The sequence below is a fragment of the Paracoccus albicereus genome (assembly GCF_024359525.1).
Lineage (GTDB): Bacteria > Pseudomonadota > Alphaproteobacteria > Rhodobacterales > Rhodobacteraceae > Paracoccus > Paracoccus albicereus.
In genome coordinates this window covers 558,951-616,621 of record NZ_JAKZEU010000001.1, presented here as the reverse complement: position 1 = coordinate 616,621, position 57,671 = coordinate 558,951, and the positions used below count along the sequence as shown (strand labels likewise).

The following is a 57,671-nucleotide window of genomic DNA, read 5'->3' as shown; positions in this document are numbered from 1 at the left end:
CCTCGATCACTTCGGCGATCAGGTGGACCACGATCCCCTCTCGCTGCAGTCGGCCGGTCACGCGCACCAGCCGGCCGCCCATGACCGGGCGCCGGAATTGCTCGAACGTCTTGCGCCAGACGACGACGTTGCCGACGCCGGTCTCGTCCTCCAGCGTCAGGAAAATCACACCCGACGCCGTGCCGGGACGCTGGCGGGTGATGACCAGCCCGCAGATCGTGGTTCGCGCGATAGGCGCGTCCTGCAGCCGGTCGTTGGGCGTCAGGCCCGGCATCGACGGACGCAGCAATTCCATCGGATGGGCGCGCAGCGTCAGGCGGGTGGCGACATAATCTTCGACCACCTCCTCGCCCAGATGCATCTGTGGCAGGCTCACGACGGGTTCGTTCACGCGCTCGCCGTCGATGGGGTCGTTAAACAGCGGGAGCGGTTTCTGACCGCGGATGGCGCGGACCTGCCACAAGGCGTCGCGGCGGGTCAGGCCCATGCCGGCAAAGGCATCCGCCTCTGCCAGCCGTTCCAGCGCGGCGGGCGCGACGCCCGCGCGCAACCAGACCGATTGCGGATCGGGATAGCCGTTGCCACGCGCCGCCGCGATCCAGCCCGCGTCCTCTTCACGCAAGCCCTTGATCTGGCGGAACCCCAGCCTCAGCGCCAGTGTTCCGTCGGCGCGGCGTTCCAGCGTGTTGTCCCAGATGCTGGCATTCACGCAGATCGGGCGCACCTCGATCTGGTGGTCGCGAGCGTCTCGCACGATCTGGGCTGGCGCGTAGAAGCCCATCGGCTGTGAATTCAGCAGCGCGCACGCGAAGACTGCCGGGTGATGGCATTTCAGCCAGGCCGAGACATAGACCAGCATCCCGAAGGCAGCCGCATGGCTTTCGGGAAAGCCGTAATCCGCGAACCCCTCGATCTGCGAGAAACACCGTTCGGCCACATCGCGTTCGTAGCCGTTGCCCATCATTCCAAGGATGAATTTCTCGCGGTGCTCGCCGATCGTGCCCATGCGCCGGAACGAGGCGAGCGAGCGCCGCAGTCGGTCGGCCTCTTCGGCGGAATATCCCGCGCCGACCATTGCGATCTGCAGCGCCTGTTCCTGAAACAGCGGCACACCCAGCGTCCTGCGCGTGACCTCGGCCAGCGCGGGACCGAAGGGTTCGGCGGCCTCCAGCCCCTGACGGCGGCGCAGATAGGGCTGGACCATGCCGCCCTGAATAGGACCGGGACGGACAATGGCGACCTCGATCACCAGGTCGTACAATTCGCGCGGCCGCATCCGGGGCAGGAAGTTCATCTGCGCGCGGCTTTCCACCTGAAAGACGCCGATCGCATCGGCCACGCAGAGCATGTCGTAAGTGGCCTTGTCGCCCTGTTTCACGGTAGCCAGTGTCAGCGGCATACGCTCATGCTCGTCGAGCAGCGCGAAAGCCTTGCGGATACAGGTGAGCATCCCGAGGCCGAGGATATCGACCTTGAGGATGCCCAGCGTGTCGATGTCGTCCTTGTCCCATTCGATGATCGTGCGATCCTCCATCGCCGCGTTCTCGATGGGCGCAAGCTCGTCCAGCCGGCCCTTGGTGATGACGAAGCCGCCGACATGCTGGGACAGGTGGCGCGGAAAGCCGATGATCTCGCCGATCAGCCGCAGCGTCTGCGCCAGCCGCCGGTCGGTCGGGTCGAGGCCCAGCTCGCGCACCCGCTCGGCGTCGAAATCCTCGCGTCCATAGCCCCAGATCTGGCCCGACAGGCCTGCCGTCACGTCCTGGCTGAGGCCCATGACCTTGCCCACCTCGCGGATCGCCGCGCGGGAACGGAAATGAATCACGGTGGCACACAGACCTGCGCGTTCGCGACCGTATTTCTTGTAGATCCACTGGATCACTTCTTCACGCCGTTCGTGTTCGAAATCGACGTCGATATCGGGTGGCTCGCCCCTGTAGCGCGAGACGAAACGCTCGAACACCATGCCGATCATGTCGGGCGAGACATCGGTGATCCCGAGCAGATAGCACAGGATCGAGTTCGCGGCCGAACCACGACCCTGACACAGGATCCCCTGGCTGCGGGCAAAGGTGACGATGTCGTGGACGGTCAGGAAGTAGGCAGGGAAGTTCAGCTCGGCGACCATCGCCAGCTCTTTTTCCATCAAGGCGCGCGCGCGCTCGGTCGCGCCCTGCGGATAGCGCCGGGCCAGCCCCTCATGGGCCAGCCGCTCCAGCCGGGCCATCGGTGCCTCGCCGCCTTCGGCGATCTCGTCGGGATATTGATAGCTCAACTCGCTCAGATCGAAGGCGCAACGGGCGGCGATCTCCACCGTGCGGCGCAGGGCGGCTGGGTGGTGACGGAACAACCGCGCCATGTCGGAGGCCTTCTTCAGCCGCCGTTCGGCATTGGGCAGGGCGCGGGTGCCGATCTGGTCGATGGTGATCCCCTCGCGCATGCAGGTCAGCACATCGACCAGCTTGCGCCTGCCCGCGCGATGCATCAGCACATCGCCCACCGCGACCATCGGCGTCGAACAGCGCTGCGCGATCCGGGCGCAGGCGTCGAAATGCGCCTGATCGGACCCGTCGTAGCGTGGTGCCGCACCCAGAAAGACGTTGCCCGGAAATCGGCGCTGCATCCGCTGCAGATCATCCCGCACCTTGGTCAGCGAGGTTGGCAGCGCGATCAGGATCATCCCGGCGGCGTGGTCGATCACATCGTTCAGGTCCAGATGGCACTCGCCTTTGCCCGCCCGTCGTTTGCCCAGCGTCAGAAGACGCGTCAGCCGCTGGTAGGCCGCGATGTCTGTCGGCAGGGCCAGCCATTCGATGTCACTGTCTCGCAGGACCAGGCGGCACCCGGTGATCAGCCGCGGCAGGTAATCCGTCGCCGGCCGGGCGATCCCCTCACGCGTGCCGATGTCCATGCGCGAGGAATTGTCGATCATCCGGTGCGAGCGGATGGCGATGGTTTCACCGATCTCGCGCGCCAGCTCCTTCAGCGCGGCATAGGCGCGCACGACGCCGGCCAACGAATTGCGGTCGGTGATGGCGATGGCCGCCAGACCAAGCTCGGTCGCGCGGGCCATCAGCTCTTCGGGATGAGAGCCGCCGGTGAGGAAGGTGAAGTTGGTGGTGACGCACAATTCCGCGTAACCGGTCGGCGGAGCATGCGGGCTGGGCGACTGGTCCGGTGGCAGATGCGCCGGCAGGGTGGGCGGGGGCGGGGTCACGCGAACTCCCCCTGAACGAACCAGCCGGGATTCTGCGGCGTGTAAAACAACCACAGCCGCCGACCCTGCCGGGTTTCGACCCGCCAATAGTCTCGCATCCCGCTGCGCCAGTTCGGATCGTCGAACCACCATTCCGGGGCGATCCGTTCCGGTCCGCTGACGCGCAGAATGGTCAGCCGCATCCGCCGCCACCGGAAGCTCTGCGGCGGCTGCGCGCCGGTCGCGGTGATCGGTTCGGGTGGAAACAGGATCAGCGGGCGGGGGCGTGGTACCGTCCACGTTCCTTCGGGTTTCGACCAGGCGGCGGGCGCGACGATGAAGCTGCGTTCGGGGATGTGGCTGTCGGCGGGCAGGTATCGCACCACGTTGTCGAGGCCGATACGGGTGCCGATCCGGGTGATCAGGTCGTCCAGCCGGCCCTGACCGCCTGCCCCCGAATGGCCGATCTGCTCATCCGGCAGCTTTTCGACCTGAACCGCTTCCAGCCGCATCTGATCGATGCCGAACCCTGCATCGACGTCGCCGATGCCCCGCTCGAACAGGGGCAGAATGCGGGCCGCGTCGCGCAGGGGCCGGGCGAGGCGAAGTTCCACGTGCTGTGAATCCCCGTCCACACGACGCAGGGTCAGGCACAGGGTCCGCGCACCGGTACCACGATCCTTCAACTTCGCGCACAGACGGTCCAGCAGCCGCCCGGTCCCGGCCATCACGTCGGCCTCCAGCCCGATCGGTTCTGGCAGGCTCATCCTGACGCCGTAATGGGGTGGATCCGGTTCGGGCGAGATCTCTTCGGGCTGCCGGCCAAGCGCCTGGTCCAGGCGCATCAGCAGACCCGGCCCGAAGCGGCGCGCAAGTGGTGCCCGGGGCGAGGCGGCAAGCTGGCCGATCGTGCGCAGGCCAAGCCGTTGCAGCGCCTCGATATGGTCGGGTGGCAATCGCAATCCAGCCACCGGCATCTCGGACAGCATCTCGGCACCTTCACCCGGGGCTGCCACGCCCTCGCCGTGACGGGCAAAGGCCCAGGCTGCGCCGCGAGTGTCACCCAGCCCGATCCGCACGCTGAGTCCCGCGCGACCCAGATGCTGACGAAGGTCGGTCAGCAGCCCACGCTCGCCCCCTTGCAGATGGGCCGAGCCAGTGATGTCCATGACCAGACCGTCACCGCCTTCATACCCGACCCAAGGACAGTAGCGGGTCGCCCACCGGCGCAGCGCAGCCAGAAATCGAGCGTCGCCCAACGGATCGGCAGGACGGCTTTGCAGATCGATACAGAAGGCACGCGCATCAGAGAAAGACATGCCGCGGTGCAAACCCTCACGTTCGGCCGCGGCGTTCAGACAATAGATGCGATTGGCATTGTTTTCCTTCAGCGTCAGCGCAAAGGGTCCCGCCACCGGACGCGCACGCAGCGCCCGGTCACTCGCCAGACGCGGAAACCACAACGAGACGACGCGCCGATTGATCCCATCGAACATGCCAGGCACCCAATGTTCCTGATTTGTTCTTGGTAATCCTCCAGCATTGCAGAGTCGAGTCTTCGGGCGGGCTGTCGGGGTCCGGCACCTGTGTGCAATGCCAGCGCGTCTCGGCCGCATTGCTGCCCATTCCTTCAGGAATCAGGCACAAACCGGTCGATTGGCCGGCCTGCGCGGCAAGCTGAAGCCGCCTTCCCTCGCGCAGGGACAACGGCGCCGTCAGCTCTACGATCACGTGCCCCACAGCACCGTCTCGAAGCGCCTCCTCGGCGACAGCCAGCGTATCGATCTGTCCGCCGGTCTGCGCCATCACCATGGTCGAAACATCGAAGTAGGATTGAAGTGCGGCAGGATTCGCCATGTCGGGCAGCCATCCTTCGCGCACCCAAAGCGACGCGGCAGCATCCTTGCCTTGGCCTATGCACACCGCCGCAAAGGCCGCCGCCGCCGGGCCGCCCACCTCGTGAACGCGTCCGGGGCGCAGCGGAAATGCGGTGATCTGATAAATCGTCGGTTTGGCCATCCGCCAAGGTTAGACAAGCGTCCCGCCGGCCGCAAATGCCCAATGCGTTGCATCCTGTCCACGGTCCGCCACAGCTCGCGTCTCAAGCCATCTCGAACGGCGATTGTGGTTTGCAATCGAACGCGCATGTGCCCACAAATCGACAGACTCGCACCGGTCTGCCCGTGTGCGCGCGCACCGGAGGATGGATATGGTTCGGGTGACGGATAAGCGCTGCGGCTTCGGATATCTGTTGCGCAGCACGGCGCTGGTCGGCGTGGCCCTATGCACGCTATCGCTGAACGATCCCGCATCCGCCGAGACGCTGTATTACGATTTCAACGATCCTGGAAATTCGGCTGCCCAGCCCCAAAGCAACGGGACCTGGAACACCAATCCCGGCAATCAGGCCTGGCTGGACAAGGGTCTATTGGGTGGAAACAAATCCTTCGAGGATGGCGACGATGCCGTCTTCGGCTTCGACGGAACACCCGCTGGCCCGATTTCCCTGAATCTCGGCGAGAACATCAACGTCTCGAGCATCACGGTCACGAACGGCAGCTTCGTGATCACCAACACCAGCGGCTCGACACTGTCGAGCGAGGGATCGAGCCTGCGCCTTATCGATGTTCAGTCGGGCGCCTCCTTGGATCTGGCACCTGCATTGTCTGGTCGCTTCGCACTGGACGTGGAAGGAGAGCTTGGCTTGCGCGGCCAGTCCTCCGGTATCGAACGCGCCACGATCGGCGGCAGCGGAACGCTGAGCCTCCGCGGCAACACGGCGATCGGCAACACAGCCGGCACCAGTGCCGCGGTCAACAACGTCTTCAACAGCGGCACTATCCGCGCGGTCGGCGGCAACCGGGTCCTGACCGTTACCGGTGGCTTCGTCAACGAGAACGGTGGTGTCCTTGAGGGTGTCGGCGCCGGCAACACATTGACGCTCCGCGCCGGCAGCATCTTGCTGCGCGACGGCAGCACGCTGCTGGGTCAGACCTATCTGGAAGGCGACATCGTCAATGGGGCCGACTTTGATCTGGGCGCCCATGTCCCGATGATGGCGGGCGATCTGGTCAACGTCGCGTCGGGTGACCTGACCGTCGGCAGCGCCGTCGCTGGCAACGGCAATGATCTGGACAATTCCGGTTCGCTCGATGTCTCGGCTGGGCTGACTGATCTCGGTGCGTTCACAAATGACGGGAATGTGACGATCGGGGCCGGCGGAACCTTGGCTGCAAGCACGATCGAACATCGCGTCGGCGCCGGAAGCTTCACCAGCGCCGGCACTCTGACCGGCGCCGTAACGCTGAGATCGAACGCGACTCTTTCTAATCGCGTGAACGGGTCCTTGACCATCACGCAGGGCGAGACCGTCGTCGCAGACGACCTGACCGTATCGGGCGGGGGTGGTGGGTTCGACGTCAATGGCGAGAGCGGCGCTCTGAGGTTGGCCGACGGCGCGACGCTGACGGCCGGTGTCGTGCGAAGCACCAACAGCGTGACGTTCGGGTCTGGCAGTGCAATTGACGGCACCCTGCGCTTGGCGGGCAACGGCGTCGCGTTTGGAACTGGAGCTGTGTCGGGAAATCTCGAGATGTTCGGCACCAGCGGCATCAACACCGCAAGCAATCTCGACGTTGCCGGCAGGCTGATCAACGCTCGCACAGCCGACACCAACCTGTCGGCGCTTGGAAATATTAACGTTTCGACCATCGAGAACCAAGCACGGCTGAATATCGATACCGCAACGACAGCGGTCGTGATCGGGACAACAGGTACAATTTCCGTCACCGCAGATGTCGGCGGCAACATTCGCTCGAACGCGACTTTGCAGTTGAACGGCACGGGCAGGGCGATCGCGCTGACCGATGGGCTGGACATCGATGGGGGCCGGACGACCGTCACCGGCGACGTCTCAGTCCAAGGTGGGACCCTTGCCGCGATCGACGTGGCCAGCGGCGGTACTCTGGCAATCGAAGGCAACCTGCAGACACCGGGACGGATTCGCAACGATGGCGGCGCGATCACATTAGGACAAAGCGGCAGCATCAACGCGAATCTAGTCCTGGGCCTTGGTGGAACGACAACTCTGGCTGGCACGGTGACCGGGGCGATCGAGATGACGTCGGCGGGGACCCTGCTGCTGGACGGCGCTACCCTGAACGGCGCGCTGCGCAACGGGGGAACCGTCAACATGGTCGGTGCGCCGCGGTCGGGCACGACCATTCGCTTGAACAACGGGCTGACCAATACCGGCAACGCGACAATCGGCGCCGGCAACCAGAGGGCGCGGATCGACGGCGCCGTCGAGAACGATGGGACGCTGAACCTGATCGGCGACCTGACCGGAACGCTGGCCAATCGCGGCAACGCGACAATTCGTGGCACCGTCGCCGCGCTGTCGAATTCCGGGACACTTGATCTCACCGGCGCGATCTCGTCCGGCTTTGTGAACCAAGGCACCGCGACCCTGAACAATACCAATGTGGCGGGCGCCCTGCGCAACCAAGGGACGATTACACTGGCGGGCGATGTGCAGGCCACCACGCTGACCAATGCCAATGACTTGACCGTCGCCCGGGGGGCGGTGGTCACGATCGGCGATCCCACAACCTCGGTGCCGTTGAACAACAACGGGACTTTGCGGATCGACGGCACCGTCGCCAACAGGATCGACAACAGTGGCAGGTTGACCCTGGGGACGACCGGCACGGTCGCCCGAAACCTCGTGAACCGCGGCACCGCCGATCTGGCAGGCAATGTCGGCGCAGCAGTCCTGAATGAGGCGAGTGGAACGGCGACTCTGTCGGACGGGCTGCGTGTGAACGGGCGAATGGTCAATGCAGGCAGCGCGACCGTTGCCGACGGCGCGACCGCTACCGTTGCCGGAGGCGTCGACAATACGACGGGAACGCTGGCCGTCCGGGGGACGCTTCAAGCCGATGTCGACAACAGCGGTACGCTCGCTTTGGCGACAGACGGCATGGTCCGCGGCGATGTGGACAACGCGGCGGGCGGGACGCTGATCGGCAACGGCGAGATCATCGGCGACGTCGTCAACCTGGGAACGGTTCGGCTTGCGGCGGATATGGTTGTCGGCGGCGACTTCTCGAACCAGAACCTGCTGACGCAATCGGTGAACGATACGCGGCTGATCGTGGGCGGCGTCTTCTCCAACAGCGGCGACATCACCACGGGCGGCTTCGACCGGATGACCATCACCGCCGATGCGGTCAGCATCACCGACGCCTCGCGCGTCGGCGCCGGAGTCGTGCTGGACGCCGACATTCTGGTCGAGGGTGTGCTGATCTACGATGAGCCCCAGACGATCGAGCGAAATCTCGAGATCGCGGATACCGGCACGCTGATCGTGTCGGCCCCTGTGACCGGCGGTGGCGATGCGATCATCGAGAACGACGGCGATTTGAATGTCGGCGCAACGGGCCGGCTCACCGACCTCGCGCGACTTCAGAACCGCGGTGAAACGACTGTTGCGCGGGGCGGCACGATCGCTTCGGATGTGATCGTCAACGCTTCGGGTGGGCGGATCACCAATGCGGGTGCGATGGCTGGTCTCGTCCGGAACGACAACGGAGCCAGTCTGACCTCGACCGGATCGATCGTCGGCAGGGTCGTCAATGCCGGAAGCGCGACGCTTGGCGGCAGCGTGTCTCAGACCATCACCAACACGGCGACTGGAACGCTGGCGGTCACTGGTCCACTGCGTGTGGGCTCGCTGGCCAATACCGGCCGCGTGGCCGTCGGTGCGCGCGGCACTTTGACCGCCACGGGGGGGATCGAAAATGCCGCGGGTGGCACGCTGGTCAGCCGCGGCACGCTGATCGGACGTCTCGACAATGTGGGATTGGCGACCCTGTCCGGTAATGCGCGCGGACGGATCACCAACGGCAATGGCGGCACGATCGCGGTCGATCGCGTGCTGAATGCAAGCGGTGGCATGGTCAACCAGATCGGCAGCGACCTGACCGTGGGTGGTGCCGCGACGCTACGCGGTCAAGTTGCCAATGCGGGCGACATCGCGCTGCGCGGAACGATCGACGGAGACATGTCCAACCGTGGCCGGGTCCGATTGGGCGGTGCCGTCTCGGGCGATGTGGACAACCAGGGTGGAACGATTCTTACCACGGGCGATGCCCGAATTTCCGGCCGCCTCACCAACCGCAGCGAACCTGCCGGACCGATCGGAAGCCCCTCGGCACCCGGCGATCCCGCGCTTTTGCGTGTGAACGCGGGCGATCGGATGATCGTCGACGGAGGCACGACGAATGGCGCGGGCTCGCGGATCGAAGTGCTGGGCCGGATGGATTCCGATATCCGCAACGCTGGTGTTCTTGTCGGCAGCGGCCTCATCGCGGGCGACGTCGTCAGCACGGGTACCGCCGTCTTGGAAGGCACGATCCAAGGCGATCTGACCTTTTCCGGAGGCCTCCTGGACCTGACGGATGATCTGGCGGTCAGCGGCAATGTGGAATTGCAGCGCGACTACCAGTTGGAGGCAGGTCGGACGCTCAGCGCCGCGCGCGTGATCAACGCTGCCGGCGCGCAGCTTGATCTGCAGGGCATGATGCAGGCCCAATTGGTTAACCGTGGGACGACGAGTTTCGGAGCGAGCGCCACGCTCACCGGGTTGAACAATGCGTCGGGCGGGATCCTGTCCGTTTCGGGCGATCGGGTCATCGATGGCGATGTGCGCAATGACGGCACCATTGACCTGACGAATGGCGACGACAGCGACACGCTGCGCATCAACGGTGGCCTTTCGGGAACCGGCGCCTATAAGCTGGACCTCGATCTGGAAGCGAACGGGGGTCGCGGTGGCTCTGACCTGATCGTGGTGCGCGGGGGCGCTGTGACGGGCGAATTGCTGTTCGAGTTCGACCTGGCCAGCGCACCGGCCGAGATCACCGGCTCGTCAATCCTGATCCTCGATGCCGACGGCGACGTCGCAGGAAACGATTACACGGTCACCAGCACGAATCTGCCGCCCGCGACTGAACAAACGATCTACGCCCTGCGGCGCATCGACGATGACGTCTACATGGCCGCGCTGGCGAACCCGGCGCTTGGCAGCATCGCGGGCAATATCGTGCTGACGCAGAGCCTGATCGGATCGGTCATCAACCGGCCGACCAGTCCCTTCGTGCAAGGCTACGCGATCCCGGAGGAGGAGGCCTGCGGGGCCGGGGCCTGGGCGCGCGCGACGGCCGGTCGTGCCGACGCGACCGGCAGCAGCAGCAACGGTGAATTCCAGATCGAAAGCAGCATCTCGACCCGCTATCGCGGCATCCAGTTCGGCGGCGATCTGGCCTGCTTCCAGGGCCGCATCCGAGGGTGGGACATGGCCGCAGGCGTGATCGGTGGGGTCAATGACGGTTCGACCAACCAACCGATCTTCCTGCAGGACCCCAACAGCCCCGAACAGTCCACCGACATCGTCGCCAGCGTAAACGACGCCGAGTTCCGGCAGGTTTACGGTGGCGCCTATCTGACTGCGAGCCGCGGCCCGTTGAATGCCGACCTTCAACTGCGCCGTGAACGCACCGATTTCACCATCAGCAATACGCCCCAGATCACCGGCAGCGACGGGCTTCGTTTGTCGGATGCCGAATTCGAAAGCAGCGCCACGACGCTTTCGGGCTCGCTGTCCTACGCGATTCCCATCCCGCAGCGCGAAGGGCTGATCTTCGTACCGACGGCCGGCTTCGCCTTCACCGACACCTCGACCGACGCGATCACGTTCGACGACGGCTCCATCCTGAGGATCAAGGATAGCAAGAGCCGCGTCGGCTTCTTGGGCGGGACGTTGTCGAAGTCGCGCATCCTCGATGGTGGGATCTCGGCGGTGAACTATTTCGCCACCGGCACGGCCTACAAGGACTTCTCGGACGACACCGAATCGACCTTCACCCGCTTCGATGACGACGGCAGCGTCGCAAGCGTGGACGAGCTGAGTTCCGATAACCTCGGTGTCTATGGCGAACTCAGCCTTGGCGTGAACTATCTGCGCGTGCTGGAACCGGGCACCGCGATGCGGCCGCGACAGTTCAATGCCTCATTGCGCGTCGACGGCCGGACGGGCGAGACGCTGGACAGCTATGGCGTCACGGCCCAGGTCCGGCTGCAGTTCTAGGCCGGGGTCGCGCAGGGTTGACCCGGCGGGCCGGGTGGCGGAGTTTCGTTTCGGTTGTCGGGCGCAGCGCGCGGCACGTTTTCGGCGAGGAGCGGCATGTCCTGGTTCAGCAAGGTCGCCTGGAAGGAGGGGCTGTTCCTGCAGCCCCATCACCTGCAGCAGGCCGACCGCTGGGTTGAAAACCTCGTCAGGGGCCGCACCGGTATCATCACCCGCTATCCCTGGGGCGTGATCGAGATGCAGATCGATCGCGACATGGCTCAGCAAGGACGGATCGGGCTGCGTCGGATTGCGGGCATCATGCCCGACGGCATGCCCTTCGACGCACCGGGTTCTGGACCGCTTCCGACCGCAGTCGAAGTGCCGGACGACGCGGCTGGCAGTTTCGTCTGGCTCAGCCTTCCCGACGCCGCGCCCAACACCCGCGATCTCGCCCCGCTGGACGACACATCCGCGCCCACGCGTTGGGGCGTGGTGGCCGAAACGGTCAGCGACAGCGCTTCCTCCGCGCGATTGGAACAGGTGCTGGAACTGGCGGTTCCGCGACTGGAACTGACTGTCCGCAAGACACCGCGTGCCGGCTACCAGAACCTGCGCCTGGCCCGCATCGCCGAGGTACGCGACGGCGTGGTGACGCTGGACGACACCCTGCCGCCGCCAGCACTGGTCCTGGCCGCACACCCGCAGGTCGCGGGCTGGCTGACTCGGGTGATCGGCTGGATCGAGGCGCGGCTGGAAACGCTGGCGCGCTATGCCAGCGATCCATCCGCCGGCGGCGGAATGCAGGCGTCGGATTACCTGATGCTGATGTGTCTCAACCGCGAGATCGGTGTGCTGCGTCACCTGAATGGCATGAATGCCGTCCACCCTGAACAGCTTTACGAAAGGCTGGTCGGTCTGGCCTGCGAACTTGCGACCTTCGACGACGGGTCGCGGTTGGCGCCCAAATATCCCGCCTATGACCACGGCGATCCGCGCAGCAGCTTCAACCCGGTCGTGCAGGACATTCAGCGCCTGCTGAGCCGCGACATCGGTCGCGCGATCCGCCTGCCATTGCGTCAGGTGCGGCAGAATTCCTACCTGGCTCAGGTCAGCGACCGAAACCTCTTCCGCGAAGCGAGCTTCGTGATCGAGGTCGAAAGCGCCAAGCCCTTGGGTCAGGTGCAAAGCCAGTTCCCAGAGCTGTGCAAGGTCGGGCCGAACACGCGCATGAACGAGATCGTCAACAACAACCTGCCCGGCATCCCGCTGCAGCATCTGCCGAACCCGCCGCGGCAGATCCGGGTCCTGTCCTCGAACGTCTATTTCCGGCTGGAAAAGAACGTGCCGTTGTGGCGTGAGTTTTCCACCGCACCCGCGATCGGGATGCATTTCGCCGGTGACTGGCCCGAGCTCAAGCTGGAGCTGTGGGCGATCCCGGAGAAGGGCTGATGGCGGCAGGCCGCGACGACGACCGGACGGTCTTTGGCGGACCGACACCGCCCCGCGGTCCGCGCGATGAGCGCACGCGAGAGCCCGGCGCATCGTCGCAGCCGTCACGGCGACAGGACGAGCGCACCGTGATCGGTGGTCCCGGTGCACCGCCACCGGACCGTGCGGTCGGCGGGTCACCCTCGGCATCGCCCTTCGACGATCCGGCCCAACGGGAAGTTCCAGGCTGGTCTCAACCGGTACAACCAAGTCCTCCCGGTCCGGGCTGGGCGCAACCGCACAGCCCATCAGGCAACACGTGGCTGGGCGGGCCGGTGCAGCCGCAACCGAATTACCCGGCGGACTATTCGTCAAGGAGACCGCCGCAGGGTCAATGGCACGGGGCCCATCACGGCATCGGCCAAGCGCCCGGTCAGGAACGCGGCTTTTTCCCTGACATTCCTCGCGATCGGCCCGTACCTGCACCGATTTCCGGTCCTCGCATTCCTCTGCATCAGGCATTGCAGGAAACGGCCCTTGGGAAAGGGGCCAGCACCAACCCGATGCTCGCCGCTGCAGCCAGCGTCCTGATCCTGCTCGGCCGGCTGAGGACCGGACTGGTCGAGATGGAGGCCGGCCCCCTGATGGACCACGTCACCCGCGCCATCGACCAGTTCGAACGTGACGCCCTGGCATCGGGCGTCGATCCGCATCAGGCGGCGGTCGGGAAATACATCCTGTCAGGCACGGCTGACGACATCGTGCAGAACCTGCCCGGCGCCGACCGGGGCGACTGGCTGCAATATTCGATGGTCGCGCGGTTCTTCGGCAAGCGCGATTCCGGTGTGGGCTTCTTTCAGGAAACCGAAAAGGCGATGCAGGCGCCCGGTCAGAACTATCATCTGCTGGAGCTGATCCTGACTGGCCTGTCGCTGGGCTTCGAGGGGCAGTACCGCACCATGCCGGGCGGCGCCGTAGAGCTGTCGCGCATCCGCCACGCGATCTACGAGACGCTGCGCCGCGTTCAGCCGCGCCCCGACGAGGACATCTCGGTCGTCTGGACACCGGTGGTGCAAGGGAAGGGCCGGCGCTTCGGCGCGATCTCCATCCCGGCCGTGCTGGGCGTCACCGCGCTGGTGCTGGTCGGTGCCTATGCGGTCCTGTCCACGCTGATCAATCGCGACGGCGCGCAGGCGGCCGAGGTGCTGCGGAACCTCCATCCCGGCAACGTCACCGTCGCGCTGGAGCGACAGCCGGGGCCAGTCTACGAAGCGCCGGACACTCAACTGGACCGGGTTCGCGCAGCCTTTGCGCCAGAGATCGATCAAGGTCTGGTCGAGGTGGGCGAGAAGGGCGATTACATCTATGTCCGCGTGGGCAACCTGCAACTGTTCGACAGCGCGGCCTTCGAGGTGAAGCCTGAATTTGCGCCCATGGCGCAGCGCATCACCGAAGTCTTGGACGCAGAAGGCGGTCCGGTGCTGATCCAGGGCTATACCGACAACGTGCCCATGTCGGGTCGCGGTCAGTTCAAGACGAACGAGGACCTGTCGCTCGCCCGCGCGGAATCGGTCCGCGACGCGCTGGCCGCCAGCATCGATGATCCGGCGCGCATCACCGTCGACGGCAGGGGAGAGGCCGATCCCGTCGCCGACAACGCGACACCCGAGGGTCAGGCCGCCAACCGCAGGGTCGAGATCATGCTGGCGCGGGAGGGCACGTATTGAGGCTGTTCGGCCTGCCCCTTCCCCGCCTTCGCAATCGCAACAACCCGTGGATGCGGGTGCTGCTGACGACCCTTGGAATTGTCGCGCTGATCGCGGCGATCTGGTTCGGACTGCCGATGACCGGCTGGAGCCGGGTCGCGGGCGTGGCACCGAGGCTTGTCCTGATCAGTGGCGTGCTGGCGATCACGCTGGCGATCGTTCTGTGGCGCTGGCGTCAGCGGGTGCGCGCCGCGCGCGCGATCGAGGCGGCGCTGATCCCCGAAGCGCCGGTCGGCGACGGTGCCGAACTCGCGCAGCGGATGGAACAGGCGCTTGCCACGCTGAAGAAATCCGGTGGGGCCGCCTACCTCTATGACCTGCCGTGGTACGTCATCATCGGCCCGCCCGGCGCGGGCAAGACGACGGCTTTGGCCAATTCCGGTCTCGACTTCCCTCTGACAAAGCCCGAGGCCGTCGCGGGCTTCGGCGGCACGCGCTATGCAGATTTCTGGTTTGCCGAAGAAGCAGTGCTGATCGACACCGCCGGGCGCTACACCACTCAGGACAGCCAGGCCGAGGCGGACAAGGCGAGCTGGCAGGCTTTCCTCGACCTGCTGAAGAAATCGCGTCCGAACCAGCCGATCAACGGTGTCCTGCTGGCGTTCCCGGTCGATCTGCTGATGGAGGGCGATGAAAGCGCGCTGGCCCATCACGCCGATACGGTCCGCGCACGTCTGGCCGAACTGCACGAGGTTCTGAAGGTCGACTTCCCGGTCTATGTCCTGTTCACCAAGGCCGACCTGATTGCGGGCTTTCGCGAATATTTCGCCTCGTTCAGCCTCAACCGCCGCAAGGTGGTTTGGGGCACGACTTTCCAGACCGAGGATCGCAAGGCCGATACGCATGAAGCTGTGCCGGCCGAATTCGATCGGCTGGTGGCGCGTCTGTCCGACGAGGTGATCGACCGCCTGTCCGAGGAGCCCGACGGCATCTCTCGCATCGCGATCTTTGGCCTGCCCGGTCAGATGTCGCTGCTGCGCGACAATGTCGCGGGCTTCCTGCGCCGCATTTTCGAGCCGACGCGCTACAAGTCGAACGCGATCCTGCGAGGGTTCTACTTCACCTCGGGCACGCAGGAGGGCACGCCGGTCGACCAGGTGCTGGGCGCGCTGAACCCCGTCGGCGCGGCGCAGGGCTTCCAGCCCGCCTTCATGTCGGGGCGCGGAAAAAGCTTCTTCCTGCATGACCTGCTGCGGCGTGTGATCTTCGCCGAACAGGGCTGGGTCAGTCTGGACCGCAAGGCGGTGCGCCGGTCGCAGATCATCCGCGCGGCATCTTTTGCCGCGATCGGCATCGTCGGTCTTGGCCTGCTGTCGGCCTTCGGGATCAGCTACTGGAAGAACGCGACCCTTGTCAGGACCGCTGCTGCTGATACGCAGGCCTATGCCCGCATCGGCGTCGATGAGATCGATCGAGAGATCGTGACCGATCCCGACCTGTCGACGGTCCTGCCGCTACTGGACCGCCTGCGCGGGATGCCCGCGGGCTATGGCGACAGCGAACGCACCACGAAATCCGAGACCTTCGGCCTGTCGCAGCGTGAACGGATGCGGCGGGCGGCGACCGATGCCTACTCAGACGCGCTGGAGCGGATGCTGCGCCCGCGGATGATCCTCGACCTGGAACAGGCGATGCCGCAGATCATCGCGGATGGCGACACCACCCGCGTCTACCGCGCGCTGAAGGTCTACCTGCTTCTGGGCGGCGAGGGCGAAAGCAAGGATGATGAGGCGATCGGCGCGTGGTTCGCAGAAAGCTGGCGCAACAGCTATCCCGGTCGCACCGGGGTGGATATGCGCGAACGGCTGGCGGCGCATCTGGCCGCCATGCTGCGGCTCGACGACACCCGCAATCTGCTGGTTGAGATCGATCAGGCGACCGTCGATGCCGCCCGCGCCGCGCTGGCGCAACTGCCGCTGGACGATCAGGCCTATGCGATCCTGCGCGAGGGCGTCGCCGCCAGCGGTCTGCCAGACTGGTCACTGGCCGAAGCGACAGCCCCCAATGGTGCGATGGTGCTGGAAACCCGCGACGGCGCCGAACTGGCCAGCCAGACCGTACCCGCCATGTTCACCTACGAGGGTTTCTGGTCCTATTTCTACCCTGAGCTGGAAGTCGTGGGCGAGCGGTTGCGTGCCGATCAGTGGGTGCTGGGCGACATGGCCGACCGTGCCGAGATCGACGAGCGTCTGGCACGTCTGGACCGCGATCTGCTGGACCGGTACCGGGCCGATTTCAAGGCGGCATGGGATCGCGTTCTGACCAACCTCACGCTGAATGCGCTGGCGGGCGATCCGCCGCGATACGAGGTATTGGGTGCCGCCGCTTCTGCATCCGCCTCACCGATCCTGATGCTGGTCAAGGCGGTGGACGACCAGACGCGTCTGACGCGCGAATTCGAGGGGCTCGATGGCCTGACGCCCGATTCATTGGCCGGCAACGGCGGCGGTGGCGGTGCCGAAGGGGCCGCCGGCGATGTCGGGCAAGCGGTATTGGGCCGCGTGCGCAGCAGGTCCAGCGGCGTCCAGCGCATCCTGATGGATGCGGCGGCGAACAACACCAAGGTCGGCAGCCGGGTCACGGGCGGCAGTGCCGAAGCCGACAGTGTGACCCGGCCGATTGAGTTGATCGCCGAGGATTTCGCGCGCTGGCATGACATCCTGCGCGGCGAACCGGGCGAGCGTCCGGTCGATACGCTGCTTGGGAATCTTGGCGCGCTTTGGGAGAACCTTCGCCTGGCGGAATCGAACCCCGATCAGTCGGCGGCGGTGCTACCCACGCTGCTGAACAGCCTGACCCAGTACAACAGCCAGTTGCCCGAGCCGCTGGCCGGTCTGGTGAACGAGGCCGAGGCGGATTTTCAGAAGGGCGCGACCGATGCCAGCGTCGAGCAGATGAACCGCGCGCTGGCTGACCGGATCACGTTCTTTTGCCGCGAGAACATCACCTCTGCCTATCCCTTCCGGCGCTCGGGCCGCAGCCTGTCGATCGACAATTTCGCGCGTTTCTTCGGACCGGGCGGTGACATGGACGCGTTCTTCACCGAATACCTCGACCCGCTGGTCGAGCGCACCGAGAACGGTCTGGTCTGGCGCAGCGATCAGGAGATCACGCAACAATTGTCCAGCGGCACGTTGCTGCAATTCCAGCGCGCCGAAGCGATCCGGCAGGCTTTTTTCGCCAGCGGCGGCACCACGCCCGAGGTCTCGATCACAGTGGCGCAGGTCGACGCGCATCCGAGCATCGAAAGCGCCCTGCTGGCGATCAACGATGCGCTGGTGCCGACCGTCACAGGATCGATGCCGCGCACGATCACATGGCCGGGCACCGGCACCTCGACGCTGCTGCAGCTTTCGCCGGCGCTCGATCGGCAATCGGCGATCCGGTTCGACGGCAGTCCATGGACGCTGATCGATTTTCTGGGCTCGGCCAGCGCACGCAGCCAGAACGGAGATGTGCTGCGCGCGACCTTCACCATCGGCGGACGCTCGATCACCTACGATTTCACCATCAACGCCGTGAAGAACCCTTTTACCATGGCCGAATTGCGAGAGTTCGAATGCCCGCAGAGCCTGGATTGACGGCAATGACGGGGCCGGACGGTTCCGGCTGCCCTTGGCGAGAATGGGGCCTGTGGGGAAAGCACCCTGCGCATGGCGATTTCCTGTCCGCCCGCCTGCCAGATGCCTGCCGCGACCATGTCATTCCATGGCTCGACTCGACGCTGACCGAAACGAGGGACCTGTTGGGTGCGGATTGGGAAGGGCGTTGGGACAACGCGTTTCCGGTGCGGTTCTGGATCGGCGGTTCGATTATACGGTCCGCCTCTCTGCTAGGGGTCCTGTCTGCAAGCCGCGACCGTGTCGGCAGGCGCTATCCGCTGATGCTGATCGCCGAGACTGACCGAAGCGCGCCCGTTCTGGACAGCAGGCAGGATCTTCATGACGCGGCCGAGGCGCTATTGACCTCTGCCCTGCTCGATGATGCGACAATTGCCGATGCGCTGACCCTGACCAACATCGATCCGTTGCCCGCGGTCGAACCGCCGACCTTTTGGGCCGCTAACCCCGATCTGGGCGCCGGGACCTTTCTGGACCAGCTCGCGTCGACCGATTACGCACGCGCGACCCTGTCGCGCAGTTATTGGTGGACCGCCTCCTCGGCGGATCGCGCCGCAATGGTGGCCGCCTGCGACGGTCTTCCCGATGCTCAGACGCTGGCCTGGCTGCTGACCGGGGTCGCCGCCGCGGACGACGCACCGGCTTCCGCGATGAGGGATTCCATCGGATGACCGGAGATAGCGAGGGCTTCAGTTTCGACAGCGCCGGGGCCACCGACACGGGGCGCGTGCGCGATCACAACGAGGACAGCTTCCTGACATTGCCGTCAGCCGGGGTCTGGATGGTCGCCGACGGGATGGGCGGGCACCATGCCGGTGACGTGGCGAGCCAGATTCTCGCCGAAGAGCTGGAGACGGTTGGCGTCCCCGTCTCGGCCCAGGATCTGCGGGCGCGTGTGTCCGAGCGGGTCACGCGCGCCCACAACCGTATCCAGACCCACTCGGACCAGTTGGGCCACGCAACGGTCGGCACGACACTCGCGGCACTGATGATCCACGAAAGCGGCTTTACCTGTCTGTGGGCGGGGGACAGTCGCATCTATCTGCTGCGCAAGGGCCGGTTGTCGCGGCTCACCACGGATCATTCCGAGGTGCAGGAGCTTCTGTCAGCCGGATCGATCGATGCCGAAGAAGCGCGGCACTGGCCCCGGAAGAATGTCATCACCCGTGCGATCGGGATCTATCGGACGCCGCGGACCGAGATGGTGACCGGCATGGTCGACGACGGCGACAGCTTCCTTCTGTGCAGCGACGGGCTGACCGAACATTTGGAGGACGACGAAATTGCCGAGTTGCTGGGCGACGGAAATGCAGAAACGTCGGCTCGCGCAATGATCGCCGAAACGCTGGCGCGCGGTGCCCGCGATAATGTCACCGTCGTCGTCGTCCGCTGCCGGGCGAACGGGGGTGAACCGGGAGGCAGCCGTTGACCCGCCCGCCCGTCGAGGACGATGACGACCGGACACGACTGGTGCCATCGCCGCAGCACGACGCAGCATCCCAAGTCGACGACCGCACACGCATCGCCACGCGACCGGCAGAACCCGCACCGCAGCCCGTGACGACCGGCAGCCTGATCAACAACAATTACCGCGTCCGCGCGATGCTGTCGCAGGGCGGCATGGGCGAGGTCTATCGCGCCGAGAACATCTTCACCGGCGATCCTGTCGCGGTGAAGATCGTCCTTCCGACCTTGGCGCGAGACGAGGGGATCATCGCGCTCTTCAAGCGCGAGGCGCGCATACTTGGCCAACTGAACGACGATGCGCTGGTGCGCTACCACAATTTCGTCCTAGACGACGGGCTTGGGCGCTATTGCCTGATCATGGAGTTCATCGACGGAACCACGCTGTGGGATCATGTCGATGTGAACGGACCGCTGCGCGCACAGGATGCGCTGCGCCTGATGGCACGTCTGGCGCGCGGGCTTGAAAAGGCCCACGCCCGGGGGGTGATCCATCGCGACTTGTCGCCCGACAACGTGATGTTGCGACAAGACAAGATCGACGACCCGGTCATCATCGATTTCGGAATTGCGCGCGCGGCCGACATGTCCGAAGGGCAACTCGCCGGGCGGTTCGCCGGCAAGTACAAATACGTATCGCCGGAACAGATCGGTCATTTCGGCGGCGAGGTCGGTCCGCGCGCGGACATCTACGGCATGGCGCTGATGATCGCGGCGGTCCTGCGCGGCGACCCCCTGCCGATGGGTGGCTCTGCCGAAGAGGCAGCGGCCGCGCGGCGCGGGTTGCCGAACCTCAGCGGCCTGCCCCACGAAGTCTATCCGCTGCTGCAATACATGCTGCAGCCTGACCCCGCGATGCGGCCACACGATATGGGCGAGGTCGCTGATATGGCACTCGATCCAACACGGATTCCACTCGCCTTCCGCCACCCCCTGTGGGGCGAGACGAGTGCGGCACCCATCAGGGGCGGGGGCGGATCCTTGCCTTCGCTGACCGGCGCGCCGCGTGAGCCTCTGCGCCCCGTGGCTCGGGAGGGCACGATCGACGCGCCCGAACCGCGTCGGAAGAACCGGCGACGCACACTGGCGGCGACCGGCGCTGTCGCTGCGCTGGCGTTTGGTGGACTGGTGGTGCTCAATCTGAAACCCGACGCGCCGCCACAAACGACCACACCGATAGCGCAAGATCAGCAGGCGACCACGTTGCCAGGGCGAGACATCGAAACCGAGGCGGGTTTTCTTGCGGGCTTCGACCTTGGACCCTGCACGCTCGTCCAGCGAAGCGTGACGGGTCTCGCAACGCCGACGCTTTCCGTTCTTTCCAACCGCGACGTTGAGACGGACGGGTTGGCCAAAGCCTTCGCAGAGCGTTTCGGTGCCGCGCCCGACATCACGACGGGACGCATTGCAGCGGGGCAATGCGCCGCGCTAGACTTCGTGCGCACATTGCAGGGGAGGGCCGAGGCACCGCCTATCCTGTCATTGGACAGCGACCGCATGACTGCCGGCGGTGCCATCGCGGGCCGTCTTCGCGAAGCGCGTGGCCGACCGCTGTGGCTGTTCCTGGTCGAGCCGGGGGGCGGAATCCATGACCTGTCGTCGCGCGCAATCGCGCAGGCTGATGGATCCTTCGTCTTCAGCTTCGGCATGGCGGAACAAGTGACAGACGGCCCGTCGCCGCAACTGATCATCGCCCTGACCAGTCGTGAGCCCTTGATCGCACCCGCGGTCGCCGCGTCCGGAGCGCCAGCCAACGAACTTCTGAGCCGCGTCTTGAATGAGATCACCGCCGCCGGCGGCTACGCCAGCGCCGACATTGCGATGTTCACTCTCGAAGCGACAAGCTAAGCGTCTGGTTGACTCCTCCATTGGAACGTTCTAGAAGGTATTGGAACGATCCAGAAGAGGTTTGTATGCGGTGGGGTCTGGTTGGCGCGAGCAACATTGCGGCTGCGCACATGATCGGCGCTTTCAGGGCGAATGGCGGCACAATCCGCTCGGTCCTCAGCGGCGATCCCGATCGCGCGAAATCTTACGCGGCCGAACACCAGATCGAGTTCGGCCACACCGATCTGGACAAGATGTTGGACGATGACGACCTCGACGCGGTCTACATCTCGACCACGAACGATAAGCATTTTGCACAGGCGATGGCGGCCATCGCGGCAGGAAAGCACGTTCTTTGTGAAAAGCCACTCGCAATGGATGTCACCGATGCCGTGACGATGGTCAGGGCCGCCGCCGATGCCGGTCTGGTCTTCGCCACGAACCATCATCTGCGCAACGCCGGCAGCCATCTGGCAATACGGGACCTCGTGCAGTCGGGGCGGTTGGGCGACATCCTCAGCCTGCGGATCTTCCATGCGGTTCATCTGCCGCCGCATCTTCAAGGCTGGCGGATAGACAATCCAGCCGCTGGTGGTGGCGTGATCCCGGATATCACCGTTCACGACGCCGATACCGTGCGCTTCCATCTGGGCGAAGACCCTGTTTCGGTCGTCGCGATGTCTACAGGATCAGGAATGGGGCAAGGGGTCGAGGACAGCGTGATGTCGGTCTGGGAGATGCGGTCCGGCGCTCAGGTGATGGCGCATGAAAGCTTCACCCATCGCCACGCGGCCACTGGCGTCGAAATCCACGGCACCAAAGGTTCGATCCACGCGCGCGGCGTGATGACGCAGAACCCGGTTGGTGAGGTGACACTGGTGACGGAGGCGGGCGCGGAAACCGTGCCGTTCGATCAGCACGATCTGTATGCGCGGGCCGTCGGGCTGTTCATCGATGCCGTGGCAGGCAAGGGCGCGCCTGCCGCCGATGGCCGCGATGGGATCGCCTCGCTGGCCGTGGCAAAGGCAGTCGCCGCCGCCGCGGAAAGCGGTCGGCGCACCGACGTCGATTACGGAGGCTTCTGATGGGTAAGATCGTCACCGCCGCCGAGGCTGCCGCACGGATCGCGGATGGCGCGGTCGTCACGGTGTCGTCGTCCTCGGCACTCGGCTGCCCGGACGCGGTGCTGGCAGCGATCGGCGCGCGGTTCGACGCCGAGGGCCACCCGCGCAATCTGACGACGCTGCATCCGATCGCCGCGGGGGACATGTACGGCGTGAAGGGCATCGATCACATCGCAAAAGACGGTCTGTTGAGCCGCATCCTCGGCGGATCATACCCTTCGGGCCCGTCCTCGCTGGAAATGCCAGAAATTTGGAAGATGATCGTCGAGGATCGCGTGCTGGCCTACAACGTGCCGTCGGGGATCATGTTCGACATGCATCGCGACGTTGCGGCGCGGCGGCCGGGCGTGCTGACGCGCGTCGGTCTGGACACCTTCGTCGATCCGATCCGGCAGGGCTGCGCGATGAATGCAGCCGCCGCGGCGCATCCGATCGTTCATCGCCACGATTTCGCGGGCGAGACTTGGCTGCATTTCCCAAACATCGTGCCGGATGTCGCGATCATCCGCGCCACCACCGCCGACGAGCATGGCAACCTGACCTACGAACATGAAGGCGCGTATCTGGGCGGGCTCGATCAAGCCATCGCCGCGCGTAATCACCGCGGCCTCGTCATTGCACAGGTCAAGCGGGTCACCGCGGCGGGCAGCCTGCGGCCACACGACGTGCATGTCCCGGGCCATCTGGTCGACCTGATCGTGGTCGCGCCCGACCAGCGCCAGACGACGGAAACCGACTACGATCCCGCCATCTCGGGCGAGATCATGCGGCCCTGGGACAGCTTCACGCTGGCCGAACACGGGGTCGAGAAGGTGATCGCGCGCCGGGCCGCGATGGAATTGCGGCGCGGGCAGACGGCCAATCTGGGCTTCGGAATCTCGGCGATGGTGCCGCGCATCCTGCTGGAGGCGGGCCATCCGCAGGCGGTGACCTGGGCGATCGAGCAGGGCGCCGTCGGGGGCATGCCGCTGACCGGCTTCGCCTTCGGCTGCGCCTCCAACGCGCATGCCTTCGTGCCCTCGCCGAACCAGTTCAGCTATTTCCAGGGAGGCGGCTTCGACATGTCGTTCCTGTCCTTCCTAGAGGTCGATCGGCAGGGCAACGTCAACGTCTCGAAACTGGGCAAGAAACCCTACCTGACGGCAGGCTGCGGCGGCTTCGTCGACATCACGGCCAACGCTCGCAAGATCGTTTTCTCCGGCTTCTTCGAGGCGGCGGCAGAGTTCGACCTGGCACCGGACGGGCTGCGGATCACGAAACCGGGCAAATTCACCAAGATGGTGAACGAGGTCGAGCACGTCACCTTTTCGGGCCGCCGCGCGGTCGAGACCGGGCAGGATGTGCTCTACATCACTGAACGCTGCGTGATCCGACTGACGCCTGAAGGGTTGGTCGCGACCGAGATCATGCCGGGGATCGACCCCGCGCGCGACATCGCGGCCGCCTCTCAAGGACGCGTGACGGTCGCCGAAAACGCCACCACGATGCCGCTGTCGCTGCTGTCCGAAGACCCGATGGAACTGGCGTTGTGAGCGGCCGCGTCCATCTCGACCGCGACGCGGGTGTCGCAAAGCTGCGGCTGGACAATCCCGCCAAGCTGAATGCCTTCACATCGGCGATGCTGGACGATCTGGCTGTCCATTGCGACGCGATCGAGCGCGACCGCACAATTCGCGCGGTGCTTCTGACGGCTGAGCCCTCGCGCGCCTTCTGTGCGGGGGCCGACATCAAGGCTTGGGCGGATCTGTCGCCCGCCGATTTTGCCCGGCACTGGGTGCGTGACGGCCATCGCGTCTTCGACCGACTGGCGCGGCTGTCGAAACCGACCATCGCGGTGATCGGCGCCCATGCCTTCGGCGGCGGGCTGGAACTGGCCGCCGCTTGCGACATCAGGGTCATCGCGCCAACCGCAACGCTGGCGCTGCCCGAGACCCAAGTCGGCATCGTACCAGGCTGGTCAGGCACCCAAAGGCTGACGCGCCTGCTGCCCGAACCGGTCCTGAAGGAAATGACGCTGTTCGGGCGTCGGCTGAACGCCGAGCGGGCATTCGCCTGCGGCTTCGTCGCCGAAGTCTCGGACGATCCGCTTTCCATCGCGCTGCAGATCGCTGAACACCTCCGCAAGACCTCACCCCGCGCGACCGAGACCGCGAAATACATGATCCACGCCGCCGTCGGTGAGGACCGCGCTGCGATGATCGAGGCCTTGGGCAGCGGAATGATCGCCGCCAGCGACGACAAGGCCGAGGGCGTGGCCGCATTCGCGGACAAGCGCCAACCGGTGTTCACCGGGCGATGATCGGTCGCGGGTCAGGTGAAGCTTTGACGCGGCGGCAGCAGCACCTGCAGCCCGGCCGGATCCTCGCCCGCCATCGAACGCAACAGGATCTCGCCCATCGCGCGACCGGTCTGGCGCAGATCCTCGACGAAGATGTCGATCTTGGGACGCAGCAGATCGAAGACGCCGCTGGCCTGCTTCGCGACGACATCCAGATCGCGGCCCATCGCCAGCCCGGTATCCGCGACGGCAGACAACGCAATCATCGCCGCGATCTCGCCCACGCAGACGATGCCATCAGGCCGGTCTTCCTGGCGAAGACGCGCCCGCAACCACGCTGCGACCTCGTCCTGCGGCGTATCCAGATTGACTTCGTCCGGGATCTCGCAGGTCGCGCCCGCATCGCGCGCCGCTGCGACCGCACCCCAGCGCAGATGCTGGCTGAACGAATACTTCTCCAGCGGCAGCACGATCAGGATCCGGCGCCTGCCCTTGTCCAGCAGACGCTGAACCGCCAGCCGCGCGAAGGCTTCGTTGTCGAAGTCAACCCAAGGGTGCGGCGCGCTGAATTCGGTGCGTCCATGGCAGACGAAGGGAAAGCCCTGTTCTGTCAGGTAGCGAACGCGCGGATCGAAGGTCTCGGTCCGGTTGAAGATCACGCCGTCGCCCAGACGCCCCTCGACGATCTGGCGGATACTGGTCAGCCGGTCGCGGTCGAGAATGTCGGGAAACAGCGTCACCGAATAGCCGGTCCCGGCGAGAGAATCGGAAAGGCCGCCCAGCATCTCATGGGTGAAGCTGAGGAATTCGTGGTCGAGGTTCAGCAGAAGCTGGATGACCTTGGTGCGCCCGGTACGCAGGCGCTGCGCCGCGCGATCGGGCACGTAGCCCAGCCGACTGGCGGCCTCGGCCACCAGCGCGCGCGTTGCAGCGGCGATCCGCGGGTCGTTGGCCAGCGCGCGAGACACGGTCGTCACCGCCAACCCCGTATCGGCTGCAATGGTGCGCAAGGTCACACGGTTGCGCATCGTGGAAGGGGCGGCAGTGTCTGGCACGGGTCGGCTCTGTCTGGGATCAAGACGAGCGTAGGCGAGTTTCATGCAACGTTACAACTGCTTTTGATCGCTGCGATGCAGCGACACAAACGAGCGCAGCGTCAACGTGGGCAGGGAATGGCCGCCATGAATTTGCGGTTGACGCGGGACGGTCTTGTAACGTTTTAATCTGTCATCCCCCGGGGAGTCGGGGATCAGCGAAAGGGAGGAAGACCATGAAATTTTCTGCCAAGGCCGGTGTGTCGGCCCTTGCGATCAGTCTGGCTGCCGGTGCGGCGGCGCAGGCTGCCGACGTCGAAGTTCTGCACTGGTGGACGGCGGGCGGTGAAGCTGCCGCGCTGAACGTCCTCAAGGAAAACCTGGAAGCTCAGGGCATCGGCTGGCAGGACATGCCGGTCGCGGGCGGCGGTGGCGAGGCCGCGATGACTGCGCTGCGCGCGCGCGTGACCGCCGGCGACCCGCCGACCGCCGTGCAGATGCTGGGCTTCGACATCCTCGACTGGGCGAACCAGGGTGAGGTTCTGGCGAACCTGAACGACGTCGCCGCCGAAGAGAACTGGGATGAGGTGATCCCGGCCGCGATTCAGAAATTCTCGAAGCCCGGCGAAAACTGGATCGCCGCGCCGGTCAACGTCCACTCGACCAACTGGGTCTGGGCCAACAAGCCGATGCTGGACGAACTGGGCATCGCCGAGCCGACCACCTGGGACGAATTCATTGCTGCCCTGCAGAAGGCCAAGGACGCAGGGAAGGTGGCGCTCGCGCATGGCGGTCAGCCCTGGCAGGACGCGACGATGTTCGACAGCGCCGTGCTGGCGACGGGCGGAGCCGAATTCTACCAGAAAGCCATGATTGACCTCGACCCCGAGGCTCTGGGCGGCAAGCAGATGGTTCAGGCCTTCGACAAGATGTCGCAGTTGCGCGAATTCGTGGATGACAACTTCTCGGGCCGCGACTGGAACCTCGCCTCGGCCATGGTCATCAACGACGAAGCCGCGTTCCAGATCATGGGTGACTGGGCCAAGGGCGAATTCATCAATGCCGGCAAGGTTCCGGGCACCGACTTCCTGTGCTTCCGGGTGCCGGGCACGGGCGATTTCGTGACCTTCAACAGCGACCAGTTCGTGATGTTCCAGCAGAGCGACGAAGAGGCGACCGCGGCACAGAACGCGATGGCTTCGGCCATCGAATCGCCCGAATTCCAGATCGCCTTCAACAAGGTGAAGGGGTCGGTGCCTGCGCGCACCGACGTCTCGGGCGACGAACTGGACGACTGTGCCAAGAAGGGCATGGAACAACTCGCCGCCGCGTCGGAATCGGGAAATCTTCTGGGCTCGATGGCCCACGGACACGCCAACCCGGCCGCGGTGAAGAACGCGATGTATGACGTCATCACCGCGCATTTCAACGGCGAGTACGACAGCCAGACGGCAGCCGAAGAAATGGTGAACGCGGTCGAAGCCGCTCAATAACGACGACGGCCGGGCGGGTCCGCCTGCCCGGCCAACCGCCGTCACGGGCGGTTCGTGAGGGGGGAGAGTTCATGGCAAGCGTCGATCACGCGGAAGGTCCGGACCTGCGTTCCCGGTTGCAGGACTGGCTGCCCAGGCTGGTTCTGTCGCCGTCGATCGCGGCGGTAATGATCTTCGTCTACGGCTTCATCGTCTTCACGATCTATCTGTCGTTTACCGACAGCAAGATGCTGCCTAGCTACGGACTGGTCGGATTCGACAATTACGCGACGCTGTTCGGCCTGTCCGCCTGGCACACGGCGCTGGTCAACCTCGCCATCTTCGCCAGCCTTTATATCGTCATCTGCATGGCGATCGGCTTGACGCTGGCGATCTTCCTTGACCAGAAAATCCGCGGCGAGGGCGTGCTTCGGCCGATCTATCTGTATCCGATGGCACTGAGCTTCATCGTGACCGGCACCGCGTGGAAGTGGTTCCTGGACCCCGGCATCGGGCTGGAACACACGATGCATCTGTGGGGCTGGGAAAGCTTCAAGTTCGGCTGGATCAAGGACCGCGATTTCGCGATCTACACGCTGGTGCTTGCCGCGGTCTGGCAATCGTCAGGCTTCGTGATGGCGATGTTCCTGGCCGGCCTGCGCGGCATCGACAACGAGATGCTGAAAGCCGCGCAGATTGACGGCGCCTCGAACTGGCAGCTGTACCGCCGTATCGTGATCCCGCTGTTGCGTCCCGCCTTCATGTCGGCCTTCGTGATCCTCGCGCATTTGGCGATCAAATCCTACGACCTGGTGATCGCGCTGACCGGCGGCGGCCCGGGCCGGGCGACCGAACTGCCCGCGACGTTCATGTATTCCTATACCTTCACCCGGAACCAGATGGGCGTCGGCGCGGCCAGTGCGGTCATCATGCTGATGGGCGTCGCCGCAGTGATGGTGCCCTACATTTACGCCGAACTGCGGGAGAAGTCGTGATGGCCATCGCCACGCAGGACACCGCGGTTCGCACCGGCAGGATCACCCGCACCTTCATCTACGTGGTGCTGATCTTCTTCGCGCTGTTCTACCTGCTGCCCTTCTTCATCATGGTGATCAACTCGGTGAAGCCGCTGTCCGAGATCACCTCGGGCAACATGCTGGCGCTGCCGCAGGACCCGACCTTCGCGCCTTGGGCGTCGGCGTGGTCGACGGCGCAGATCGGGGTCGAGGCGACGGGGCTGAAGCCGTATTTCCTCAACTCGATCCTGATGGTGGTGCCCGCCGTCGCAATCTCGACCGCGCTTGGCGCGCTGAACGGCTATATCCTGACCAAGTGGCGCTTCCGCGGCGACACGATTCTGTTCGGCCTGATGCTGTTCTCCTGCTTCATCCCGTTCCAGATCGTGCTGATCCCGATGGCGCGGATCTTGGGCGAGCTGGGCCTGTCGGGCAGCCTTCCCGGCCTGATCCTCGTCCATGTCGTCTACGGGATCGGCTTTTCGACGCTGTATTTCCGCAACTACTACGCCGCCTTCCCGACCGAGTTGGTGAAATCCGCGATGATCGACGGCGCAGGCTTCTTCCGCATCTTCTGGCGGATCATGCTGCCGGTCAGCGGCCCCATCGCGGTCGTCTGCATCATCTGGCAGTTCACCAACATCTGGAACGACTTCCTGTTCGGCGTGTCCTTCGCGGGGCTCAGCGCGCAGCCGATGACGGTGGCGCTGAACAACCTTGTGCAGTCATCGACCGGGGTGAAGGAATACAACGTTCATTTCGCGGGCGCGATCCTCGCCGCGCTGCCGACGCTGTTCGTCTATATCGTTGCCGGCCGCTACTTCGTGCGCGGGCTGATGGCCGGATCGGTCAAGGGGTAGAACATGAGCTTTCTCGACATCGACAACGTCACCAAGTCCTACGGCAATGTCGAGGTGCTGCACCGCGTCGACATCGACGTTCAGGAGGGGGAGTTCCTGGTCCTCGTCGGCCCGTCCGGTTGCGGCAAGTCCACGCTGCTGAACATGATCGCCGGGCTGGAAAACATCACCGGTGGCAACATCTCGATCAACGGCCGTGTCGTGAACGACGTTCACCCGTCCAAGCGCAACATCGCGATGGTGTTCCAGTCCTACGCGCTTTACCCGAACATGACCGTGGGTCAGAACATGACCTTCGGAATGGAGATGCACGGCATCCCCAAACCGGAACGCGACCGCAAGCTGGCCGATGTCGCGAAGCTGCTGCAGATCGAGAACCTGCTGGATCGCAAGCCCGGCCAACTGTCGGGCGGCCAGCGCCAACGGGTCGCGATGGGTCGGGCGCTGGTTCGGGATCCCGACGTATTCCTGTTCGACGAGCCCTTGTCGAACCTCGACGCCAAGCTGCGCGTCGATATGCGGACCGAGATCAAGAAGCTGCACCAGAAGCTTGGGACGACGATCGTCTACGTCACCCACGACCAGATCGAGGCGCTGACCCTGTCCACCCGCATCGCGGTGATGAACAAGGGTTACGTCCAGCAACTGGGCACCGCGAAGGAAGTCTATGACGACCCCGCGAACATGTTCGTGGCAAGCTTCATGGGCAGTCCGTCGATGAACCTGATCCCCGCGAAGATCGTCGAGGATAACGGCGCGCTGGCGGCCGAGATCACGGATGCCTCTGGTCGGCCTGTGCGGCTGCGACTGTCGCGCGACGGGGCGGGCGTCCGCGCGCATCTTGAACGGCGTGTGATCCTTGGCATCCGGCCCGAGGCGATCACAGATGCGGAAGGTGCTGATCGGCGGGCGAGCAATCTGCAGGTGCTGGGCAACGATGTCGCAGTGACGGAACCGGCGGGTTCGGACACCTTCGTGACGATGACCCTGTCGGGCAAAGACTGCATCGCCCGGATGCGTGCCGACGCCGAGGCCAGGGCAGGCGCGCATTTCGACTTCACCGTCAACATGGACAAGGCGGTCCTGTTCGATCCCGAAACCGAGGAACGGATCGACCGCTGATGAAACCCGACGTTCTCATCATCGGCTCGGGCATGGGCGGTGCGACAGTCGCGGCAGCGCTGGCCGACACGGGTCGACCGATCCTGATCGTCGAACGCGGCGAGCAATTGCCCGACAGCGATCACGCACGCGACCCGCAGGCGATCTTCGGCGCAGGCCATTTTCGTTCGCCCGAGGAATGGCTGGACGGTGAAGGCAAGCCCTTCAACGCGCGCATGTTCTATTACGTCGGTGGCAGCACCAAATTTTACGGCGCGGTGCTGCTGCGGTATCGGGCCGAGGATTTTCGTCCGATGCGGCACCTGGGTGGCAAGACGCCGGGTTGGCCGGTCACCTATGACGAGTACGAGCCATGGTATACGCGCGCCGAGGCGTTGTTTCAGGTTCGCGGCGCGGCTGGCGAGGATCCGACCGAGCCGCCTCGGTCGGCTCCCTACCCATATCCGCCGGTGCCCGACGAGGCCGAAATCGCCGACGTTCGCCGTCGCCTGCGGGGGATCGGTCTGCATCCATCCTCACTGCCGCTGGGTGTCGACATCGCGCGCTGGCTGGAACGCGGGCAGCATCCATGGGACGGCTTCCCCGATACGCGGTCGGGCAAGATGGACGCCGAGACGATTTTGCTCACCAGGGCTTTGGAACGTTCTAATGTTGAGCTGGCAACGAGGACACGGGTGCGGCGGCTGGTCGCGGACCAAGACGGCAACGTCACGGGGGCAGTTGTGGAGCGGAACGGGAAAGCCGAACTCATCGAGGCTGGTACCGTCGTGCTGGCTGCAGGCGCGGTCAACAGCGCAGCGATCCTGCTGGCGTCGGGCCTGGCGAATTCGTCCGATCAGGTCGGCCGTAACTTCATGAACCACAATTGTTCGGCAGTGCTGGCGGTCCATCCGTGGCGGCACAACCGCTCGATCTACCAGAAGACGCTGATGGTGAACGACTTCTACCTGCGCGGCGGGCCGGACGACATGCCGCTGGGCAACATCCAACTGCTCGGTCGGGTCTCGCGCCCGATCCTGAAGATCACTAGCGGGTTGCCGGGCTGGCTGGCCGGACCGATCGCCGATCGCGCGGTGGATTTCTACGCCATGTCCGAGGATCTGCCCTCGCCCGACAGTCGGGTGACACTGAAGGGTGAACAGATCGTCTTGAACTGGCCGCGATCGAACTGGGAGACGCATCTCGCGCTGGTCGCCAAGCTGAAGTCGGTGCTGCGCAAGGCAGGATTCCCGATTGTGCTGTCCAAGCCGTTCGATCGTGCCACACCTTCGCACCAATGCGGCACGGCCCGCATGGGCAACGACCCCCGCACCAGCGTCGTGGATCCGTGGGGACGCAGCCACGATCATCCGAATCTGTGGGTCGCGGATGCCAGCGTTCTGCCGACCTCGGCCGCAGTGAACCCTGCGCTGACCGTCGCGGCGCATGCGCTGCGGGTGGGCCATGCCATCGCGGAGGCGGCGTGAGACCCGTCGCGCTGATCACCGGCGGACAGCAGGGCATCGGCCTCGGCATAGCAGAAGCATTGCGTGACGCAGGCTTCGCACTGGCCATCGCTGCGGAACGGCCGCCGCAAGACGTGACCGAGGCCATAAGAAGTCTTGGTGACAGCGCCCGCTATTATCAACACGACCTGTCCCGGATCGAGGCGATCCCTGCTCTGCTCGACCGCATCGAAGCCGATCTCGGTCCCGTCACCTGCCTGATCCAGAATGCCGGTGTTCCCGCGCGTATCCGCGGCGACATGCTGCAGATCACGCCGGACAACTTCGACTTCGCGATGGATATCAACCTGCGCGGCGCCTTCTTCCTGGCGCAGGCGGTGGCACGACAGATGCTGGACCGGCCTGCCGACACCTACCGATCACTGGTCTTCGTGACCTCGGTCTCGGCCGAGATGGTCTCGGTCGAGCGGGCCGAATACTGCATCTCGAAATCCGCTGCCTCGATGATAGCGCGTACTTTCGCAGCGCGGCTCGCCGCCCAAGGGATCGGCGTTTTCGAGGTCCGTCCGGGGATCATTCGGACCGCGATGACCGAAGGCGTCAGTGCGAAATACGACGCGCTTATCGGGGATGGGCTGGTGCCCGCCGGCCGCTGGGGCGAGCCGGCCGATATCGGTGCGATCGTCTGTCCTCTCGTCACCGGTCAGATGCACTTCGCCACAGGCGCCATCATTCCCGCCGATGGCGGATTGTCGATTCCAAGGCTGTAGACATGCGAGACGACTACGATTTCATCATCGCCGGAGGTGGCAGCGCGGGTTGCGTGCTGGCCGCGCGATTGTCGGAAAACCCCGACGTCCGCGTCCTTCTGCTGGAAGCGGGCGGCAGGGATCGTCATCCGTTCTATGCCATGCCGGCCGGTTTCGCGAAGATGACCAAAGGCATCGGAAGTTGGGGTTGGTCCACGGTCCCGCAGCGACACATGCAGGACATGGTGATCCGCTTTACCCAGGCACGCGTTCTGGGTGGAGGTTCGTCCATCAACGCGCAGATCTACACCCGCGGCAATGCGCAGGATTATGACGAATGGCGGCAGATGGGCTGCGAGGGTTGGTCCTACGAAGACGTCCTGCCCTATTTCCGCAAGTCCGAGGACAACGACAGCCTGTCGGACCGCTATCACGGCAAGGGCGGTCCATTGGGCGTGTCGCGCCCCGCCGCGCCGCTGCCGATCTGCGAGGCCTATTTCAAGGCCGCGGGTCAGTTGGGCATCCCCTTCAATGCCGACATGGCAGGCGAAAGCCAGGACGGCGTCGGCTATTACCAGCTGACCCAGCGATCAGCCCAACGCTCATCCACCTCCAAAGCGTTCCTTGATCCGGCGCGCTCGCGCCCGAACCTGACCGTGCGGTCGGGCGTACAGGTTCTGCGCATCGTCGTGAACGAAGGCCGCGCGACGGGGATCGAGATCGCATCCGGTAGCGGAACCGAGATCCTGCACGCGGGGGCCGAGGTTCTGCTGTCCGCAGGCGCCATCGGCTCCCCGCGACTTCTGATGCTGTCAGGCATCGGGCCTGCGGACCACCTGCGTGATCTGGGCCTGCCCGTGGTGCTGGACCAGCCCGAAGTCGGCGCGAACCTGCAGGATCATCTGGATCTTTTCGTCATCGCCGAATGCAGTGGGCCGCACACCTACGACCGTTATGCCAAGCCGCTTTGGTCGGCAGTGGCAGGCCTGCAATATCTGGTCAGCCGCAAGGGACCGGTCGCCTCAAGCCTCTTTGAGACCGGGGGTTTCTGGTACGCCGATCCCGACGCACGTTCGCCCGACATCCAGCTGCATCTGGGTCTAGGTTCGGGGATCGAGGCAGGGGTTGCCGCGATGCCCAACGGCGGGGTCACGCTGAACTCGGCCTATCTGCGCCCGCGTTCGCGCGGCACCGTCCGCCTCGCCAGCGCCGATCCGAAGGCGGCGCCGCTGATCGATCCGAACTACTGGTCCGACCCTCATGACCGCGAGATGTCGATCCGCGGCCTTAAGCTTGCGCAGAAGATCATGCGTCAGGACGCCCTGAAGCCTTTCGTGAAGCGAGAGGTTCTGCCTGGACCGGATATTCGCAGCGATGAGGATTATGTCCGATATGCCTGCAAGAACGCCAAGACCGACCATCATCCTGCCGGCACCTGCCGGATGGGTGGCGACGAGGCTGCCGTCCTCGATCCGCGTCTGAAGCTGCGCGGCATCGCGGGTCTTCGCATCGTCGATGCGTCGGTCATGCCCCGCCTCGTTTCTTCGAACACCAACGCGCCCACGATCATGATCGCGGAAAAGGCCGCCGACATGATCCGCACCGACACCGGAGCCTGACATGATTCGTCATATTGTTCTGATCCGCTTCCGTCCCGAGACCGGGCAGGACGTGATCGACGCCATCTTCGCCGACCTCGACGCCGTTGGGCAGCATCTGCCCGGCATGGGACGATTTCTTGCTGGACGCAGCGAAAGTCCTGAACAGATCGAACGCGGCTTCATGCACGGTTTCACGGTCGATTTCGCAAGCTGGGAAGCACTTGCGGCCTATCAGGACCACGCGGAACACAAGAAGGTCGGCGCACGGATCGTGGCAGCAGCCGAAGGCGGCATGGATGGGATCCTGGTTTTCGATCTGCCGGTCGAAGGGGTTGACCCATGCTGATCCTGCCGACCTATGAGGGCGCACTGCAGCCGTATGCGCCCAAGGGTGATCCCCTGGTGCCCCGCGCGCCGCGCTTGCCGCTGACGCGCACGGCGTTTGCCGCCGCCCATGTGGTCAGCGATCCTCTGGCCGAGCGCGATCCCTGGGTCGGGCGCCCGTCGGTCGATTGGGACAACACGCTGCGTTTCCGCCAGTGGCTGTGGGATCAGGGGCTGGGTCTGGCAGAGGCGATGGACACCGCCCAGCGAGGGATGGGCGTCGATTGGCTGACCGCGAAGGAGTTGATCCAGCGCACCATGGTTGAAGCCAAGGCGCACCCGCTGAAGCCGCATGTCGCCTGCGGGGCCGGCACCGACAGCCGAACGCCGGACGCGCTGAAGGACGAGGCCTCGATCATTGCCGCCTACGAGGAACAGATGGAAGCGATCGAAGCCGCGGGCGGCCAGATCATCCTGATGGCCACGCGCGCCCTGCCTGCCATCGGCGCTGATGCCGATGCCTACGCCCGCGTCTACGATCGCCTGCTGGGCCGGGCGCAGGATAAGGTGATCCTCCACTGGCTGGGCGACATGTTCGATCCGGCGCTGACCGGATACTGGGGCAGCGTGGACATCGCCGCTGCCTCGGACGCGGTGCTCGCGATCATCGAGGCCAACCGCGACAAGGTGGACGGCATCAAGATTTCCCTGCTCGATCAGTCCCATGAAGAAGCGTTCCGTGCGCGCCTGCCCGAGGGCGTGCGGCTTTATACAGGTGACGACTTCAACTATGCGGCGCTGATCGAGGGTGACGGGTCGCGGCATTCCCACGCTCTGCTCGGCGCATTCGCGGCTATCGCCCCAGCCGCCGCGCAAGCGCTGGAAGCGTTGGCAGTAGACGACCGCGAGACCTATCACGCGCTTCTCGCGCCGACTGTTCCGTTGTCACGAGAGATCTTCAAGGCTCCGACACGGTTCTACAAGGCGGGGATCGCCTTCCTTGCCTGGCTGAATGGCGCGCAATCGCATTTCATCATGCCGGACGGCTTCCAATCCTCGCGCGAGATCACGCACTACGCCGAGGTGTTTCGCCTGGCCGATTCCGCGCGACTGCTGACGGACCCGGACCTTGCGACGCGGCGGATGAGCCAGCTTCTTGCTGTCCACGGGATCGAGCCCGGCTGATGGCGCGCAGACCGACAATCCTGGATGTTGCGCGTCACGCAGGTGTCTCCAAATCCACCGTGTCGCTGGTGCTGCAGAAAAGCCCGCAGATCCGGCCAGAGACGGCGGAAGTCGTGCGGCGAGCGATTGAGGCGACGGGCTATGTCTATAACCGCGCTGCAGCCAACCTGCGTTCCAGCAGCACAGGCCTGATCGGGCTGATCATCAACGACCTGCGCAACCCCTTCTTCACGGAATTCGCGGCCAGCTTCCAGACCGCGCTTTTCGCGAGGGGGTTCGCGACGGTGATTTCGGATTCAGGCGAAGATGCCGGGCGGCAGGACCGGATCGTGCAGTCGATGATCGAACATGGCGTCGCGGCGATGGTCATTTCACCCGCCTACGGCGACACCGATACCTCGTTCGCGCGGATTGAACGCGCAGGAATCCCGACATTGCAGGTTTTGCGCCAGGTCTTTGCCGATACAGGGACGGTGCCCTTTTCTTCCTTCGATTACGCCGAAGGCAGCGCGCAGGCTGCCCGTCACCTGATCCAGACGGGGTCACGCCGCATCGCGTTCGTCGGCGGACTGGAGGGTCGACCGATCACGGCCGAGAGGATGCGCGGCTATGTCGAGGAGACCGCCCGTGCCGGTATGACGCCGCTTACTCTGTTCGGTCGTCCATCGCGTCTGTCCGGCGCGGAACTGGCCGGACGACTGCTGGATGACCATCCAGACGTCGATGCTGCCATCTGCTTCAACGACCTGACCGCGCTTGGCATGATGACCGAATTCACGCGACGCGACATCCGGCCGGGACGCGACTTCAGACTGGTCGGTTTCGATGCGATCGAGGAAAGCGCCCAGGTCTGGCCGCCGCTCAGTTCGGTGGCCTGCGACATCGGACGCTTTGCCACGGATACCGCCGCAGCCCTTCTGAGCTGGCTGGACGGTGGCACGCCGCCCGCGCCCGTCCGGCGTCAGCCCGTGGACCTGATCGTCCGTGCCTCGAGTGCGCCCCGACACGATTAGACATCTACGTGATGCATCCGATCCCATGTCTCGTTCGTGAGTGATGACAACGCCCGCGCTCTGATGCGAAAAAAACCTTGGGCGGTAAGGCTCAGCGACGGGATACGGGATTGAGACAGAAGCAGACACGACAGCGCGTCGCGATCATCGACACCGGGATATCCGGACTGGGGACGGCGTGGCTCCTGGATCCGCACCATGACATCGTCGTCTTCGAGGCTGAAAAACGTCCCGGCGGGCATTCCCGCACGGTCGAGGCCGAGGGGGTGAACGTCGATACCGGCTTCATCGTCTGCAACCGGCGCACCTATCCCTTGTTCGTGCCGCTGATGGATCACCTTGGCGTGCCGCTCATCCCCAGCGACATGTCTTTTTCGGCCAGCTTCGGCGGCGGTAGCTATGAATACGGGACCTTCTCCACCCGGGCGATGTTCGCCCAGCCGATGTGCCTGGTAGATGCCGGCCATTGGCGGCTGATCCGCGACATCCTGCGCTTCATGCGAGAAGCCCCGGATCATAGCGGCCACGACGGAAGCATCGGTGATCTGATTTCGGCGCTGCGATTGGGCGACGAGTTTCGCGACCGCTTCCTGCTGCCGATCTCGGGTGCGATTTGGTCAACGCCCACGGCAGAAATGTTGGACTTTCCGGCCGGCACCTTCGTGCGGTTCTTTGACAATCATGGCTTGCTGGCTGTCAACGGCCAGCCCCAATGGCTGACGGTGCAGGGCGGATCGCGCACGTATGTTGAGGCAATCATACGCCGCTTATCGGGCGAGTTGCGCATTGGCTGCCCCGTGCAATCAGTTCGGCGCGGACGCGACGGCATCACCGTTCACAGCCCACGTGGTGCAGAAAGCTTCAATCGGGTTGTTTTCGCCACCCATGCGCCTCAGGCCTTGGCGCTGCTCGATCTACCCGATGGCGACGAGCGTGCGATCCTCGGTGCGCTGCAAACTCAGCCCAACCGGATGGTGCTGCACTCGGACGAGACGCTGATGCCGCGCCGACGCTCGGCCTGGGCTTCGTGGAACTATGTCACGAACGGTGACATGCCAGCGACAGACAGGCCGATCAGCCTGTCCTACTGGATGAACCGTCTTCAAAGCCTGAAAACCGAACGGCCGCTGATCGTCACCCTGAATCCCGAAACCGAGCCGCAGCACGTGCATGACGAGGCATGGCTCGACCATCCGCGCTTCGATGCGGCGGCAATCGCTGCGCAGTCACGGCTGCCCGAAATCCAGGGGCGCGGCGGCGTCCACTATGCCGGCGCATGGACGCGCTACGGTTTCCACGAAGACGGGCTGCTGTCCGCCTTGAGGGTGGCGCAGTCGCTTGGCCTGGACTGGCCGCTTGGACCGGACCCTTGGGTCGCGCCGCGCGGCGCGATGGCGTCATGACCGATCTGTGGGACGGCGCGTTGATCGAGGCGGCCATCTGGCATGGCCGTTCCGGTGATCTTGCCCGCCAGTTCCGTTATCGCGCGACTTATGCCGCGCTGCCGCTCGACAGGCTGGAAGCGGGTGATCTGCCACTGAAACCCGACCGGCGCGGTTTATGGTCGATCAGGCGGCGGGATTATGGCCATGGTGACGGCGCGCCGCTGACCGATTTCATCGCCGATATTCTGGATCCTCATGGTCTGCCCCATTGTCGCGTGACGCTGGTCACGATGCCGCGCGGATCGGGCTACGGCTTCAATCCGGTCAGCTTCTGGCTTGCGCGCGACGATGAAGGACTGCGCGCTGTGCTGGCAGAGGTGTCGAATACCTTCGGAGAGCGTCACCTTTATCTGTGCCGGCACCCGGACAATCGCGTGATCGCACCCTCTGACCGGTTTCAAGGCAAAAAACTGTTCCACGTCTCACCCTTCCTGCCCCGATCCGGGCAATATCAGTTCCGGTTCGACCCGGGACCGGATCGGTTCGGTGCATGGGTCGATTGGACCGGGGTCGACGGCACCGTCCGGCTCGGCACATCGATGGCGGGACCGGCGCGTCCGCTGACCCGGGCCAACCTGCGCGCGGCCGCCCTGCGCCAGCCCGTGCAGCCGTTGCGGGTCATAAGCCTGATCCATTGGCACGCGCTGAAACTGAAAATGCATGGCGTTCGTTACCGTCCCAAGCCGCCACAGCTGCTGACCGCACGGTCGGACGCGTATTCGACGGGAAACCGTGATGACTGAAAGCCGAGGAGTGTCCAAGCGCATCTGGATCATGGGTGCGTCCGAAGGGATCGGCGCCGCCCTGGCCCACGAATGGGCAAGCCAGGGACACCGCCTTGTCCTGTCGGCGCGATCGGAAGGACCGCTTCGGTCGCTCGCGGAACAGATCGGCGGCGCTGAGATCATTCCCGCCGATGTGGCCGACCTGTCCAGCCTGACGACGGCGGCCGACCAGATCCGCGAAGGCGGCGAACTGGACCGCGCCGTCACGCTTGCCGCGCTGTACGATCCAGGCAAGGTCATGGCGATCGACACAGAAACCGCCGGACAGATCGTTACCGTGAACGTGACGGGCACCTTCAATTTTGCCCGCACGGCCGTGCCGTTGCTACGCAAGGGCGGGCAACTCGCCCTGACCGGCTCGGTCTCGGGTTATATCGGCCTTCCCCAAGGGCAGATCTATTCGGCGACGAAGGCTGGCGTGATCAATCTGGCGGAATCGCTGCGCGCTGAGCTTGCCCCCGATGTCGACGTGCGCCTGATATCGCCCGGCTTCGTCGACACGCGCCTGACCCGGAAGAATGACTTCAAGATGCCCGCAATCATCGAGCCCGAAGAGGCTGCCAAGGCCATTTCCAAGGGTCTCGATGCAAGCGGTTTCGAAATCCATTTTCCCCGCCGCCTGACACTGTCGCTGAAGCTGTTGCGCACCATGCCCTATTGGCTGGCGATGCGGCTGACGCGCCGGCTGGTCACATAGGAGTACGCCGATGAAACGCCGTGTCTTCACTGCCCTGATGATGGCGCTTGGCAGCGCGATCACCCTTCGCCGGCCTCGCATCGCCGAAGCCGCCGGACCCGCGCCCACCTTCACCTTTCCCGGCATCGACGGCAGTACGATCGACAGCGCTGAATGGCGCGGCAAACCCGCACTGGTCGTAAACACCGCCTCGCTCTGCGGCTTTACGCCTCAGCTTGAGGACATGCAGGCGCTATACGAAAGCCATGCGCCGAAAGGTCTGGTCGTGGTCGCAGTGCCGTCCGACGATTTCGCGCAGGAACTGGACGACGCCAAGAAGGTCAAGGAGTTCTGCACCCTCCAGTACGGCATCACCCTGCCGATGACCGACATCCTGCACGTGAAGGGCAAGGACGCACATCCGTTCTATGCCTGGGTGAAAGAACAGAGCGGCTTCCAGCCCGGGTGGAACTTCAACAAAATCCTGCTGGGGCCGGACGGAAACATCGTCGCGACCTGGGGGTCGATGACCAAGCCCGGCTCGGACGCGATCCTGTCCAAGGTCGAACCACTGCTGCCGCGCTCGTGACACCGCAGCCGTGACGCGCCGCCTTGTCCTGATCCTCGGCGACCAACTATCGCCCACGATCTCGTCGTTGAAAGGCGGCGAGAAGGCGCATGACGTCATCCTCATGGCCGAGGTCGATGCCGAGGCGACTTACGCCGACCATCACAAGCAGAAGCTGGCCCTGGTCTTTTCCGCCATGCGCCATTTCGCCCAGGACATGGAAGATCGGGGGTGGAGCGTCGATTACCGCAAGCTTCCCGACGGCGTGCCCGATCTGGAAACCGCGCTTGCCGAGGCAATCGCGAAGCACAAGCCCGAGATGGTAATCGTGACCGAGCCGGGCGAGTGGCGGCTATGGGATACGATGCAGGACTGGGAGGATCGCCTTGGCGTTCCCGTGCTGATCCGCGAAGACGAACGGTTCCTGTGCAGCCGCCATGAATTCGCGACCTGGGCGGACGGTCGACAGACCCTGCTGATGGAAACCTTCTACCGCACCATGCGTCGCAAGACGGGGCTGCTGATGGACGGCGATGAGCCGGTCGAAGGGCGCTGGAATTTCGATGCGGAAAATCGCAAGCCGCCCAAGGACAGCCTGTTCATGCCTGACCATCCTGCGGGCGCCGACGATCCGATAACCACCGAGGTGTTGGACATGGTCGAAACGCGCTTTCCCGACAATTACGGTGCGCTGCGGCCCTTCTGCTGGCAGGTGACGCACGAAGCCGCCGAAAGGGCGCGCGACGTCTTTCTGCGCGACGCTCTGCCGGATTTCGGCACGTTTCAGGATGCGATGCTGGTGGGACGGCCGTGGATGTACCACTCGATCCTGTCGCCCTATCTCAACCTCGGTCTTCTGGACCCGCTCGACCTTTGCCAGCGCGCCGAGGCGAAGTGGAAGGCCGGACGCGCCCCGTTGAACGCCGTCGAAGGGTTCATTCGCCAGATCATCGGCTGGCGCGAATATGTCCGCGGTGTCTATTGGCTGAAGATGCCGGACTACGCGGGCTCGAACGCGCTGGGCGCCGAACGGCCGCTCCCTGACTTCTACTGGACTGCCAAGACGGACATGAATTGCCTGGCCGAGGTTGTCGGCCAGACGATCGAGACCGCTTACGCCCATCATATCCAGCGCCTGATGATCACCGGGACCTACGCGCTGCTGATAGGCGCTGACCCCGTCGAGGTTCACCGCTGGTATCTGGGCGTTTACGCCGATGCCTATGAATGGGTCGAATTGCCGAACACGGTGGGTATGTCGCAATTCGCCGACGACGGGCTTCTGGGAACGAAGCCCTATGCAGCAAGTGCGGCGTATGTCGACCGCATGTCGGATTACTGCAAATCGTGCCGGTACGATCCCAAGAAGCGCACAGGCGAGGACGCCTGCCCGTGGAACGCCCTTTATTGGAATTTCATCGCGCGACACGAGGACAGGCTGTCGCGCAACAACCGGATGAGCATGATCGTGAACAACTGGCGGCGGAAACCCAAGGATGAACAAAGGGCGCTTCGGAAGGCTGCTTCCGACCACATGGCCGCGCTGAATCCTTATTCGGGCTGAACGCTTACGTCAGCCAGCGCGTCACCATGACCCCTGCCCAGGCCGAAAAGCCGGTCAGCGCCCCACCCCAGATCGTGTCGACCACCACCTGCTGATAGGACCAGTCCCGCAGCGTGGCGAGGTTGGTGAATTCATAGGTGCCATAGCACATCAGCCCCAACAGGACGCCATTGATCAGCGCGCTTGTCGGCGCATCTTTGGCCAGTGCCGGGAGTGATACGAAGTAGAGGACACCCATGACGTACGCAGCATAGAACAAGCCCGCCGGTGCCATGCGGAAGGGCTCCGCCAGCAGATCGCCGATGTGACGCTCGAAGATCGGGCGGATGATCGTGCTGATGCCGACCGCGTCGATCCCGAGAAAAATGATCGCCGTCGAGATATAGAGGATAATGGTCTGCATGACGTCCCCGCCGCTGATGCCTGAGTCTGCAACGCCGCAACAGCCGGTTGAGTTCGTCGAGCGCATCGACTGACGGCGCGCTTGCTGATTGCCGCGCCCTTCCCACAGGCCTAGGGAGAACGCGCCGCTTTCATGTTCGACAGCCGGCTCAGCTTTCCAAAGGACGGGCGCCATGACGACACCTGAGACCCTTGCGCCAATCTTTGCCCCGACTGGCGTTCTTCGCGTCGCGCTGAACCACGGCAACCGCGTGCTGGTCGGCCGCGACGATTCGGGCCATCCCGTCGGGATTAGCGTCGATCTTGCGCATGCACTGGCAAAGGATCTTGGCCTGCCGCTTCGCTTCGTGGAATACGACAGGGCGGTCGACGTTTCCGCATCAGCCCAAGACAACGCCTGGGACGTCTGCTTTCTGGCTGTCGATCCCAAGCGCTCGGAAACGATCGATTTCTCGCAGCCCTATGTCCGCATCGATGGCTGTTACCTGGCTTCGTCGGATTGTCCTGCTGTCGACGCGACGGACCTTGTGCGATCTGGGGTGAAGGTCGGCTCCGTCACCGGAAGCGCCTACACCCTGACGCTGGAGCGTCTGCCCGGCGCGGAAAATATCGTCCTGTTTGACGATATCCACCTGATGCTTGCGGCTTTCGAAAGGAGAGATGTCTCAGCGGTCGCGGGGATCGGCACGGTCATGCATCGAGAGGCGGAAGACCGACCGCGGACGCGTGTCCTGACCCCGCCCTTCATGGAGATCCGGCAAGCCATGGCGGTGCCGCGCGGACGCCCCGCCGCTGCAGAGCATCTGCGGAGGTTCCTGACCCACGCCGCACGCTCCGGTCTGGTCGGCGACATTCTGGAAACTCACGGCGTGTCCCGGAATTGCGCAGTTATCCCCAACTGATGCCGTTACGGTTTTGCGAAAGAGTAATTCGGATCAGAAACCGGGATTTTCGCGCGCGCCCAGATGGGTCTTTGCGAATCAGTGATTCGCTTGCGCATACAACTCAGAATTGAGTGAAATCGCTATGCCTCGCGTCGGCGGAGAATCGCCGACGTGGAGAGCGACTTTTTGCCGGAGGCCAAACCGCGAAAACCTCAGGAAACACGGTCGTTTGCGACATAATCTGGCGCAAGCCACGGAATTTTCGTGGAATCGTTACAAGTTTAGCGATATCGCTTTTCCGTGAGGCGGAAAGTGTCGGGGGACAGCTTTTCTGATCCGGGATGACGTCGCGAGCGCTGTTTGCGCTCCGATCCCCTGTGGCCATCCATCCCGACGAACCGCTCGCGAACCTGTGCCCTTGCGAGATTGGGAATGTTGTAATGAGTTACTATTACAAAAAGTACGAGTGGACTGCCTTCAAGGAATCGGACCTGCTGAAATCGGGTGACTCGAATTTCAGCTATGGCGACAGCTTCACGATGAAGACGCCGTCGGTCAGCATGTCGACTTATGACAATGACTCCACCCTGTCTGGCGGCACCAGCACCTGGTGGTCCAACACCTATTCCGCCGATCAATACGGTCAGGACGCATCGGTCAACGATTGCCGCGTCGGCTGCAAGATGTACGCAGAGCGTTATCACGTCCTGCAGGGGTCTGATGGCAAGACTTATTACCTGATCGAGATCGCAATCGAAGGGCACGACGCGCCCGGCGCCGGCTCGAACTACCTGACGTTCTACGGTGCGCAGCCCCCGGCCGGCACTGTCCTGACCTCGCGGGGCACCTGCGAAGTCTCGGGGTCGTGGATCGACTATTCGTGCCTCGGTGCGGGCGACAAGGTTCCGCCAAACACGCCGCCGCATTTCACCAACGTGCCGTCGGATGGAATGTTCTGCGTCGACGAGAACACCAAGCTGGTCATCGACCTCGATGCGAAGGACGCCGATTGCGACGCGCTGAGCTACTCGATCACCGGCGGCGCTGACAGCGCGGTCTTCCAGATCGACGAGAAGACGGGTGAACTGAGCTTCAAGACCGCGCCCGACTACGAGGCGCCGAAGGATGCCGACGGCAATAATGTCTACAAGGTCATCGTCGCGGTCAGCGACGGCAAGGGCGGGGTGACCAACAAGGAACTCTCGATCTGCGTCAAGGACGTGGACGAAAAGCCGACCTGCGTCGTGATCGAAGCCGAGGACATGCAGCTTTGCGGCTACAGCGTCAAATGCGCCTCGAGCGCGTCGGGCGGCGAATATGTCGCACTGAACGCGTCGTGGTGGGGGTCGAGCAGCGGCTACATCCAGACCAAGTTCGGCGGCGTCAGTGGCGAATATGACATGACGCTGCGCTACTGGGACGGGTCGGGTGACGGTCTGATCAAGATCTTCGTCAACGGCGAGGAAGTCGGGTCGGTCCGGCTGAACGACGATTGCGGCTGGAAGACGCTGTCGCTGGAAGGCCTCGACATCGACAAGGGCGATGTCATCACGCTGAAAGGCTATGGCAGCTGCGCCGAAGGCGCGATCATCGACAAGATCAAGCTGTGCCCGGCAGAACCCGAGCCGCAGCCCGGCGCGCTGGAAGGCCGCGTCTTCATCGATGCCAACAAGGACGGGATCGACAACGGCGAGACGGGCGTTCAGGGCGTCACCGTCCAACTGCTGACCGCAGCGGGCGTCGTGGTGGGAACCACGCTGACCAAGGCTGACGGAAGCTATGCGTTCACCGGCCTCGACGCCGGCAGCTACAAGGTCGTTTTCCCGACAACGGTGAACGGCCGCGTGTTGACGAACCAGAACGTCGGCAACGACGACACGATCGACAGCGACGCCAACGTGACCACCGGTCAGACCGGCAACTACACCGTCGTCGCGGGCCAGACCACGAAGGACGTGGATGCAGGCCTGGTCGATCCGGGAATCGCGAAGCTGGGCGATTTCGTCTTCATCGACGCCAACAAGAACGGCGTGCAGGATGCGGGCGAAGTCGGTCTCGCTGGCGTGGGCGTGACGCTTTATGCTGCGGACGGCGTGACGGTGCTGGCCACCACGACGACCGACGCGAACGGCAAGTACATGTTCCACAACCTCGATGCCGGCAGCTATGTCGTCGGCTTCATGGAAGCGGACGGTTTCGACTTCACCACCGCCAATGTGGGTAACGACGCTTTCGACAGCGATGCGAATGCGACGACCGGCAAGACCGGCATCGTGACGCTTGCGATCGGCGAGACCAATAAGACCGTCGATGCCGGGGTCGTGGCCGAAAACAAGGCTCCCGATGCCAAGGATGACGCCGCAAAGACCTGCGCCGATACGGCCAAGACTGTGGACGTGCTGGCCAACGATACCGACGCCGACGGCGACACGCTGACCATCACCTCGGTCGCCGGTCAGTCGATCGTCGAGGGCGGCACGGTCGACGTGAACGGCGTGTCGATCTCGCTGGTCGGCGGCAAGCTGGTCATCGACGGCGCCTCGGCCTACGCCGATCTCGAGATCGGCCAGAAGGTCTCGGCCAGCTACAGCTACACGATCTCGGACGGCAACGGCGGGATCGACACGGCGAAGCTCGACATGAGCTTCTGCGGCGCGAAGAATACGCTGGACACGATTGCGGCCAGCCTGCCGGAAAGCGGTTTGCTCACTGTGTCTCGTGATCGTGTTGGTGACACGTTCTATAATGCGGTCGTTACCGGCACCGGGGATGATCGTTTCGATGGCCAGAGTTTCGACATTGCCTATTGCGTCGCTGGCTATGACTTCCTTCAGATAGATACGCCCTTCCTTGCGAAAATCTATCTGGCTGATGCGGACTCCATCCCGGCGGGCACAGTCGCTAATCCGCAGAACCTGGACATGGTCAACTGGATCCTGAACCAGGACTTCAGCGCTATGGATAACGGCGATGGTACTGGCGGAACTTATACCGAGGCTGAAATTCAGGGGGCTATCTGGGGGCTCACCGACGATCTGGTATTCGTGAACGAGAATTTTCCAGCCTACGGCACCACAGCCAATGCGCGTGAGATCTACGACATGGCGCTGGCGAATGGAGACGGTTTCGAAGCGGGTGAAGGCGATATAGTTGGCGTGATCTTTGATCCGGTTCTGCCTGATGCTCTGCCGACCGAGCAGCCGATCATCCTCGGTATCGACTGGCATGCTCTGGCTCAGGATTGCCTCTGCGCATAATCGCTCTGTGGCGATGCATTAGTTTGTGCCGCCACACCTAAATTTCGGTCGTCCAAGGATCGAAATGGGCATGTGCGTGCACATGCTTGTCTTGTACGCGGGACTTGGACACCCGCATGTTCATGGAGCTATAGCGATGAAGAAAATTACTCTTGCTGGCCTGACTGCTACATTGTCGTCGTTTGTGGCAAATGCTGCATTCGCGGCTGGTGATTGCGACGGATTGAACCAGTCTAACTGCCCGGTGGCCGTTCCCGAAATCAGCGCGCTGGAAGGCACCGCCGCCATCGCCGCGCTGGCCGCCATCGTGCTTCTGACCTGGGAGCGTCGTCGCCGCGCTCACTGAGCTTGCGACCATGATGCGACCTGACAGGCCCGCTCAAGGCGGGCCTGATCATCTTTTGAGCTATCTGAATCACACCCGCATGACCGATGCCACTGCCATGTCCAGCCGACCGCGCCTGCGCCCGCTTGCGTTGGCCGCGATCCTGCTTGCGGCGGAATTCGCCGTCATCGGCATCACCTTCAAGCACGGGATCGACTTCCGATGCCTCGACAACTGGCCCGCGGGCGCCTGCCGTTCCGCCAGTCGGTCGCTCGCCGCGCTGTACTGTGTGATCGCGGTGCTTGGGCTTTACGCGCTGCTTCGCCCGACCCTGTTCCGTGACCTGCTGGCCGAGGCAGGACGCGACGCTCGACCGCTTGGTTTCAACGTCATCGGTTTCGCTTTGGCAATGGCACCGCTGCTGTTCATGCAGCAGGGTCAAGGCGCCGCGATGATGGGGCCGGCCTTCGCCTGCTGGGCAATCGGGATGACGCTGATCCTCGGCGGATTGGCAGGATGGCTCGCGCCGCTGCGGCGGTGGCGCGCATTTCTCTCGCGCGCAGGGGTCACGCTTCTCGTCGTTCTGGCCGCAGGCGCGCTCGCCCCTGTTCTTGCGGTCAGTCTGCAACCGCTGTGGCAACTCGGCACGATTGCGGACGCGACCTTCCGTGCGGTGACCTGGCTTGTCGACGCGATGGGTTATGACATCGTCGCCGATCCCGTGCTGAAGCATATCGGCCAGGGTGACTTCGTCATCTCGGTGGCGCCAGTCTGTTCAGGGATCGAAGGCATCGCGCTGGTCACGATCTTCGTCAGCCTCTACCTATGGCTCTTCCGCACTGAACTTCGCTTTCCGCGCGCGCTGCTTTTGTATCCAGTGGGCATCGCCACCAGCGCCGCGCTGAATGTGGTGCGAATCTCGGTCCTGCTGATCATCGGGATTGAGGGGCAGCCCGAACTGGCCGTCGGCGGGTTCCACAGTCACGCGGGCTGGGTCATGTTCACCGCCGTAGCGCTCGGGCTGATCGCCGCCGCACGCGGGATCGGCTGGTTCAACCGGCACCCGGTGACGGCGGCGGCTTCACGACCGCTTCCGCCGCTGCGGCAAGACCCCGTCGCGGGGCGGATTCTTCCGTTCGCCGTCTTCATGCTCACCGCAGTCGTGGCGCCCGCGATCAGCCAGAACCCGGCGCTGTTCTACCCGATCCGGGTGCTTCTGCTCGCAGCGGCCGTCGCGCTTGTCTGGCCCGCCATCCGGCCCACGATTGCACAACTACGCCGCGTGTCACCCCTGTCGTGGATCGTCGGGGCGGCAGTCGGTGCATTGTGGGTCGCGATCCCTGTTCAGGCCGCCGAAGCGCCACCCTACGGCGCGCTAAGCGGCGGTCTCGTGCTTCTATGGCTGGTGTTTCGCGGCATCGGGACCGTTCTTCTCGTCCCGCTGGTCGAAGAACTGTTCTTTCGCGACTACCTTGAAAGCCGGATCAGAGGGGCTGCGCCAGATGAACCTGCGCCGCTCTGGCGCGTGATCCTGGCAGCGGTGGTGACCGCAGGCTTCTTCGCGGCCCTGCATGATCGTTGGGCCGAGGCCCTGATCGCCGGACTGCTTTTCTCGTGGGTCGCACGTCGATCAGGCCGGATCGCTGACGCCGTGGCAGCCCACGCAATCGCGAACCTGATCGTCTTTGCCGCGGCGATCCTGACCGGAAACCTTGCGATCATCTGACGCACAAGAAGCGTCACGCGGCGATCTGGCGTGCTTTCTGGACCATGACCTCGGCCTGTCGGATCGACGCGTAATCGATCAGGCGTCCATCCAGAGATACGGCACCTTTGCCTGCCGCTTCAGCCTCGGCCATCGCCTTGAGGATGCGCTCGGCCTTTTCGATTTCGGCCGCCGACGGGCTCATGACCTCGTTGGCCAAGGCGATCTGGCTGGGGTGGATGGCCCATTTGCCCTCGCAGCCAAGAACCGCGGCGCGGTACGCAGCTGCCTTGAACCCGTCGGGATCAGAGAAATCTCCGAACGGTCCGTCGATGGGTCTAAGGCCGTTGGCACGCGTGGCGACGACCATGCGTGATAGGGCGTAATGCCACATGTCGCCCCAGTGGACGTTACGTTCGCCGACTGAATCAGGGTCGGTCAGCACCGCATAATGCTCGTTCACGCCGCCGATCACCGTGGTCCGCGCGCGCGTGCTGGCGGCATAATCCGCGACACCGAAATGCAGGCTTTCGTTGCGCTTCGAGGCGGCAGCGATGGCGCTGACGTTCTGCATTCCCAGCGCGGTTTCGATGATGTGCTCGAACCCGATGCGTTTGCCGAAGCCCTTCGCATCCTCGATCTGCGTCACCATCATATCCACGGCATAAACGTCGGCCGCCGTCCCCACCTTGGGGATCATGATCAGGTCCAGGCGCTCGCCGGCCTGTTCGACGACATCGACGACATCGCGATACATGTAATGCGTGTCGAGCCCGTTGATCCGAATCGACATCGTCTTCTTGCCCCAGTCGATCTCGTTCAAGGCCTTGATGATGTTCTTGCGCGCGCCTTCCTTTTCGTCAGGGGCGACCGCGTCCTCAAGATCAAGGAAGATAACATCGGCGGCAGATTCCGCTGCCTTTTGAAACATCTGGGGCTGACTTCCAGGCACGGCCAGTTCGCTGCGGTTGAGGCGGGCTGGCGCCTGCTCGATCGAGTGGAAGCTCATCGTCGATGTCTCCTGCAAATGGGAAGGTCTGTCGCCCCTATGCAGGAAAGAAATAATGTTTCGTGTCAATCAATCTAAAGGTCGTAAAATTACGCTGATCCTGCTTTACTCGATACTCCCGGGCAACCGACTGGAATAATAGAAGGCGATGGCCTGCGCCCGATTTCGGACCGCCAGCTTATCGTAAAGGTTGGACAGGTGGAATTTGACGGTGTTAGTGGAAATGCCGAGTTCGACTGCCAATTCGCGATTGCTTAGACCCTTGGACAACGCTTCAAGCATCGTCCGCTCACGGCGGGACAGCGTGTGTATCGGGTCCTGTTGCAGATCGCGCACGTCAAGATAGGGGAACACCATCTTGCCTTCGGCAACCGAGACGCACGTGTTCAGCAGCGCTTCGACCGGACCGTTGCGGGCGACAAACCCCGCAGCACCCGCACTCATCGCGGCACGGTGCGCTGCGCTGCCCTGATCGGCGTAGACGACAACCCGAGGCGCGCTGTGCTGCTCGCGCAGCACTTCCAGAAGACGCGCACCACCCAGGATCGGCAGATCCCAGTCGATGATCCCCACCTGCGCCGGCACCCGCATGACGGTGGCGAGGAAGCCTTCGGCCGTCGCGGACGTCGCGATCAGCGAGAAGCGGGCGTCGCGCTCGAACACCCCCGACATGGCTGAGAGAACAAGGGGGTTGCTGCAGGCAAGTATGACCGAAATCTTCTCTCGCGCGGAAGTCGATGTCTGCAATTCGCTCTCCCTGCGGGCTGGCCCCTACCCATTCGGCTAGGGACAAGCAGGTATACCATCGCATTCTTACCCAGGTGGATAGGTTTTTCCCCACCCGAATAGATACCAGGAAGCAGGATTAACGGCGGTTGCGGTAGAAGTCGAGTGATTGTTCATTCAGCGGGTAATTTCGTTTCAAGGATGCGCCGCAATGAGCAAGATCGTGATCTTTCCGCAACTCGAGATCCCTGCCACTCTGGCCGCGGGCCCGGGGCCGGGCAACACCGATGCTCGCGTCCTTGATCGTTTTGCAAGCGCCGGGATCGCGGATCACATGCAAGCCGACGTGCTGCGCGGAATGCTGGAATGCAAGGCGATGCTGCGGTCGGTGATGGGAACCACCAACATCCATACGTTCGGCGTCGCCGGCACCGGGTGGAGCGGACTGGACGCGATGTTCAGCGCAGTCATGCCGGGCGACAAGGTCGTCATGTTCGTGAACGGGACGTTCTCGGGCATCGACGGACTGACGGTGCGGATGAAGGCCGCGACGGCCGAGGAACTCGCCGCGGACCCGCTGGATCCGAAACCCGCGTCGGTCACCATCGTAACCATCCCGCACGGCGAATCGATCAGCGCCGAAGTCGTCGACGCGGCCCTGGCCGAACACAAACCGAAATGGGCCGCGATGGCCCATTCGGAAACCGGTTCGGGCCGGGTCAACGACATCAAGGGTTTTTCCGACGCATGCGAGCGTCATGACGTCATGGGTCTTGTCGATGCGGTGTCGTCGCTCGGGGTCGAGAACTTTCGCATCGACGACTTCTCCGGCGTTCACGGTTGGGCGTCCTGTCCTCAGAAGGGTATCTGCTGCCTGCCCCTCACCTATGCGCCCGTCTCGTTCACCGACCGCTATATTGCGACATTGCGGCAGACCGGCTGCCGGACCTTTGTCCACAATCCGATCCTTGAGGCGAGGCACTGGGGCATCATCGACGGCAAGGATGTCGAAAAGCCGACCTATCACCGCACCCACAGCGCCTATGCAATCGCCGCCTTCCACGAAGCCTTGCGGATCACGCTGCAGGAAACCGTGCCGCACCGCGCCCGCAATTATGCCTTCCACGAGGCTGCGCTGCGCGAGGCGCTGACCGCAATGGGGTGCAAGGTGACGTCGAACATGACCTCGCTGGTGGTCTTGAACCTTCCCGAGACGCTGGCCGGTCGAGAAGCCGAACTGGTCCAGGGCTGCCGCGCCGAAGGCTTCGGCATCTGGCCGACGCTGTCAGAGCCGGTGCAGGTTCGCATCGGCATCCTGAACCTGCTTAGCCGCCGCAACATTATCGACATCGTCACCCGCTTTGGCGCAGCGCTGAGTCGCATGGGCGCCGAGGTCGACATGGAAGCGGTCCACGCGACGCTCGACCGTCACTTCGACCGCGCCGTCGCTGCCGAATAGGACGGGCCCGAAAAAGGGGGGAAACATGGATATCCACGAGTACCAGGCCAAGGAAATCCTCAGCAATTTTGGCGTCGCCATTCCGCAGGGCGCGCTGGCCTACAGCCCCGAGCAAGCGGCTTACCGCGCGCGCGAAATGGGCGGAAATCGCTGGGTCGTGAAGGCTCAGGTTCATGCGGGCGGTCGCGGCAAGGCGGGCGGCGTCAAGGTTTGCGACAGCGATGTCGAGATCCAGGACGCCAGTGAAAAGATGTTCGGACAAAAGCTGGTGACGCACCAGACGGGCCCCGAAGGAAAGGGAATCTACCGCGTCTACGTCGAGGCGGCCGTCCCGATCGAGCGCGAGATCTATCTGGGCCTCGTGCTGGACCGCGCCAGCCAGCGCGTGATGATCGTGGCCAGCGGCGAAGGCGGAATGGAGATCGAGGATATTTCGGCCCAGAAGCCCGACAGCATCGTCCGGGCAACGGTCGAACCCGCTGTCGGATTACAGGAGTTCCAGTGCCGCGAGATCGCCTTCGCGATGGGTATCGCACCGGCCATGGTCCAGCAGATGGTGCGAACGCTGAACGGTTGCTATCGCGCCTTCCGCGAACTCGACGCGACGATGGTCGAAATCAATCCGCTGGTCATCACCGGCGACGACCGCATCCTTGCGCTGGACGCGAAGATGACCTTCGACGACAACGCGCTGTTCCGGCATCCGCAGGTCGCGGAACTGCGCGACAAGTCGCAGGAAGACCCGCGCGAATCGCGCGCGGCGGATCGCGGGCTGAACTATGTCGGCCTCGACGGCCATATCGGCTGCATCGTCAACGGCGCCGGTCTGGCGATGGCGACGATGGACACGATCAAGCTGGCCGGAGGCGAGCCTGCGAACTTCCTCGACATCGGCGGCGGCGCCACGCCCGAGCGGGTCGCGAAGGCGCTGCGGCTGGTGATGTACGACGAGAAGGTGCAGGCGCTGTTGGTCAACATCTTCGCGGGCATCAACCGCTGTGACTGGGTTGCCGAAGGCGTCGTGCAGGCCTTGCGTGAAAATCCCGTCGATGTGCCGGTCGTGGTGCGCCTTGCGGGGACGAATGTCGAGGAAGGGCAGAAAATCCTCGCCGAAAGCGGGCTGCCCCTGATCCGTGCCGCGACGCTGAACGAAGCGGCCGAGCGTGTCGTCGCCGCCTGGAAAAGCGATGTCAGCCACCACCAAGCCAAGCTGAGGGCCGTCTGATGAGCATCCTGATCGATCGCGACACCAAGGTCATCGTCCAGGGCATCACTGGCAAGATGGCCCGGTTTCACACCAAGGAGATGATCCAGTACGGCACCAACGTCGTCGGCGGCGTCGTTCCGGGCAAAGGCGGCGAGACGGTCGAGGGCGTGCCGGTCTTCAACACCGTCAAGGATGCGGTCGCCGCGACCGGCGCCGAGGCGACGCTGGTCTTCGTGCCGCCCCCTGCAGCCGCCGACGGCATCATGGAGGCCGCTGATGCAGGCATCCGCTACTGCGTCTGCATCACCGACGGCATCCCGGCTCAGGACATGATCCGGGTCAAGCGCTACATGTACCGCTACCCGAAAGAGCGGCGGATGGTCCTGACCGGCCCGAACTGCGCAGGCACGATCAGTCCCGGCAAGGCGATGCTGGGGATCATGCCGGGCCACATCTACCTTCAGGGACATGTGGGCATCATCGGCCGCTCGGGCACCCTGGGCTATGAGGCCGCGGCGCAGCTGAAGGAACGCGGCATCGGCGTATCGACCAGCGTCGGCATCGGGGGCGATCCGATCAACGGGTCTTCCTTCAAGGACATCATGCAGCATTTCCAGGACGACGATGACACCCACATCATTTGCATGATCGGCGAGATCGGCGGCCCGCAAGAGGCCGAGGCCGCGGATTTCATCCGCGATCATGTCACGAAACCCGTCGTCGCCTATGTCGCCGGCCTGACCGCGCCGAAAGGTCGCACGATGGGCCATGCGGGCGCGATCATTTCGGCCTTCGGCGAAAGCGCCAGCGAGAAGGTCGAGATCCTGTCCGCGGCAGGGGTGACCGTCGCCGAGAATCCGGCGTCCATTGGCGAGACCATCGCCCGCGTGATGCATTAGGAGCGTGCCATGGCAAAACCCCGGATACTCGTGACCCGCCGCTGGCCGCGCGCGGTCGAGGCTCAGCTCGCCGATCTGTTCGATGCCGATCTGAACAGTTCGGACAGGCCGCTCGATCAGATCAGCCTGCGGCAGGCGATCCAGCACTATGACGCTGTCCTGCCGACCGTCACCGACCGGATCGGCGCGGCCACTCTGGAACTTGCGCGGCCGCAGGCCAAGATCCTCGCCAATTACGGCGTCGGCTACAGCCATATCGACATGGCGAGCGCCGGTCAGCACGGGATCGTGGTGACGAACACGCCCGACGTGCTCAGCGAATGCACCGCCGATCTGGCGATGACGCTGCTGCTGATGACCGCCCGCCGCACCGGCGAAGGCGAACGCGAGTTGCGCGCCGGTCGCTGGGGGGGCTGGCGACCGACGCATCTGGTGGGGACCAAGGTGTCGGGCAAGACCCTCGGGATCATCGGCTACGGCCGGATCGGCCAGCAGATGGCGCGTCGTGCACACCACGGCTTCGGCATGACCATCCTGTGCTACAACCGCAGCAAGGTTACGCCCGATGTGCTGGCTGAATGTGGCGCGACGCAGATAGGCAGCATCGACGATCTGCTGCCGCAATGCGACTTCGTGTCCCTGCATTGTCCCGGCGGGCGCGAGAACCGGCATCTGATCGACGCGCGGCGGCTGGACCTGATGCGGCCGGGCGCCTTCCTGATCAACACCGCACGGGGCGAGGTCGTGGACGAAGCCGCGCTGGCCCGCGCGCTGTGGTTCGAGACAATCGGCGGCGCTGGTCTCGACGTATTCGATGGCGAGCCGGAAATTCATCCGGCGCTGGCGGGCTGCGAGAATCTGGTCATGTTGCCGCATCTGGGCAGCGCCACGGCCGAGGCACGCGAGGCGATGGGCTTTCGCGTGCTACAGAACCTGCGCGACTTCTTCGAGGGCCGCGAACCGCGCGATCGGGTCAACTGATGGGACAGACCGGTTCACGGATGGAAAGGTCCCGACGCGACCCAGGCCCACCAGCCTATGCCGACGGCTTGCGGGCCGACTTCAGGGAGCTGTGGCGACGCGTCATCGCACGGCGCGCACCCTCGATCCTTCCCTACGTTTCGGGAGACGCCGCCGGTCAGCCCACCGGCGCCGCTGTCATCCCCTTTCTTCAGGCTTTGAACATGTGGTTTCAGCTTTTGCGCATCGCGGACGAGAACGCCGAAATGCGCGCGCGACGAGAGTCGGAGACGCGCGAGGGTCCGGCAGCCATCGATGGCAGCTTCGCCCGCGTTCTCGCTGGGCAGAGGACGAAACCATCCGAGGCCGTCGACCGGCTCGCGCGCGACCTGATGGTCGCGCCGACCCTGACCGCGCATCCGACCGAGGCCAAGCGCGTCACCGTGCTTGAGATCCACCGTCGCATCTATCGCGGTGCCGTCGCGCTGGAGACGGGCCGCTGGACACCTCGGGAACGCGCCGACTTGCGCGACGCGATCAAGGCAGAGATCGATCTGCTGTGGCTGACCGGCGAGTTGCGGATGAAGCGCCCCTCGGTCGAGGATGAGATCAACTGGGGTCTGCAGATCTTTCGCGACAGTCTTTTCGACGCCGTTCCGAATGTCATCGCTCAGTTCCAGAGGGCGTCCCGCGACGACGACGAAGACACGGGAACCAGTTTCCTGAGGTTCCATTCCTGGATCGGTGGCGACCGCGACGGCAATCCGAACGTGACGGTGACTACGACCCGGACTGCGCTGCAGCGTGCCCGGACCACGATCCTGGAACGCTATCTGTCGAAGCTTATGGTGGCCGCGCAGCAGTTGAGCATCAGCGATGCCATCTCGGCCATGCCGCAGGAAGCACAGAACCTGCTGCGCAAGGTGATCGATGCGGCGCGCGCGATCGACCGGCCTTCGCGCCGCAATGAGGGCGAATTGTTCCGCCAGGCGCTGAGCGCAATTCAGCATCGCATTGAAGCGACGCTGGAGGATTTCGGACCTGCCTACGCCCATGTGGGCGAGTTCATCGTTGATCTTCGGCAGGTGGAGACCGCTCTCTCGCTGATCGACGCGAAGGCGTTGGCAAACCGTGTTGTTCGTCCGATCCGCTGGCAGGCCGAGACGTTCGGCTTTCGCACGGTGACGCTGGATGTCCGCCAGAATTCGAAGGTCACGACTGACGTCTTGGCTGAAATCTGGGCGATGGACGGCTTCGCGGCCGACTGCGGGTCGCCGGATTGGTCGAATAGGCTTCGCCGCGATCTGGCGCAGCCGACGTTGCAGCCCGTCGATCCATCGAAGCTGTCCGACAGGGGACGCGAGCTTTTGTCGCTGCTGTCGCTGATCCATGATACGAAAATCGGCGCCGATCCGCAGGCGATCGGGCCCTTTATCCTGTCGATGACTCGGTCATGCGAAGATCTGCTTGGCGTCTTCCTGCTGGCACGCCACGCAGGCTTCGGCGCCGAGCGGCTGGATCTGCAGGTCGTCCCGCTGTTCGAGACGATCGACGACCTGCGCGCCGCTCCGCAGATCTTGGACGACTTGCTGCATGTGCCACTGGCCCGCCGCAGCCTTGCCGGACTGGACCGTCGGATCGAGATCATGCTGGGCTATTCGGACAGCAACAAGGACGGCGGCTTCGTCTGCTCGACCTGGGAACTGGAAAAGGCGCAGCGCAGCATCACCCGCACGCTGGCCAAGCACGACCTGCTGCCGGTCTTCTTCCATGGTCGCGGCGGCTCTGTCAGCCGAGGCGGCGCGCCGACGGAACGCGCCATCGCCGCGCAGCCGCCCGGCACCGTCAACGGCCGCCTGCGGATGACCGAGCAGGGCGAGGTCATTACCGCGAAATTCGCCAACCGCGGAAACGCGCAGTATCAGCTGGAGCTGCTCGCTTCATCGGTTCTGGCACATTCTCTGAACGCACGCCCCGAGCCGGTGCGGCCGGAATTCAACGATACGCTGGACGCCCTGTCGGCGATGTCGCAGACGGCCTACACCGGACTGCTCCACGCGCCGGGCTTCATCGACTATTTCCAGCAAGCCAGTCCGGTCGAGGAACTGGCGATGCTGAAAATCGGCTCGCGCCCCGCGCGGCGGTTCGGTGCGGCCAGCCTTGACGATCTGCGCGCGATCCCTTGGGTCTTTGCGTGGTCTCAGAACCGCCATCTTCTTACCGGCTGGTATGGCTTCGGCACCGCAATTGCCCAATTCCGCAAGTATCGCGGTCAGGCGGGCGACGATCTGCTGCGGCAGATGACGACGGATTCGGCGCTGTTCCGGCTGATCGTTGATGAGGTCGAAAAGACCTTGTTCCAGACCGACATGGCGATCGCCGCGCGTTACGCCGCGCTGGTCCCCGATCAGAAGCTGCGTGATCGCGTCTTCGGCATGATCCGGGATGAACACGATGCCAGCTGCGACGCGCTGCGGTTTCTGAACGATGGCGCGGTCATCGGTGCCCGCTTCCCGCAAACGGTTGCACATTTCGATCGTATCGGATGCGATCTGGAACGCGCCCACAATCTTCAGGTCGATCTGCTCGGCGCGGTTCGCAGCGGTCATGACCGCAGCCTCACGGTTCCGCTGATGCAGTCGATGAACTGCATTTCAGCCGCGCTTGGCTGGACCGGATGATCTTGAAAGAAAGGACTGACATGAACGACCAGCAACCGATCTCGAGCTTCTTCACCGGGGATCTCCGCTCAACCGATCCCGAGATCGCCGACGCGATCCGGCAGGAATTGGGCCGGCAGCGCGATGAAATCGAGCTGATCGCATCGGAAAACATCGTCAGTCGCGCCGTGATGGAGGCGCAGGGCTCTGTCCTGACCAACAAGTATGCCGAAGGCTATCCGGGTAAGCGCTATTACGGTGGGTGTCAGTATGTCGATATCGCCGAAGACTTGGCAATCGAGAGGGCGAAGGCCTTGTTCGGCTGCGACTTCGCAAACGTCCAGCCGAATTCCGGCAGCCAGGCCAACCAGGGCGTGTTCCTCGCACTGCTCAAGCCCGGCGACACGATCCTGGGGATGAGCCTTGATGCCGGCGGCCACCTGACCCACGGCGCTGCGCCGAACCTGTCGGGCAAGTGGTTCAAC

Annotated in this window: 42 protein-coding genes (2 of these 42 cut by a window edge); 35 read left to right on the top strand and 7 right to left on the bottom strand. The window is 64.2% G+C overall.

The window, feature by feature from the left end:
• The 3 genes in view from MLD63_RS03015 to MLD63_RS03005 are tightly spaced (at most 29 nt apart) and all read right to left on the bottom strand, a layout consistent with a single transcriptional unit that may run on beyond the window.
• Nucleotides 1-3,184 carry the 5' portion of an error-prone DNA polymerase gene (locus MLD63_RS03015; RefSeq protein ID WP_255328501.1) on the bottom strand. 161 nt of this gene lie to the left of the window's left edge, so the window shows 3,184 of its 3,345 coding nt (coding positions 1-3,184); the start codon lies at nucleotides 3,182-3,184; the stop codon falls past the left edge of the window.
• Between the two features lie 29 nt (nucleotides 3,185-3,213).
• Complete coding sequence (locus MLD63_RS03010; protein ID WP_255328357.1) at nucleotides 3,214-4,692, bottom strand: Y-family DNA polymerase; 1,479 nt, start codon at nucleotides 4,690-4,692, stop codon at nucleotides 3,214-3,216.
• A complete protein-coding gene (locus MLD63_RS03005; RefSeq protein WP_255328356.1) occupies nucleotides 4,634-5,215 on the bottom strand; it encodes a hypothetical protein in 582 nt (193 codons plus the stop codon). Before MLD63_RS03005 ends, MLD63_RS03010 begins: the two co-directional genes overlap by 59 nt.
• A gap of 184 nt (nucleotides 5,216-5,399) precedes the next feature.
• Between MLD63_RS03005 and MLD63_RS03000 the strand changes: the two genes are divergently transcribed.
• The 10 genes from MLD63_RS03000 (at nucleotide 5,400) to MLD63_RS02955 (ending at nucleotide 24,855) form a co-directional block, all read left to right on the top strand.
• Complete coding sequence (locus MLD63_RS03000; RefSeq protein ID WP_255328355.1) at nucleotides 5,400-11,345, top strand: hypothetical protein; 5,946 nt, start codon at nucleotides 5,400-5,402, stop codon at nucleotides 11,343-11,345.
• 96 nt (nucleotides 11,346-11,441) lie between these two features.
• Nucleotides 11,442-12,776 carry a type VI secretion system baseplate subunit TssK gene (tssK, locus tag MLD63_RS02995; protein ID WP_255328354.1) on the top strand — a complete coding sequence of 445 codons (1,335 nt, stop codon included), beginning with the start codon at nucleotides 11,442-11,444 and terminating at the stop codon, nucleotides 12,774-12,776.
• Nucleotides 12,776-14,482, top strand: coding sequence for a type VI secretion system protein TssL, long form (tssL, locus tag MLD63_RS02990; protein ID WP_255328353.1), 1,707 nt, complete (start codon nucleotides 12,776-12,778; stop codon nucleotides 14,480-14,482). The genes tssK and tssL overlap by 1 nt, the downstream gene beginning before the upstream one ends.
• Nucleotides 14,479-18,102, top strand: coding sequence for a type VI secretion system membrane subunit TssM (tssM, locus tag MLD63_RS02985; protein WP_255328352.1), 3,624 nt, complete (start codon nucleotides 14,479-14,481; stop codon nucleotides 18,100-18,102). Before tssL ends, tssM begins: the two co-directional genes overlap by 4 nt.
• Nucleotides 18,081-18,812 (top strand): type VI secretion system-associated protein TagF, encoded by a 732-nt coding sequence (gene tagF, locus MLD63_RS02980; protein WP_255328351.1) that lies wholly within the window; start codon nucleotides 18,081-18,083, stop codon nucleotides 18,810-18,812. Before tssM ends, tagF begins: the two co-directional genes overlap by 22 nt.
• A complete protein-coding gene (locus MLD63_RS02975; RefSeq protein ID WP_255328350.1) occupies nucleotides 18,809-19,570 on the top strand; it encodes a PP2C family protein-serine/threonine phosphatase in 762 nt (253 codons plus the stop codon). The genes tagF and MLD63_RS02975 overlap by 4 nt, the downstream gene beginning before the upstream one ends.
• Nucleotides 19,567-21,453, top strand: a complete 1,887-nt coding sequence (locus MLD63_RS02970; RefSeq protein ID WP_255328349.1) for a serine/threonine-protein kinase — start codon at nucleotides 19,567-19,569, stop codon at nucleotides 21,451-21,453. Before MLD63_RS02975 ends, MLD63_RS02970 begins: the two co-directional genes overlap by 4 nt.
• Before the next feature lie 65 nt (nucleotides 21,454-21,518).
• Nucleotides 21,519-22,517 carry a Gfo/Idh/MocA family protein gene (locus tag MLD63_RS02965; RefSeq protein ID WP_255328348.1) on the top strand — a complete coding sequence of 333 codons (999 nt, stop codon included), beginning with the start codon at nucleotides 21,519-21,521 and terminating at the stop codon, nucleotides 22,515-22,517.
• Entirely contained in the window at nucleotides 22,517-24,088 is a 1,572-nt protein-coding gene (locus MLD63_RS02960; protein ID WP_255328347.1) for an acyl CoA:acetate/3-ketoacid CoA transferase, read from the top strand. Before MLD63_RS02965 ends, MLD63_RS02960 begins: the two co-directional genes overlap by 1 nt.
• Nucleotides 24,085-24,855 (top strand): enoyl-CoA hydratase/isomerase family protein, encoded by a 771-nt coding sequence (locus tag MLD63_RS02955; RefSeq protein WP_255328345.1) that lies wholly within the window; start codon nucleotides 24,085-24,087, stop codon nucleotides 24,853-24,855. The genes MLD63_RS02960 and MLD63_RS02955 overlap by 4 nt, the downstream gene beginning before the upstream one ends.
• Nucleotides 24,856-24,866: 11 nt before the next feature.
• Here the strand turns inward: MLD63_RS02955 and MLD63_RS02950 are convergent, their stop codons facing one another.
• Nucleotides 24,867-25,862 carry a LacI family transcriptional regulator gene (locus MLD63_RS02950; protein ID WP_255328344.1) on the bottom strand — a complete coding sequence of 332 codons (996 nt, stop codon included), beginning with the start codon at nucleotides 25,860-25,862 and terminating at the stop codon, nucleotides 24,867-24,869.
• Between the two features lie 242 nt (nucleotides 25,863-26,104).
• On the opposite strand from MLD63_RS02950, the gene MLD63_RS02945 reads away from it, so the two are divergent.
• The 15 genes from MLD63_RS02945 (at nucleotide 26,105) to MLD63_RS02875 (ending at nucleotide 41,693) form a co-directional block, all read left to right on the top strand.
• The gene (locus tag MLD63_RS02945; protein WP_255328343.1) at nucleotides 26,105-27,361 is read left to right on the top strand and encodes an ABC transporter substrate-binding protein; all 1,257 of its coding nucleotides are present in this window, start codon (nucleotides 26,105-26,107) and stop codon (nucleotides 27,359-27,361) included.
• Between the two features lie 71 nt (nucleotides 27,362-27,432).
• The gene (locus MLD63_RS02940; protein ID WP_255328342.1) at nucleotides 27,433-28,335 is read left to right on the top strand and encodes a carbohydrate ABC transporter permease; all 903 of its coding nucleotides are present in this window, start codon (nucleotides 27,433-27,435) and stop codon (nucleotides 28,333-28,335) included.
• Nucleotides 28,335-29,216 carry a carbohydrate ABC transporter permease gene (locus MLD63_RS02935; protein WP_255328341.1) on the top strand — a complete coding sequence of 294 codons (882 nt, stop codon included), beginning with the start codon at nucleotides 28,335-28,337 and terminating at the stop codon, nucleotides 29,214-29,216. The genes MLD63_RS02940 and MLD63_RS02935 overlap by 1 nt, the downstream gene beginning before the upstream one ends.
• 3 nt (nucleotides 29,217-29,219) lie before the next feature.
• Nucleotides 29,220-30,338, top strand: a complete 1,119-nt coding sequence (locus tag MLD63_RS02930) for an ABC transporter ATP-binding protein (protein ID WP_255328339.1) — start codon at nucleotides 29,220-29,222, stop codon at nucleotides 30,336-30,338.
• Nucleotides 30,338-31,804 (top strand): FAD-dependent oxidoreductase, encoded by a 1,467-nt coding sequence (locus MLD63_RS02925; RefSeq protein WP_255328338.1) that lies wholly within the window; start codon nucleotides 30,338-30,340, stop codon nucleotides 31,802-31,804. The genes MLD63_RS02930 and MLD63_RS02925 overlap by 1 nt, the downstream gene beginning before the upstream one ends.
• Nucleotides 31,801-32,553, top strand: coding sequence for a 3-ketoacyl-ACP reductase (locus MLD63_RS02920; RefSeq protein ID WP_255328337.1), 753 nt, complete (start codon nucleotides 31,801-31,803; stop codon nucleotides 32,551-32,553). Before MLD63_RS02925 ends, MLD63_RS02920 begins: the two co-directional genes overlap by 4 nt.
• A gap of 2 nt (nucleotides 32,554-32,555) precedes the next feature.
• Complete coding sequence (locus MLD63_RS02915) at nucleotides 32,556-34,151, top strand: GMC family oxidoreductase (RefSeq protein WP_255328336.1); 1,596 nt, start codon at nucleotides 32,556-32,558, stop codon at nucleotides 34,149-34,151.
• Between the two features lies 1 nt (nucleotide 34,152).
• Nucleotides 34,153-34,479 (top strand): Dabb family protein, encoded by a 327-nt coding sequence (locus MLD63_RS02910; RefSeq protein WP_255328335.1) that lies wholly within the window; start codon nucleotides 34,153-34,155, stop codon nucleotides 34,477-34,479.
• On the top strand, nucleotides 34,473-35,642 hold the full coding sequence (locus MLD63_RS02905) for a dihydrodipicolinate synthase family protein (protein ID WP_255328334.1): 1,170 nt from the start codon (nucleotides 34,473-34,475) through the stop codon (nucleotides 35,640-35,642). The genes MLD63_RS02910 and MLD63_RS02905 overlap by 7 nt, the downstream gene beginning before the upstream one ends.
• Nucleotides 35,642-36,655 carry a LacI family DNA-binding transcriptional regulator gene (locus tag MLD63_RS02900; RefSeq protein ID WP_255328333.1) on the top strand — a complete coding sequence of 338 codons (1,014 nt, stop codon included), beginning with the start codon at nucleotides 35,642-35,644 and terminating at the stop codon, nucleotides 36,653-36,655. Before MLD63_RS02905 ends, MLD63_RS02900 begins: the two co-directional genes overlap by 1 nt.
• Nucleotides 36,656-36,765: 110 nt before the next feature.
• Nucleotides 36,766-38,058 carry an NAD(P)/FAD-dependent oxidoreductase gene (locus tag MLD63_RS02895; RefSeq protein ID WP_255328332.1) on the top strand — a complete coding sequence of 431 codons (1,293 nt, stop codon included), beginning with the start codon at nucleotides 36,766-36,768 and terminating at the stop codon, nucleotides 38,056-38,058.
• The gene (locus tag MLD63_RS02890) at nucleotides 38,055-38,843 is read left to right on the top strand and encodes a DUF1365 domain-containing protein (RefSeq protein ID WP_255328331.1); all 789 of its coding nucleotides are present in this window, start codon (nucleotides 38,055-38,057) and stop codon (nucleotides 38,841-38,843) included. The genes MLD63_RS02895 and MLD63_RS02890 overlap by 4 nt, the downstream gene beginning before the upstream one ends.
• The gene (locus MLD63_RS02885) at nucleotides 38,836-39,582 is read left to right on the top strand and encodes an SDR family NAD(P)-dependent oxidoreductase (protein ID WP_255328330.1); all 747 of its coding nucleotides are present in this window, start codon (nucleotides 38,836-38,838) and stop codon (nucleotides 39,580-39,582) included. Before MLD63_RS02890 ends, MLD63_RS02885 begins: the two co-directional genes overlap by 8 nt.
• A 10-nt stretch (nucleotides 39,583-39,592) precedes the next feature.
• Nucleotides 39,593-40,150, top strand: coding sequence for a glutathione peroxidase (locus MLD63_RS02880; protein WP_255328329.1), 558 nt, complete (start codon nucleotides 39,593-39,595; stop codon nucleotides 40,148-40,150).
• Nucleotides 40,151-40,160: 10 nt separating this feature from the next.
• Nucleotides 40,161-41,693, top strand: a complete 1,533-nt coding sequence (locus tag MLD63_RS02875) for a cryptochrome/photolyase family protein (RefSeq protein WP_255328328.1) — start codon at nucleotides 40,161-40,163, stop codon at nucleotides 41,691-41,693.
• 4 nt (nucleotides 41,694-41,697) lie between these two features.
• On the opposite strand, the gene MLD63_RS02870 is transcribed toward MLD63_RS02875, so the two are convergent.
• Nucleotides 41,698-42,096 (bottom strand): DUF2177 family protein, encoded by a 399-nt coding sequence (locus MLD63_RS02870; RefSeq protein WP_255328327.1) that lies wholly within the window; start codon nucleotides 42,094-42,096, stop codon nucleotides 41,698-41,700.
• A gap of 172 nt (nucleotides 42,097-42,268) precedes the next feature.
• Here MLD63_RS02870 and MLD63_RS02865 point away from each other — a divergent pair, with 172 nt between their 5' ends.
• The 4 genes from MLD63_RS02865 (at nucleotide 42,269) to xrtE (ending at nucleotide 48,287) form a co-directional block, all read left to right on the top strand.
• Nucleotides 42,269-42,997 carry a transporter substrate-binding domain-containing protein gene (locus tag MLD63_RS02865; protein ID WP_255328326.1) on the top strand — a complete coding sequence of 243 codons (729 nt, stop codon included), beginning with the start codon at nucleotides 42,269-42,271 and terminating at the stop codon, nucleotides 42,995-42,997.
• A gap of 422 nt (nucleotides 42,998-43,419) precedes the next feature.
• A complete protein-coding gene (locus MLD63_RS02860) occupies nucleotides 43,420-46,236 on the top strand; it encodes an SdrD B-like domain-containing protein (RefSeq protein WP_255328325.1) in 2,817 nt (938 codons plus the stop codon).
• A 244-nt stretch (nucleotides 46,237-46,480) separates the two neighbouring features.
• Nucleotides 46,481-46,582 carry a VPEID-CTERM sorting domain-containing protein gene (locus MLD63_RS02855; RefSeq protein ID WP_255328324.1) on the top strand — a complete coding sequence of 34 codons (102 nt, stop codon included), beginning with the start codon at nucleotides 46,481-46,483 and terminating at the stop codon, nucleotides 46,580-46,582.
• A gap of 79 nt (nucleotides 46,583-46,661) precedes the next feature.
• Nucleotides 46,662-48,287 (top strand): exosortase E/protease, VPEID-CTERM system, encoded by a 1,626-nt coding sequence (gene xrtE, locus MLD63_RS02850; protein WP_255328323.1) that lies wholly within the window; start codon nucleotides 46,662-46,664, stop codon nucleotides 48,285-48,287.
• Nucleotides 48,288-48,300: 13 nt separating this feature from the next.
• Here xrtE and MLD63_RS02845 read toward each other — a convergent pair whose 3' ends face one another.
• Together MLD63_RS02845 and MLD63_RS02840 are read right to left on the bottom strand one after the other, a co-directional pair.
• A complete protein-coding gene (locus MLD63_RS02845; protein WP_255328322.1) occupies nucleotides 48,301-49,275 on the bottom strand; it encodes an HpcH/HpaI aldolase/citrate lyase family protein in 975 nt (324 codons plus the stop codon).
• Nucleotides 49,276-49,380: 105 nt separating this feature from the next.
• Entirely contained in the window at nucleotides 49,381-49,983 is a 603-nt protein-coding gene (locus MLD63_RS02840; RefSeq protein WP_255328500.1) for a response regulator transcription factor, read from the bottom strand.
• A 229-nt stretch (nucleotides 49,984-50,212) separates the two neighbouring features.
• Here MLD63_RS02840 and MLD63_RS02835 point away from each other — a divergent pair, with 229 nt between their 5' ends.
• The 6 genes in view from MLD63_RS02835 to glyA are tightly spaced (at most 25 nt apart) and all read left to right on the top strand, a layout consistent with a single transcriptional unit that may run on beyond the window.
• Complete coding sequence (locus MLD63_RS02835) at nucleotides 50,213-51,460, top strand: pyridoxal-phosphate-dependent aminotransferase family protein (protein ID WP_255328321.1); 1,248 nt, start codon at nucleotides 50,213-50,215, stop codon at nucleotides 51,458-51,460.
• Nucleotides 51,461-51,485: 25 nt separating this feature from the next.
• Nucleotides 51,486-52,685, top strand: coding sequence for a malate--CoA ligase subunit beta (locus tag MLD63_RS02830; RefSeq protein ID WP_255328320.1), 1,200 nt, complete (start codon nucleotides 51,486-51,488; stop codon nucleotides 52,683-52,685).
• Nucleotides 52,685-53,566, top strand: coding sequence for a succinate--CoA ligase subunit alpha (gene sucD / locus MLD63_RS02825; protein ID WP_255328319.1), 882 nt, complete (start codon nucleotides 52,685-52,687; stop codon nucleotides 53,564-53,566). Before MLD63_RS02830 ends, sucD begins: the two co-directional genes overlap by 1 nt.
• 9 nt (nucleotides 53,567-53,575) lie before the next feature.
• The gene (locus MLD63_RS02820; RefSeq protein WP_255328317.1) at nucleotides 53,576-54,547 is read left to right on the top strand and encodes a 2-hydroxyacid dehydrogenase; all 972 of its coding nucleotides are present in this window, start codon (nucleotides 53,576-53,578) and stop codon (nucleotides 54,545-54,547) included.
• A gap of 20 nt (nucleotides 54,548-54,567) precedes the next feature.
• The gene (locus tag MLD63_RS02815; protein WP_255328316.1) at nucleotides 54,568-57,207 is read left to right on the top strand and encodes a phosphoenolpyruvate carboxylase; all 2,640 of its coding nucleotides are present in this window, start codon (nucleotides 54,568-54,570) and stop codon (nucleotides 57,205-57,207) included.
• Between the two features lie 20 nt (nucleotides 57,208-57,227).
• A protein-coding gene (gene glyA / locus MLD63_RS02810) for a serine hydroxymethyltransferase (RefSeq protein WP_255328315.1) crosses the window boundary here: on the top strand, nucleotides 57,228-57,671 show its 5' portion. It continues 852 nt past the right edge of the window; only the first 444 of its 1,296 coding nucleotides appear in the window; it begins with the start codon at nucleotides 57,228-57,230; its stop codon lies off the right edge, out of view.

Coding starts and splice junctions, on each gene's coding strand:
- MLD63_RS03010 (WP_255328357.1), bottom strand. CDS start 4,692: ATGTTCGATGGGATCAATCGGCGCGTCGTCTCGTTGTGGTTTCCGCGT.
- MLD63_RS03005 (WP_255328356.1), bottom strand. CDS start 5,215: ATGGCCAAACCGACGATTTATCAGATCACCGCATTTCCGCTGCGCCCC.
- MLD63_RS03000 (WP_255328355.1), top strand. CDS start 5,400: ATGGATATGGTTCGGGTGACGGATAAGCGCTGCGGCTTCGGATATCTG.
- tssK (WP_255328354.1), top strand. CDS start 11,442: ATGTCCTGGTTCAGCAAGGTCGCCTGGAAGGAGGGGCTGTTCCTGCAG.
- tssL (WP_255328353.1), top strand. CDS start 12,776: ATGGCGGCAGGCCGCGACGACGACCGGACGGTCTTTGGCGGACCGACA.
- tagF (WP_255328351.1), top strand. CDS start 18,081: ATGCCCGCAGAGCCTGGATTGACGGCAATGACGGGGCCGGACGGTTCC.
- MLD63_RS02975 (WP_255328350.1), top strand. CDS start 18,809: ATGACCGGAGATAGCGAGGGCTTCAGTTTCGACAGCGCCGGGGCCACC.
- MLD63_RS02965 (WP_255328348.1), top strand. CDS start 21,519: ATGCGGTGGGGTCTGGTTGGCGCGAGCAACATTGCGGCTGCGCACATG.
- MLD63_RS02960 (WP_255328347.1), top strand. CDS start 22,517: ATGGGTAAGATCGTCACCGCCGCCGAGGCTGCCGCACGGATCGCGGAT.
- MLD63_RS02950 (WP_255328344.1), bottom strand. CDS start 25,862: ATGCGCAACCGTGTGACCTTGCGCACCATTGCAGCCGATACGGGGTTG.
- MLD63_RS02945 (WP_255328343.1), top strand. CDS start 26,105: ATGAAATTTTCTGCCAAGGCCGGTGTGTCGGCCCTTGCGATCAGTCTG.
- MLD63_RS02940 (WP_255328342.1), top strand. CDS start 27,433: ATGGCAAGCGTCGATCACGCGGAAGGTCCGGACCTGCGTTCCCGGTTG.
- MLD63_RS02935 (WP_255328341.1), top strand. CDS start 28,335: ATGGCCATCGCCACGCAGGACACCGCGGTTCGCACCGGCAGGATCACC.
- MLD63_RS02930 (WP_255328339.1), top strand. CDS start 29,220: ATGAGCTTTCTCGACATCGACAACGTCACCAAGTCCTACGGCAATGTC.
- MLD63_RS02925 (WP_255328338.1), top strand. CDS start 30,338: ATGAAACCCGACGTTCTCATCATCGGCTCGGGCATGGGCGGTGCGACA.
- MLD63_RS02915 (WP_255328336.1), top strand. CDS start 32,556: ATGCGAGACGACTACGATTTCATCATCGCCGGAGGTGGCAGCGCGGGT.
- MLD63_RS02910 (WP_255328335.1), top strand. CDS start 34,153: ATGATTCGTCATATTGTTCTGATCCGCTTCCGTCCCGAGACCGGGCAG.
- MLD63_RS02905 (WP_255328334.1), top strand. CDS start 34,473: ATGCTGATCCTGCCGACCTATGAGGGCGCACTGCAGCCGTATGCGCCC.
- MLD63_RS02900 (WP_255328333.1), top strand. CDS start 35,642: ATGGCGCGCAGACCGACAATCCTGGATGTTGCGCGTCACGCAGGTGTC.
- MLD63_RS02890 (WP_255328331.1), top strand. CDS start 38,055: ATGACCGATCTGTGGGACGGCGCGTTGATCGAGGCGGCCATCTGGCAT.
- MLD63_RS02885 (WP_255328330.1), top strand. CDS start 38,836: ATGACTGAAAGCCGAGGAGTGTCCAAGCGCATCTGGATCATGGGTGCG.
- MLD63_RS02880 (WP_255328329.1), top strand. CDS start 39,593: ATGAAACGCCGTGTCTTCACTGCCCTGATGATGGCGCTTGGCAGCGCG.
- MLD63_RS02870 (WP_255328327.1), bottom strand. CDS start 42,096: ATGCAGACCATTATCCTCTATATCTCGACGGCGATCATTTTTCTCGGG.
- MLD63_RS02865 (WP_255328326.1), top strand. CDS start 42,269: ATGACGACACCTGAGACCCTTGCGCCAATCTTTGCCCCGACTGGCGTT.
- MLD63_RS02860 (WP_255328325.1), top strand. CDS start 43,420: ATGAGTTACTATTACAAAAAGTACGAGTGGACTGCCTTCAAGGAATCG.
- xrtE (WP_255328323.1), top strand. CDS start 46,662: ATGACCGATGCCACTGCCATGTCCAGCCGACCGCGCCTGCGCCCGCTT.
- MLD63_RS02845 (WP_255328322.1), bottom strand. CDS start 49,275: ATGAGCTTCCACTCGATCGAGCAGGCGCCAGCCCGCCTCAACCGCAGC.
- MLD63_RS02835 (WP_255328321.1), top strand. CDS start 50,213: ATGAGCAAGATCGTGATCTTTCCGCAACTCGAGATCCCTGCCACTCTG.
- MLD63_RS02830 (WP_255328320.1), top strand. CDS start 51,486: ATGGATATCCACGAGTACCAGGCCAAGGAAATCCTCAGCAATTTTGGC.
- sucD (WP_255328319.1), top strand. CDS start 52,685: ATGAGCATCCTGATCGATCGCGACACCAAGGTCATCGTCCAGGGCATC.
- MLD63_RS02820 (WP_255328317.1), top strand. CDS start 53,576: ATGGCAAAACCCCGGATACTCGTGACCCGCCGCTGGCCGCGCGCGGTC.
- MLD63_RS02815 (WP_255328316.1), top strand. CDS start 54,568: ATGGAAAGGTCCCGACGCGACCCAGGCCCACCAGCCTATGCCGACGGC.